Genomic DNA, 57,671 nt, shown 5'->3' with positions numbered 1-57,671 from the left:
GCGTTGAACACGAAGCTGATCGCCGTCGAACGGACGGAGCTCGTGAAGAGCTCGCAAGGATAGATCGCCATCCACACATAGGCGCAGCCCAGCGTGAAGAAGCCGTTGATCGGCGCGATCACCATCATCGCTTCGACGCTCGACGTCAGCTTATAGGTGATGAACGTCGTCACGAGCGAGCCGACAAACGTCAGCGACAGGAACGTGCGCCGCCCGATCGCATCGACGATGAAGCCCGCGAGCATATACGCGACGATCGCGCCGACGGTATAGACGATCGATACCTTCGAGCCCCACGACACGGCGTCCTGAATGCCCTGGGCCCTGGCGACGGCCACCGTATAGGTCGGCAGCCAGCTGGAGATCGCCCACCAGCCGACCGTCGTGATGATCGACAGCGCGAGCAGGATCAGCGTGCGCCGCAGCGCCACGCGCTCGGCGAACAGTTGCGCGAGCGTGAACGGACGCTTGCCGGTTTGCGGCGCGTCGCCGGCGGCGTCGCTGGCGGCCGATGCAGCCGTGCCAGCCGTACTCGTAGCCGCCCATCGCTTTTCGCGCACGGCGCGCTGCCACTTCTCCGATTCGCTCACGCCACGCCGGATATACAGCACGAAGAACGCAGGCACCGCGCCGAGCACGAACATCAGCCGCCACGATTCGGCGCCGAGCGGATGCGTCGACGCAAGCGCGTACCAGATCACGGCCGCGGCCAGCGTGCCCCAGCCGAAGCCCGACTGCAGGAAGCCCGCGCCTTTCGCGCGTGCCTGCTCCGGCCACGTCTCCGACAGCAACGCGATGCCCGTGCTCCACTCGCTGCCCATCGCGAGGCCCGTCAGGAAGCGCAATGCGCACAATGTCCAGACCGTCTGCGAAAACGCGGTGATGCCCGAGAAGAGCGCATAGAGAAACACGGACCACAGCATCATCCGCTTGCGGCCGACATAGTCGGCAAGAATGCCGCCGACCAGTCCGCCGATGCCCCAGCCGAGCAGCGTGATGCCGATCACAAGGCCCGCATACACCGTCTGCGACGCCGCCTGCTCCGCCGTCAACACCGAATGCAGCATCGGCCCGAGCACGACGACGATGGCGAGCGCCTCGTAGCCGTCGAAGATCCAGCCGAGAAAGCTCGCCTTGAGCACCTTCCAGTGCATCGACGTCAGTCCGTCGTACCAGCGGGTGCGCACGCCGACGGCAAGTTGTCCGTGTTCCATCTGTGTCTCCTTCATGCATTCGTTCTGAAGTGTCCAATGCCGGTCGCGCGCCGGCTCATGGATCAACGTGATTCAACCTCGTTCAACGTCAGGCGGCGGTTAGCGCTGGCCGAACGACGCGCCCTCGAACACGCGTCCTGCGCCGCGCGGCTCGCATCGCCAGTATTGCGGCGGTGCCTTGATCGTCGAGCCGAGTTGCGCAGCCGCGTGCCATGGCCAGCGCGGGTCCCACAACACCGCGCGCGCGAGCGCGATCAGATCGGCCTCGCCTTCACGGATCACACGATCGGCTTCGACGGCATCCGTGATAAGGCCGACGCCGATGGTCGGCATGCCCGTCGCTTCGCGCACCGCGCGTGCAAACGGAACCTGGTAATGCGGCCCGACGGGAATCTTCTGCAACGGCGACAGGCCGCCCGTCGACACGTCGATCCAGTCGCAGCCCCGCTCGCGCAAGCGCTTCGCAAGCTCGATGGTCTGCTCGAGGTCCCAGCCGCCTTCGACCCAATCCGTCGCCGACACGCGCACGCCGAGCGGCTTGCCTTCGGGCCATACGGCGCGCACCGCTTCGTAGACTTCGAGCGGAAAGCGCATGCGGTTTTCGAGCGAGCCGCCGTACTCGTCGTCACGCTGATTCGCGAGCGGCGACAGGAACTGATGCAGCAGATAGCCATGCGCGAAGTGCAGTTCGATCGCAGCGAGGCCGAGTCGCGCCGCGCGCTTCGCGCTATCAGCGAACGCATTGCGAATGCGCGCAAGCCCCGCGTGATCGAGCGCGACGGGCGCGATCTCGCCGTCGCCCTGTGCGATCGCGGAAGGGCCGACCGCCTGCCAGCCGCCGTCCTGCTGCGCGATCTGCACGCCGCCGCGCCACGGCGGTTCGCTCGATGCCTTGCGTCCCGCGTGGGACAACTGGATGCCGATCGGCATGTCGCTGAACTGTCTCACTTCGTCGAGCACGCGGCCGAGCGCTTCCTCGTTCGCATCGGAATAGAGGCCGAGGCAATACGGTGTGATGCGGCCCGTGGCTTCGACAGCCGTCGCTTCCAGCAGCATCAGGCTCGCGCCCGACAACGACAGGTTGCCGATATGCGTGCGATGCCACGCGCTCGCCGATCCGTCGATGGCGCTGTACTGGCACATCGGGCTGATGACGATGCGGTTGTGCAGCTTAAGCGAGCCGAGTTCGAGAGGAGAAAAGAGTGAAGCTGAAGCGCTCATTGATCCGGTTCCTGAACGAGTGATGCGAATGACGTGCACGCACACGCAGACGCGTCGCGGACAGTCTCGACGACGGCATCGGCGGACCACCTTAGAATGACGAATCGCGATGCTTGCGTATGCCGATCGAGACGCGGCGGGCGGCGTGACATGCCTTGTATCGCCGATAGAATGGGCGTTTCCGGCCTGTTTGAAAACTTCTCAATCTTCAACGGAGCCATCGCGAAACGCGATGCCCGACGCGTCGCGGATCAGGGAAAACCCGAGAAAGGAGTGCCAATGCGTGCTGCACCAGACCGGCCGATGCGCTTCGATATGGAGTCGCTGCGCATCTTCGTGGCCGTCGTGGAGGAAGGCAGCATTGCGGCGGCATCGGGGCGCACGCACCTCGTCGCATCGGCTGTCAGCAAGCGCGTGTCCGACCTCGAAACCGACGCGGGCACGCCGCTGCTCTATCGCCATAGCCGGGGCGTGCAAGCGACGCCTGCGGGCGAAGCGCTCTATCACCATGCGAAGCGGCTGATCGAGCACGTGCAGCAGATATCGGATGAATTGTCGGAGTATTCACAAGGTCTGCGCGGACACGCGCGCATCTACGTGAACTTCACGGCGATGGTCCAGTATCTGCCGGGCGCGTTGCATACGTTTCTGCGCGCGAACCCCGAGGTGCGCGTCGACATGGTCGAGAAGAGCAGCGATGAAGTCGTGCAGGGCATCGCGAGCGGCATGGCGGATCTCGGCATCTGCTCCGCGCCTCGCGATACGCTGCAAGACCTGCAATGGCGCACCTATAGCGTCGACAAGCTGGTGCTGATCGTGCCGGACAGTCATCGGCTGGCGCGGCGCGCGGCCGTCAAATTCGCCGATGCGCTCGATGAAGACTTCATCATCATGCCCTACGCCACGTCCATTTCGAAGCTGTGCCGCGCGGCAGCGGAGCGCGAAGGACGGCGCTTGCGCGTGCGCATCGAAGTGACGAGCTTCGAGGGCGTGCGCAATATGGTCGGCGCGGGGCTCGGCATCGGCGTGCTGCCCGAGGGCAGCGTGATGCCCTACGCGCAGACGGCGAGCTATCGAATGATCGAACTCGACGAGCCGTGGTCGCTGCGCCCGATGCTGATCGTCGCGCGCAACTTCGACACGCTGCCGCTGCCCGCGCGCATGCTGGTCGATCATCTGGCCAAGCACGGGGCAGCTTCTGCGGGAGCAATGGGCGTCAGCTCTCCGCCTTCGACATGACGGCCGTGGCCGGGTCGTACCGGTAGCCTTTCTGGGCCAGCTGCTGCGCCATCGTCGTGCCGATCAGCTTTTTTTGCGCCTCGCGGAAGATCAGTTCGTGATCGGGCTTGAGCCGCTCCAGCTCGAACGAGAGTCGGCGCAACAGCGCCACTTCGCCCGTGCTGCGCGCATCGATGAACAGGATCTTCTCGTTCGCCTGCTCGAGCCGCTGTTTGATTTCCTTCGCGTACGTGACCCACTGCTCGGCATTGGCGCGCAACTCGTTATAGGCCTTTGTGTGGGCTTTCGACTGAGCCGCGATCTCGCGTTGCAATGCGGCGATTTCGTCCGCAGTCGTGGCTGCTCCTGCCTCGATGCCGGCTTGATGCTCGCGTTGCGCGTCCCTTGCGGCTGCCGCTTCGCGCTCTTGTTCGGCGAGACGCTGCTCCAGTTGCGCGGCATGCTGTTCGGCTGCGTCGGCTCGTTCTTTTGCAGCGAGTGCTTCCTGCGAGAGGCGCTCTCGTTCGGTGTCTGCGGCGGTCCTGGCCTCGGTCACCGAGTCGATCTGCGTTTTGGCTTCCGCGAGTTCGCGCGTGATGCGCTGAAGTTCTTCACGTTGTGCCGCTGTTTCTTCGGCTCGCGCAGCGTTTGCCTGCTGCGCTGCTGTGAGGTTTTGCTCCAACTGCGCGGCGCGCTGTTCGGCTGCATCGGCGCGTTCTTTCGCGGCGGATGCTTCCTGCGAAATGCGCTCGCGCTCGGCGTCTGCTGCAGTCCTGGCCTCGGTCATCGCATCGATCTGCGTTTTCGCTTCTGCCAGTTCGCGCGTGATGCGCTGAAGTTCTTCACGCTGTGCCGCTGTTTCTTCGGCTCGCGCAGCACTTGTCTGGCGCTCTGCTGCGAGGTTGTGCTCCAACTGCGCGGCACGCTGTTCGGCTGCGTCGGCGCGCTCCTTCGCTGCGGATGCTTCCTGTGAAATGTGGTGCAGTTCGGCGTCTGCGGCGGTCTTGGCCTCGGTGATAGCGACGATCTCCGCTTTGGCCTCTTCGAGTTCGCGTGTGATGCGCTGGAGTTCTTCACGTTGTGCCGCAGTTTCTTCTGCCCGCGCAGTGCTTGCCTGCTGTTCTGCTGCGAGGCTTTGCTCCAACTGCGTTGCGCGTTGTTCGGCGGCATCGGCGCGTTCCTTTGCAACGGATGCTTCCTGCGAGATGCGATGCAGTTCGGCGTTTGCGACGGTCTTCGCCTCGCCCATCGCGTCGATCCGCGCTTTAGCTTCTGTCAGTTCCCGTGTGACGCGCTGAAGTTCTTCGAGCCGCGCCGCCGCTTCATCCGCCCGTGCGGCGCTCGTCTGCCGCTCGGTTGCGAGTGCGGCGCGGGTTTCGTCAAGCTCGGCCTCCAGCGCCGCGAGCCGCGCCTGGCGTTCGCGCGCCTGCGCCTCGGCGGCTTCGGCACGCGATGTCGCCGCGCCCGCCTCCTGCGACCATCGCGCCACTTCTTCCGTCTTCGCCTGGCACGTGTCGTTCAACGTCGACACTTCGTGCCGCGCCTCGTCGCGCTCCTGCGTGAGCCGCGCGATCTCGTCTTTCTGACTCGACACCGTTGCGGCCAGCCCTTCATTCGCGTTGCGCTGCTCGTCGAACGATGCCTGCATGGCTTCGAGCTTCGTCTCCGCTGTCGATGCCCGTTGCGCGAGCTCTTCGACCTTCGCCTCCGCCGTAACCGCGCGTGCGGTCGCAGAGGCCAGTTCGGCCTGAACGCGCGTTGCGGTCTCCTCCGAAGCCTGCAATTGCCTGCGATGCGCCTCCAGATCAGCCTCCAGCGCGGCGATCCGCGCGAGGCTCTCGCTTGCCTGCGCAGTGGCGGCATCGGCGCGCGACGCGGCGGCGCCCGCCTCCTGCATCCATCGCTCCACTTCGGCGGCCTTCGCCTGGCACGCGTCGTTCAACGTCGCGATTTCGTGCTGCGCGTCGTCGCGCTCCTGCGTGAGGCGCGCTATTTCGTTGTTCTTGCCCGAAACCGTCGCGGCGAGCCATTCGTTCGCCTTGTGCTGCTCGACCAGCGACGCCTCCGCCGCCTCCCGCCTGGCCTGCTCCGCCGTTGCGTGCTGCGCGAGTTCCCCCGCCTTCGCTTCGGCCGTCCCGGCGCGAGCGGTCGCCTCGACAAGCTCCGTGCGCGCGCGCGTCGCCGCATCGTCCAGCGCCTGCAGTTCGCTGGTCAGTCCGTCGAGCCGGTCGCGGCCCGTTTCGACTTCTTTTTCCGTCTTCTGATATTCGGCCAGCGCCTCGTCGCGCTCCTTCAGCGCGACGGCGAGCTGATGGTCCACCGCGCCCAGACGGTCGCCGAGCACTCTCGACGTCGCGTCGTGCGATGCCGTCCAGAGCCGGTGTGCGATGTTCATCAGGGCCTCGGCGAGGTCGTCCGGCACGTCGGGCTGGACCTGAGCCGGCGGCGTCTGGGGCTGTCGCGCGTCGCGCCAGCGTTGCAAGGCGACGGCAACGGCGACGATCGATCCGCTGTGGACCTCCGACCAGATCGTCACGGGGGAAACATCACGGCCTTCCTGGGTCATGCGGTCTGCGATTGCAGCAACCTGTTCGTCGATAGTGGTGTCTGCGTCTATGGACATAAGCGCCTCGAGAATCAAAGGGGCCGGGCGAAAACTGGCTCCCGCGATACATTACTACGTTCTGCGCGATACGCTATGAAAGAACCATGCCCATAGGCATTCAGAGGGCATTTCCTGAAGGGAGTCGCCGGCGAAGGGCATGAAGGTTATGCCGTGCAGGCCTCGCAGAACCGGCCGATTGACGACGACGCCGAATAGGCCGTCAGCGTACGTTGCGCAGCGAAAACTGCCACGCAAAAAGGCCTGGAATGAAGATCAGCAGATCCCGAATGCGCCGCGCGCCAGCCAGCGCAAGACTGGTCGCCGGCTCGATGCCGAGCCATCCGCCGATCAGCACGAAGGCGCCTTCCTGAATCCCCAATGCGCCCGGCACGACGAAGGCCGCGCTGCTTACGGCCTGGATCAGCACTTCGATGGTCAGCGCCGCGAGAAAGCTCACGTTTGCGCCGAGAAAATACAGCGCGAGCCAGATTTCGAGCGCCGTCGCAAGACATTGCAGCGGTTGCCAGAAGAACAGATAGCGAAGAACGACGGCGCGACGGCGCCAGATCACCTTGATCGACTGGTCGGTTTTCACCGAATGGCCGACCAGCGCGGTAAGCTTGCCGCTCGTCATCCGGTCGAGTCCTCGCGACACCAGCGCGAACGGATTCGCATGCTGCACGAGCGCGAACAGGATCGGTACGGGCACGAGCAGCGCCGTGCTCCATGCGAGGCCGCCGACCACGTGTCCCGTTGCCGAATCGCCGCGAGCCGCGAGAAATCCAATCCCTGCCATCGTGAAGACGAACTGGCTGATGATCGTCAATTGCATGTCGACGACGAGACTCGCCGCCGCCGTCGACGCGCGCACGCGCCAGCGCCGCAATAGCTGGAACGAGACCAGCTCGCCGCCGACGCGGGCAACGGGCAACATGCAGTTCACCGACTCGCGAATCCACACGAGCTTCAGCATCGAAAGCAGAGTGGGCCGATTGGCGCCGCGTATCAGCGTTTGCCAGTCGCGAGCGTTCGCCAGCATCGGCAGGACGTGCGCAAGCCCGGCGACCAGCAGCCCTGCGCCCGCATCGCGCAGGAGACCCAGTACCTCTGTAGGATGACTGCGCCACACGACGAAAAGCGCAATCACGAGACCTGCCAAAGCCGCGAACCTGCTGACGTGCCTGATCATCGAATTGGAATTGAGTGGGAAGCTACCGTTGCTCAGTCGGTGGACGAACTGGCGGGCGCGACTTTGAGCAGGCCATCGTCGTCTACGTCGAAACTCACGCCTCTCCAGACAACACGTGAAGAAAGCAGACTTGCGAAAAGAATGGCAAATGCCATCACGTCCCACAACGGCAGAAGCCAGGGTTCACGAACGGAGCGCTTCAGCGCAAGATCCATGCGGCACTGAAGCAGGAGCCTCGCGCACAAGGCGGCTGCGAGCAGATACATCGTCCACGGCGGCGCACTTGCGAACAGCAGCGCGAGTAGCGCCAATGGTACCGGGTAACTCACGGCCGAGCCAAGATGGCCATACGGATCGATTCGCCGGATAGTTCTGCTCCACCGCAACTCATGCTCGAGAAGCCGCGCGGGCGTGGACTCAGGACATGCGTGGCCGATCACGAAACCGGGAACCACCACGCGCTGCCCTGCCGCTCTCACCGCCATACCGATCGCATGATCTTCGGCGAGCAGATTCGCGAACTGGCGCAGCCCGCCGATTTTATCGAGCGTTTCGCGACGCATCGCAATCGTCTGACCAAAGCACGGTTGCGCAAGGCCCAATGCAAGCGCGAACAGCACGCCGGGAAGGAATTGATAATCGACGGCCCTCGCCGAGAGCTTCGGCCAGAAGCCGGGGTCGGGCGCGCCCACGTACGCGCATGTGACGAGGCCGACGCCCTCTGCCTGAAGTTCGCCCATCACTCTGCTGAGGTAATCGCGGTCGACCGCGACGTCGCTATCCGCAAACACGTAGTACTCGTGGACGGCCGAAGGAAGCATGTTGAGAAGGTTGCTGACCTTCCGGTTGCACCCGTGCAATTCGCTATTCGCGACCACGGTGATATGCGCGTCCGGATAGAGGCGTTGAAGCTCTTTCACGACATCGAGCGCGGGATCGTTCGAATCGTGGACACCGAACAGGTACTGCACTTCCCCCTCGTAATCCTGTTCGCAGAAGGTTCGCAGACTAGAAAGGAGCGCGGTCTCCATTCCGCGCAACGGCTTGATTACCGTGACGGGCGGAAAGCTTTCGGGCTGAGGCGAGCTTCGCGCGAAGAACCGGCCGACCAGCGCGGCGGCCGCGACGGTGTACAGAATGCCGAATGCCGCGCATGCGCCGCACAGGCAAGCCAGAAATTCGCGTACGAGCCCGACATTCGAAACCAGCGTACTAATCGCCATCGAAGTGCCCAATGTGAAGGTTCTATGAATCAGGCGCTCTACCGACGCCGTAATCGATGGGCCGCAACCGCATGTGAAGAACCGCAGAAGCGCGGGACTGACACGAAGCGGACACGCTGGGGACGACCGCCGCTCCAATGACCGCTTCGCGAAGAGGAAAGAGGCTGATCAACACAACGACGATCGCGATTGAACAGTCAAAGCGATCGTAGTAGGACAACCTGAAGAAAACATTAAAGCTCGACGGCCTTTATATTTCGATTGATTACAGCGGGACTTACCCAATGCGATGCCTTGCATTTATCGAATTGAAATATTCTTGCAATACAAATCGCGCTATTCTGAAAGGTTCAAAGCGCCTGCAATCGACGCGACCGCCTGTGCCCCAACCCACACACGATGGCGGAAAAGAGAGCGACCTCGGCGGTTCCGTGCGGTCGCGCCCATGCACAATCAAAGCGATATCCGGCCGGTCCAGCGCATCGACGCGACGCGCGCGTAGCCGGCCGCACACGCGCACTCATAATGCGCGCCGACGGCGACAACCACGTGCCAGCATGGAGAAGCGATGGGTTGGAAAAGTCTGCTGATCGAGACGCCGGTCTGGCTGATCGGCCGGTTCTGCCCGCCACGTTTTGACCCGCAGCGCGACACGCCGCGTGAAATTCTCGTGCTGCGCCCGAACGATTTCGGCGAACTGCTCACCACCACGCCGCTCTTCGAAGCGCTGCGCGAGCGCTTTCCGACGACGCGCCTGATCGCCGGCATCGGCAGCTGGGGGCGGCCGATACTCGAGAACAATCCGTTCATCGACGAGATCGTCGAGCTCGATGCCCCCTGGAACAACAAGCTGGTCGATGACCGCTCGCATCGCAACGTGTTGCGCTTTCTGTGGAAGTCACCGCAGGTCGCCGCGCTGCGCGCGCGAGGCGGCTTCGATGTGGCGATCGACGTGTTGGGCAGCTATATGGGCGCGTTGCTCATGATGCGCGTGGGCGCGCGCTATCGCATCGGCGTGCGCGGTTATCGCGGCGGATGGAGCGCGTGCCAGGCCTATGTCGAATATGCGAGACGCCAGTGCGGACGCGCCGCGCTCGCGCAAGGCGAACTGCTCGGTGCAACGGTGCTGCCTGAAGTGCGCCCGCAACTCTTCCTGACGGGCGACGAGCGCGCGCAGGCCGCGCAGTATTGGAACGCTGGCGACATACCCGGCCGCAGGACCGTACGCATGGTCGTCGGCGTCGGAGCAGGCGTGCCGACCAAGGCATGGCCCGCGCAACAGGTCGGTGCCGCGCTCGCGCAAATCGCTCACGCACTCGAACGGGCCGGCAGCGCTTGCGACTTCGTGATCGTGGGAAGCGAGGCGGATCGGGCGCGCGCCGCCGAGGCGATTGCCGCAGCGGGACCGGGCGTGCCCGTTCGCTCGCCGGCCGGCGAAGTGTCCATGCGCATCGTGTTCGCGCTGACCGAAAAGGCGGACGTCGTACTGACGAACTCTTCGATGTTGATGCACGTCGCGGCCGCGTTCCGCCGTCCGACTGTCGCCGTGATCGGCGGAAGCGTGACAAGGCCCGAAGTGCACGACGCGATATGGGGTTATCCGCCGCCTTATATGAGCGTGTCTGCGCAGCAGTATGTGCCGGGAGAACACGCGAAGAACTGGCCAGGCGTGGAGCGCGTCGTGCAAGCCGTGCTGCAGTCGGTCCCGACAGACGACGAGGCACGCGCGCGCGTCGGAGCGGCGGCCTGACGGCGCCGCCCCTTCTCTCTGCTACTTATTGCGGCTCATCCGTCCACGTATAGGTCGGCAGCGTGCTTATGGGCTGTCCGATCTGCAACGTGATGTCGCGATGCGAGATCAGCTCGATATTGCGCGGATCACCCATGTAGCGCCGAACGTCACCGTTGTCGTTGATGTACACGATCACGTTGCCCATCACACCCGCCACGTTGGTGGTCGTCAGCGGTTCGCCCCAGATGTCGAAGAACTGGCCGAGCGTAAAGGCCTTCACACTGGGCGTCTCGATGTGGATGATTCCCGTCAAATCGTGCGTATGCATCTCATAGTTGCACGCCGACGGAATGCCAATTTGCGCAGGCAGCGCAAGCCCTTGACCATCTCTGACGATCGCCACATGCGCGTGCACGTGATAGGCCTCGCTCATGCCCACGCCGCAGACGATTCCATCGACAGGCGCACCCGTGCCGCCCGTCGGCGTGCTGCCGCTCGGCCAGTTAGGGGCACCGATCGTTCCGCCGAAGGCCAGGGCAATCGGCTGCTGTTGATTGAACGGCGGTGGATCGTTCCACGTGTAAGTGGGAATCTGCGCGAGCGGCGTGCCGACCATGATCGTCACTTCGCCATGCACCGGCAACGGAAGGCTCGCGAGATCGCCCGTGTATTTCGTGAGCGTGCCGCCATCGTTCACATAGACCGTGACGGGCAGCCCCGTCAATCCGGCGACATTCGACGTCGACAGCGGCTGTCCCCAGATCGCGAAGAACTGGCCCAGCGTATAGGACGCGCCGGAGCTCGAGTCCATGCGGATCTTGCCTGTCTGGTCGTCGGTGTGCAGCGGATATGCGCAACCCGTCTGCACGGCCATCGTCGGCTCGACAGTACCGATGTTTTCAGGCAATGCCAGCAGCCTGCCGTTCAGATAGATCGACAGGTGCGAGTAGGTGTACGCATTGCCGCGCACGCCGCAGTTCAGGCCGCTCACCGGTTGTCCCGTTCCACCCGTTGCTGTCGAGCCCGCAGGCCAGTTCGTATCACCCATCGTTGTGCCGTCGTCGACTTTCGTCGCGGCAGCGAGTTGCGGCGAACTCGTGCTGCCGGAAGACGCGGAATTCGATCCGCCTCCACCACCTCCGCCGCAACCCGCTAGCGCAAGAAAAGCGCCAACGACCATCACCCTTGCACCGATGCCATACCACATGTCAGACTCCGCTTTAGTCAATGAACAATTCTGTCGGCTCGTGCGCTGAGTCATGCAAGCTCAGCGGAAGAAACCGTATTCGTGCGTCATCGTGTCTCCACGTGTCCGCATGCCCTTTTGCTTCACGCTCCGCGCACCAACGCCTTGAGCCGCCGCCATATCGAAGGCAGCGGCGCCTCCTCGGAACTGCCGGCGTCCGCGAGCCTGTGCGGCATGTGCTGCAAATCGTCCCAGTCGACTTCAAGCGACCGTGCATGGCCGGCCGCGGTAAAAGGCCATTCGATCGCGGTGGCTCGCACGATCGACGCGGACGCCTTGTCGCCCGCGTGCTCGATATATGCGTTGATCGCCGATGCCTCCCGCTCGGCTGCCTCACGCGACATGGCCGCAACGTAATCGTTGATCCCTTCGATGTGCACACACCAAAGCTGTTCGCTCAAGTCGCGCTCCTTCTCAAGGCCGACTCGCCGCCCGCCGCTTTTCTGTCCGCTCACCTGCTCGTTGCATTGCGCGCCGAGCGCGGACTTCTCCAATCTGATTGCTTGAGGCATTGACTCACCTATGCAAACGATGCCTTGAGGCGCTCCCATTTCAGATCCGAGAAACATGGACCTTGGGTCGCTTCGCTGAACTTGACGTCGTTATGCTCGGCGTTCCACTCCATCACCTTGACGTTTTCATCGACATCGACGGTCAGGTCCCAGCCGACGCATCGCGCGAAAGGAATCTTGCCGTGCAGCTCCAGAACTGTCGCGACACATTTCCAGAAAGCCGGAATCTTGACGCCCTCGAAAGAGCACCCGGAATCGGGATGCGCGTCGACGGCCAGCCAGTTGTCGAGATAGCCTTCGCGACGCAATTCGCCCTTGAGCAGATCGACGGGAACGCACACCTCGTCTTCCGCCGTGACGTGCGTATGCTCCGCTCTGCCGAGGCGCAGGAAGCACGAACGAACGGAAATGTCGCCGGCATCATCGACCACTGTCGTAAAGCGCAATGTCGCAACCGAATTCGACGTGAACTCGCTGAACACCCGATGCTGTTCGATGTACGTCTGGATCACGCCATTGCCATACGACCTGATCGCTTCAGGATCGAATGTCTTCCGGTCGAAGATGTAGATGCCCGAGCCGCGCGCGGACCCGTCCAGCTTGTAGACGATCCGGTCCGCGTTCTGAAATACGAATCCCTCGACATGCGCCTGCGGAATCGCCACCTTGTGAGCGGAAAAGAACAGGCCATTCGCAAAGTACGCGATGTCGGGAAAGGTCTCGCTCCCAAAGATCAGCTGTGAGACCGTCTTCAGGTTCGAGATCTTCCCGTGCCATCCTTTCATGCTCGGGACGACGACGGTTCCGTAGAAGTTGTCGGGAATCCAGCCTTCCTTGAACTTGCGGTTGAATGCCGTATAGGCGCGAAGCCACGGGGAGTAGACGGCATCGCCGAACACGTCGCGTGCATACGTATCGGCGAGCCTGAGGTTCATCGGGTCCGCCTTGCCGTATGTATTTTCGAGCACTCGCAGAATTTTCTTCGCCTGCAGCGCGTGCTCCCAATGGAACTTGCGGCGCCCAATAGTCTTCAGCGACTTTCTCACGGCGCTCTCGAGATCGCTCGCGATCGTACTGGTCTCGCGCTTCAACCACGTAAGCCCGCTATCCGCTCCCTGTCGAACGTTCATTATTTTTGGCCTTATGCTCAGTACGCGTTGGGATGAACAATGCCTTTGAAAATCGTCGCGAGGATGATGCGCACGTCCAGTCCGAAAGACCAGTTACGCAGATAGTAGAGATCGTGCTCGACACGTCCTTCCATCTTTTCGAGGCGATCCGTTTCACCGCGATATCCGTTCACCTGCGCCCAGCCCGTGATGCCGGGTTTGATCCGGTAGCGATGGATATAGCCGGACACGACGTTCTGATACAGGTCGTCATGTTCGAGTGCGTGCGGACGCGGGCCCACGACCGACATCTCGCCGCGCAGCACATTGAAGAATTGCGGCAATTCATCGAGGCTCGTGCGACGCAGGAAACCACCGACGGCAGTGATGCGCGGATCGCCACGTTTGGCCTGTTCGAGCACACCCGCCTTCTGCTTGTGCAGACGCATCGTGCGGAACTTGTAGATCGTGAAGACCCTGCCATCCGCGCCCTTGCGGCGCTGCTTGAAGAACACGGGTCCCGGCGAACTCAGCTTCACCGCAATTGCACAGCCAAGCAGAATCGGGGAGATCGCGACGAGTGCGCAGAACGCAAACAGCCGATCGAATATGTCCTTCTTCACCATTGCGTTCGGGGGCAACGGCGACGCCGCGAGATTGATCGTCGGCAGACCGAGCAGGCTCATCACGCCACCTTCGAACAATGCGAGCGCGCGCACGTCCGGCATGAAGCGGATGTTGATCAGATCGTTGCGAAACTCGTTCACGAGCTTCAGGATCGTGCGCTCTTCGGCGAGCGGCAATGCGAGCCATACTTCGCTGATCTGCTGCTCGCGAACGTAGCTGGCGAATGCCTTGTGATCGTCGAATGCGGGCACGTGCGGCAACGTCTCCGCCTCGGGTCGCAGATTGTAGATCGCCCGCGGCCGGAAGCCCGATGTAGTCTCGCTCTCCATCCGGTGAATAATCTCGTTGCAGTGCTCTCCGCAAGCAGCCACCGCAACCGGCTGCAAATCCAGACCGGCATTGCGGGCCCGGCCGAGCAACCTGTGCATCACGAGACGGCTGACGATCATCGAGCCGCCGGAAATACCCGTCCAGTACGCAAACCACAGACGCGACACGAAGTCGATGCGGTGGAGCGAGAACATCAGCGCCAACGCGCACGCCTGCACGATCAGCCAGCCCAACGCCACCTGACCCGCCAGCACGCGCTTCGAACGACCCCGCCACGACTCGTAGACACCGAGTGCCGGAAAAACGGCGAGAGAAAACGCCGCCGCAAACGCGACAAACGCGAGATAGAACCCACGCTGCGAGACATCGTCGAATCGGATTCGCGATGCCACGAGCGCACCTGTCACGATCAAGGCGACGTCGAACACCCTCGCCAGTAGACCTGTCATTGCACGCATCACTGCCCCCTTCTATCCATCACCCATGTGCGACACCCGTCAATCAGTTGCAACGGCCGTACTGGTCGTCGAATCTGACTATGTCGTCTTCGCCGAGATAGGCACCCGACTGGACCTCGATGATCTGAAGAGGTACGTGTCCGGGATTCTCCAGACGATGCCGCACGCCAAGGGGAATGAAGGTTGACTGATTTTCAGTGAGCAAGAACTGTTCTTCGCCGCGCGTGACCAGTGCGGTTCCGCTCACGACGATCCAGTGCTCTGCCCGGTGATGATGCATTTGCAGAGACAGACGCGCGCCTGGACTCACGACGATCCGCTTGACCTGAAAGCGGTCCCCGTTATCGATCGAATCGTAAAAGCCCCAAGGGCGGCGTACTTTTCTATGGTTTTCCGCTTCCGGTGATTTCGTCTGCCGGATACGCGATACAAGTCCTTTGATGTCCTGCACGTGGGAGCGATCCGCCACAAGGACGGCATCGTCCGTTTCGACGACGACAAGACCGTTGGTACCGACGCACGCCACCAGCCGGCCGCCTTCGGAACGCGCATACGTGGCCGTCGCGCCTTCCATCATCACGCGGCCGTTCGCGACGTTGCCGAACTCGTCCTTGTCCATGGCCTCCCACACGGCGTCCCACGAGCCGAGATCGGACCAGCCCGCTTCGAGCGGCACCACGACACCCTTGAACGGGGAGCCCTCTTTGCCGAGCTGCTCCATCACCGCATAGTCGATCGAATCAGACGGGCAACGCTCGAACTCGTCCGCGCCAGGCGTGATGTACACGTCGTCGCGCTTCGCGTTCGTATGGGCCTCGACACACGCCGCGTGCATCTCGGGCTGAAAGCGCTTGAGCGCATCGAGCCACACGGAAGCGCGCACGACGAACATGCCGCTGTTCCACCAGTAGCTGCCCGACGCAACATATTCAGCTGCGAGCTCGGCTGCGGGCTTTTCGACAAAGCGGTCGATCTGATGCGCGCCGTCTTTAAGTGGCGCACCAAGGCGGATATAGCCGAAGCCGGTATCGGCGCGCGTCGGCGGTACGCCGAGCGTCGCGATCACGCCCTCTGCCTGCGCGAGCTGTGCAGCCTGTTCGATTGCGGCCTGCAATGCCGCCACGTCCGCTATCGCATGGTCTGCGGGCATCGCCACCAGAATGGGATCATCGCCGTCGGTGCTTGCTGCCAACGCAGCGAGCGTCAACGCAGGCGCGGTGTCGCGACGCGCAGGCTCGACGACGATGCACGGCTTGACCTCGCATTGCTGAGCCTGCTCGCGAGTCGCAAACGAATGCTCCGCGCCGCACACGATGACGGGCTCGGCCGCCACGTCCCATACTTTCGCGAAGCCATCCATTCGCTTCATCGTCGCTTGCAGCAGTGACTGATCGCCGACGACACCGATCAACTGCTTCGGATACTGCTCGCGTGACACGGGCCACAGACGTGTACCCGATCCACCCGCGAGAATGACCTGCACCAGCCGCCGGCAATCCGCAGCGGGTTCGGCGACAGCTGTTGCAACGGCGTGTTGTTCTACATTCATCGTTTGTTTGTTCACTTCAATCTCCCTGGCATTGAAGTTCATTCTCATCGTTCGCACGAAAGAACGTCGCAGGACCAGACAAGCGTCGCTTTAACTACACATCGTGGGCGTGTGCCTGATTCAGGCATCGACGCCACAGCTTGATGGGCGAAGATCGCATCAAGCAGAGTTGTACGAACGATCGACGGACGATCGTTCGTCACCGTGCCCTGCTCTCACGATCTTGCAATGTGAACGGAAAATGTTCTCGACCAATAATGAAAACACCATCCCGCGGACGTTTTGATAGCGACCCGAGGCCACGACATTCAATTCGACCTATATCGATGATAGACAGGTTGCGCTACGCGACAGCACCTCTGGCGCGAACGGTTGAAGTTATGGCCCCGCCCGCTGAAGCTTTCGAATATCGGCCACGCGCTCGCCAAGTTATCTTTTTATTGATGGTCTCCGGCGTGGAAATCCATCTCTATTCGTGGTAATTTGCGACGAGCGCGGCGCTATTGTCTTCTCCGTGAAGCGAGCATGACCAGCCTGTGCCGCCTCACATATCTGCGCAAATCCTGCCACAGCAGACGTGCTCCGAACGCTGGCATCAATACTGCACGTCAAGGCTGTATGCAATTCTTCTGCGGCAAGCCGATCGTCGCGCGATCACTCGCCGCTCGCAGTTTCATCCTCTTACAAGTTCATTGACGACAGCCGAGCAGTCGTCAATGAAAGTGCATTTTTAATCGCGAGAGTCGAGATGGCTTACATATCGTTACTTGCGCTATTTCTGACGGTGACTAACCTGGTACCGATTAGCGCAGTGGGCTTTGTCCCGATCATTCTTTGCGCGTGGCGCTTCTTCGGACGCAGTTATCCCTCGTTCTTCGCACCGCTGACGGCACTTACCCTGTTCGCGCTGATCTCGACGCTGCTCTACAATCCGCACTCGCTGACCGAGTTCGAGTTCTATCGACGCGACGGTAACTTTTTCATATCCTATGCGCCATTTTTTGCCGGTTGCGTCTATGCGCACCGCTTCGACCTGAACAAGATTCTTCGTTCGTTCTTCATCTGCGCGGTGGTCGCCAATATTCCGCCGTACCTGGTTTACCTCGCGCAAAACGGACTGCTGAGCATTTTCAAGCATCCCGACGATAGCTTCGGCAGTTTCTTCATTGCGCGTAATGCGGCGGGCGGCTTTCTCGCGATGCTGTTCTGCCTCGGCATCGCCTGCTACCTTCAGGAGCGCAGCAAGCTGCTCCTCTCGCTGCTCTTCCTCAACTTCCTGATGCTGTTCTCGACTTACAGCCGAGGTTCGCTGCTCGGCGCGATGGCGGTCTTGCCGTATCTGTATTTCGGACGCAAGCGCTGGATGCTCGCGACGTTAATGAGCGGCCTCGTCATCGCGTCGATCGGCGTGGCGATGTATCACGTGAGACCGAATGTCGATTACATGGGCTACACATTCAGCATCCAGAATTCGGATGCGAAGGTCGCGAATCTCGACATCCGGTATGAATGGCTGTGGCCGCGCGCGCTCACGTACTTCCGCCAGAGCCCGATCGTGGGTATGGGATTCGGTTCATTCGACGACCAGGTCCGCAATGTCGTGTCGTACTTCGGCCTGCTCGGCGTGCCTTCGGATATCGTGGTCGAGCATAGCGACTCGCACGCGCACAACTCATATCTGAACTTCCTCGCGGAGCTTGGCGTGGTCGGGCTGTTCCTCCTTCTGGCGTTCTACTGGAAGCTCATCAAGTGGAGCCAGGATGGCGCCGCCTATAGCGCATTGAGAGATGCGGGACGGAACTTCGCGGGATTCCGCTTCGTCGAAATTTCTTCGGTATGCCTGCTCGTGATGGCGGCCACCGAACACCGGCTAGTCACGCCGTCGAATGTTCTGATCCTCTCCCTTGTCGTGTCACTTCTGCTTGCCGCGCGCTCCGAGCGCGCCCCGGTTCAGCAAAATCGCCCGGTGCTGAACCCGCGGCCCGTCGTGCCGACTCCACCCTCCCGGGCTATTCTAGGACATGTTGCTCGAACACGGAATCAACCTGAGCGGATTTGATCGTACTGATATGTGGATGATTTTTACCAATATCGGCGATGCAGCGCTAACCGTACCCGTAGCCATTCTGTGCGCAGCATGGCTTGCGCGGGTCGACGTGGGCCTCGCATGCCGATGGATACTCGCGCTGACCTGCGGAATGGCGCTAGTCGGCGCGACTAAAATTCTCTATTCGACGTGGGGTATAGCGCTGCCGCTTGGCCACTTCCGCGTGATCAGCGGGCACACGATGCTCTCCACTGCCGTGTGGATCGTGACCATCGCCTTGTTAGCGAAATGGTGGCGCCAGCCGCCTTCGGCGGGCATCATCGCGGGTCTGCTGATCGGAGCCCTGACAGGCTACTCGCGCGTATTCGATCACTCGCACTCGGTGATGGAAGTGATCGTCGGCTGGGCGGTCGGTGTGATTGCGGCTGCGTGGTTCCTGCGAACCGCGTTGCACGTGGAGTTCAAGAAGTTTCGGCCGATCTGGGCGACAGTGAGTTTGCTCGCCGTATCAACCGTGGCCTACGGGCACAAGGCACCGCTTCAGGACATCATCGATGCGAAGTCGGAGGTGATTCGCGGACACGCGCCCACGGTCAAATGCGCGCTGTCCAGTATGCATCCTCTGTCCGCACTGGGAGGACGCCTATCCTCCCGCCTACGTCCCGATTAAGCCAGCGTTCGAATCAATCCAGCTGGTCAAGCCAGCTGATGATGATGTTCGTCGTCGCGCGCGCGTTCCTTCATCGCATACGGCGCTGTGCGATCGACGAATTCATCGGGCAGGCGTGCGTCGACGAACGACATCAGCGCCCGCTTGAACTTCTCTGACGAAAAGCGTTCGGCGTTCTTTCGGCATACACGCGCGTCAAAGAGGCCCGCATTCTCTTCAAACCGGGTCACGGCCTCAAGCAGCGATTCCTCTGTCTGCTCGCCGAAAAAGACACCCGTGGGCCGCTCAAGCGGCAGTCCCATCACCGATTCGAGCGCGCCCCCTCTGCCATACGCAATGACAGGGGTGCCGCAAGCCTGCGCCTCCACGACGGAGATGCCGAAATCTTCTTCCGCCGCGAACACGAACGCACGTGCACGCTGCAGATGGTCGACCAGCACATCGAACGGCTGATGACCCATGATCGTCACGTTATCGCCCGCGACCGCCTTGATCTTCTTCATCTCCGGTCCGTCGCCGATAACGACCAGGCGGCGTTCGGGCGTCTGTGAAAACGCCTTGACGATCAGGTCGATACGCTTGTACGGCACCATCCGGGACGCGGTCACGTAGAAATCATCCTTGTGCTCGCGTAGCCGCATGTTGCTCAAATCGACGGGAGGATAGATCACCGTCGCGTCGCGTTGATAGGCCTTTCTGATGCGCCGCGCAATGAACTGCGAATTCGCGAGCAGATAGTCGACGCCGTTCGCCGAACGCGAATCCCAGCCGCGTATGTAGTGCAACAGCACGCGCGCCAGAACCGACTTCAAGCCTGCCGTCAGTTGCGACTCCCGCAAGTACTGATGCTGAAGATCCCACGCATAGCGTATCGGCGAGTGAACGTAGCTGACGTGCAGCTGGTTCGGACCCGTCAACACGCCTTTTGCAACGGCATGCGAGCTGGAGATGACGAGATCGTAGCCCGAGAGATCGAGCTGTTCGATCGCAATCGGCATCAACGGCAAATACGCGCGATAGCGCTTCCGTGCAAACGGCATTCGCTGAATGAACGACGTCGAGACGGATTTCCCTTTAATGCACTTGCGGTCTTCCAGAAAATCGACGATGGAAAACAGGTCCGCGTTCGGAAAGCACTCGATGATGTTCTCCAATACTTTTTCGGCGCCGCCCGATACCACCAACCAATCGTGAACAATCGCAACTTTCACTTCCACCTCCTGTGCTCGTCCGGTCCGTCTGTTCTTGCGCTCTTCATAAGTACCGACGCACGTTGTAACACCATTGATAATTCACCCCCGACGCAGCAAACATCTGATGCGTCAATATCATTCGTCTTTACCCGTTCCAGCATGTGGCTTGGCCCACGCCATCCGTGCCATGATTTCCATCGCGCGGCCCGCTCCCGGCAGCAGCGTGATGAGTTGCAGACGCACCATGATCGTCAGCAGCATCACCGAAAGCGACAGTTCACCAATTACACGGGCAAACGCCATGCCTTCTGCCCCGAATCGCGGCGCGAGCCACAGCGCCGTGCCAAGATTTGCAATCCCCGCCGCTGCGCCCGCAATTGCGAGTACACGGTCTTTCCTTCGCGGAACGAATACATAGAAGGCCGCGAATTCGTTGAATGCTGCAAACGGGAACATCCATGCAAAGCACGCCAATACCCGCGCGCTAGGCGTGAACGCTTGCCCGAGGATCAGTGGCAGCACGAACGGCGACAACGCCAGTGCACCGCAAAAAACCAGCAGTCCGTAACCGAGCAGCAACATCGCACCGCGTCGCGTGGTGGCGTGCGCGCCCGCCTTGTCGCCCTGCGCGAGCTGGCGGGAGATCGTGGGGATGAACACCTGTCCCGCAGGCCCCATCAGAGCTAGCGCGATCGTCGCGAAACGTTCAGCGGCACCGAAATAGCCGACCTGCGCGGGAGTCGACAACAGCGTCAGCAGATAGGTCGATGACGCCGTCAGCACGACAGAACCCGACGAATAGCAGAACAGCATCGTCGAGTTCTTTATCAGCGGAACGATGCCCGACAGCGACAGGTGCGGCCGGCCCAGTTGAAACGTCGCCAATCCGTAGGAGATCGCGGCCGACGCGATGCCCGCGACGAACAGGCTCGCGACAACCCATATCGAGTCCGCAGGCCCTTTGACCAGGCTCAGCACGAGCGCGAGACTCAGCGCGAAGCCGAACACCTCGATCATGATCGGCGTTCTGAAGTGCTGACGGCCCTGGTAGAGCCAGCCGAGATTCAATGCGGACACGATGCCGAGCAGCGTCGCCAGCACGCCGATCAAAGGCCGCTCCGCCAACGCTGGCGAGCACATCGTCGCGATGAGCCCCACGGCGCCGCCCAACACGCCCAACGCGAGGCGCGCGCTGACATGCAGCGAGTAGATGGCGTTGCATTCCTTCGTGTCTTGCGCCTTGGAAACTTCGCGCATGCCGACGAACGTGAATCCGTAGCTGACGAGCATCCAGATCACGTTCATCAGCGACATGGCAGCGAGCACGCGGCCATATTCCGCGACACCCAGCACGCGACCGTAGAACGGCACGACAATGATGAGATACACGTATCTCATCAAGTATCCGCCGTAGACAAAGGCTATGACGTTAGCGCTCTTCTTACCGTCCATACCGACCTCTTTGATATCGTCGATGCCGCATGGCGGTCTCCTAACGCTCGACCGCGGCGCTACGACGCGCAAGCGGATTGGTGATGTACCGGACCACGAAGTTGGAGAGCGGTGAATACGGCAACAGGCAGAGGCTAGACAGAAGAAGCGTTCCCGCCTTCTTTTTCAGGCTCCAGAAAGGATTGGCGACGATCGAGTACCGATAGTCGTAGGAGTCGTTGATCGCCCAGCGCCAGCGTGTCGCCAATGGAGCCTGATAGAGGTTCGAGCAGAAATAGGCCTTCTCATGCGCGAAATCGTGAAATGACATCGGCAGTTCCCGACCGAGTCGCGTACGGGCAAGCTCACGCAACGTCGCCCACCGCGCCTTGAATGCTTTCGGCGCCTTCGTCAATTGCTCCGAGTTGGCAAACGACACACTCGATTCGCTTGCACGTTGATGAACGCGATACGCGCCGAGCGACTGGGGCACCATTGCAACCGGTCCGACCAGGGCGACGCCATAGATCGCGTAGAAGTCAGCGCCGTAGCGGTTGATCGCCGTTTCCGGAACCGGGAACAGCTTCTTCAGCGCGCTCACGCAATAGGCATTGCCCGACGCGGGCGGCGACGGATAAAGCCAGCCGCCCATCAGCAAGGTGCCGCAATCGGTCGGCGGCGCAGAGTGCGGAACGTGGGCGCCTGTCTGCTTGCCCTCCACGTCGATGACATCGAGGCGAAATTGCACCTTCGCCACGTCGCCGCGCTCGAACATGCGCATCACTTCCGACACGGCGCCCGGATAGAGCACATCGTCCGAGTCGAGGAAGAGTACATATTCCGTGTCGGCGAGTTCGAGTCCCAGGTTATAGGCGGACACCTGGCCGCCGTTCTCCTTGAAGACTGCGGATATGCGCGAGCCGTAACTCTCGATGATCGTGCGCGAACCATCCGTCGAGCCATCGTCGATGACGATCACTCGCGTGCCCGGATAGTCCTGGTTCAACGACGAGTCGATCGCCTCGGCAATAAAGCGGTCGTAGTTATAGTTGCAAATAACGATGGCCATCTGTTTCATGGGATCTCGCGGCGATAGGTTGAATCCGTCGATGTTCAAATCTTCTCTCTCGGTAATCGGCACTATTGCCTCGCCGATAAAAAGCTGCGTGTCTCACGTCGTCTTCTGTCGCCGGACGACGAGATAGGCGAGATGCGCGGGCGACTTCCTATCGGCACCATTGACTGCGGCGGGCACGCGAAAACGGATGCTCAGCGCCCCGCTATTCGATGTCAGCGTGGCGTCTTCACGAGGTGCAACGGCGCCCGTCACGGCGTCGATGAAAAGCACCTCTGCGCCGTCCAGTGACGGCTGCTCGACGCCTGCCGCTTCGACCGTGCGCCAGCCCGGTGCGGCGCTCACCTGAATGACAATGCCGCTGTCGGAAAGCAGTGCAGAACCTTTGGCTTGCGGCCCGAAACGAAGCGGCTTCGAAAACGGCGCAAGCAAGCCGGGAACCGTCTTGTTCAGAACGACCAGGCTGCGCCCTGAAGGGTTGTACGTGCGGGGCGGCCCGCGATGTGTCAGCCGGTACGGCTCGTAGCCGTCCCAGTGGTAGACCATCGTCACGTACTTGTCAGGGTCGTCCCAGTTGCGATCCAGCGCCCACACCGCAAACTCGAAGAAATAACGCGGCAGGTAATGCGGGTCTTCCATGTACCTGTCGCCGATTTCGGTTTGCCACAGCCCGCGAGCCGGCCCCTGCTTCACATATCGCTGATACAGACCGTCGAGATCGCCGACGGACAAGTAATGAGTGTCGAGGTAGTCGACCCAATCGATCATCCGTTCATTCGAGCCCGCGCTTCTGTATTCGAGCCATTTGACGTACGTGTCCAGTCCACCCTGATCGGGCCATCCGCCGTAGACGATGTAGGCGCCGTACTTGCGGACAATGCGGGCCGCTGGCAAGTGAATCTTGTCGACGTAGTCTTGCATCGCGCGCTCGTACGGCCCTGAGCGCTTTTCTTCGTCGCGATCGAATTTGGGACCATGCCAGAACGTAGCCTGCGGCAGCCCGCCCGACAAGCGGCCGGCAGCCTCGTTCCAGATCTGGAAATGACGCACGTTATAAGGCGGCTTCGAGTACTTGCTGACGACGGCTTCCACATATCGTTGCCACGCGTCGACATCGACGGGCGCCGACTTCGAATCGCCAGGTACGCTCGCATTCCACTTCGGCGTATAGCCGAGAAACAGCAGCGACCTGATTCCATTCGCGTTGTTGCGCAAGATGACGGACGGCAGATCGCTGTCGTACGCATTGCCCGTTCCGTTGACGCGCATCGCCTGCTTCGCGGAATCGGGCTGTCCGGGGCCCACGGAACCGCGGCCCCAGCTGATGCCCATCGCGCGCCACATGCTGATGTCGGCGTCCGATCCAGGCCAACCGTTCGTTCCGATCATGTCGGTCATCCTGCGCGCTTCACGTTGCTTGCCCGCTGCGTCGGCCGCGAATGCAACCGGCGTCGTGCGCATGCCCGGCAGGCCCACACACGCGAGTGCAGCAAGCGTCTTGAGCGCGCGTCGTCTACCCTGTCGGCTTCTATTCCGATACATTGGCCCGTCCCGGCGAGTACCGCTGATCAACCCACCGTCGCCCGCGGAAACAGCTCCGGCAGAGGCTCGCTTTCTTTCCCATACAAGAGATCCAGCAGCCTCTTCGCCGACCGGTCCCAACGGTACTCGCGCGCGTGCGCCATCCCTTTGCGCCGATAGCGTTGGCGCAACTCGCCGTGACTCATCATCAGCGAGATCTTTTCAGCGATGTCCTCTGCGGACATCGCGTCGCAATACATGGCGGCGTCTCCGCATGCTTCCGGTATCGACGTGCGCGACGAAGCGATCACCGGGCATCCGCAGTACATTGCTTCGAGAGGCGGCAACCCGAATCCCTCGTATAGCGACGGAAACACGAGGCAGCCCGCGTGCTCGTAAAGTGCCTTGAGTTCGCCATCCGTCACGAAGCCAGCCCAGATCACCTGCTTCGACTCGGGCCTGTCGCCCACGCCTTCGCCGCTGAATACCCGTTGATTTCTGCCCCCGACGATGACGAATTTCACGTCACGCAAATGCTCCAGTTTCGCAATGGCATCGAGAACGCGTTGAAGGTTCTTGCGCGGATCGAGACTGCCGACGATCACGCAGTACGCGTCCTCGTCGAGTTGCAGACGGCCAATGACGCCCGGGTCCGAGACGACACGGTCGAGATGGTCTGCGCCGGGCGGAATCACGGCAATGCGCGACTCGTCGATATTCAGATGGTGGCTGATCCGGCGCTTCGAAAAAGACGACACCGTCAACACGAACGGGTCCAGCTTCGGCAGCATCGAAAAGCAGAGCCGGTACCAGAGCCGGAACTTCTTCGAGAAGCCGTCCGGCACGTCATAGACGGCCATGTCGTGAACCATCACCACCTGACGGCGCTTGAGAATCGGATTGGTATTGCACAGATTGACAAGCGTCATGCGACGCGCGGCAATCGGCAACGTAATCTGTTCCCACAGCGTGCCCCGCAACCACGGAAACCGGCGCTGCCGCTTAAGGGACGCACCCGGCTCCATCGCGTTTTGCGGCACGAAGACCTCGAGTTCACTACCCGGGTTTTCGCGCATCTGCATCGCCCTGGTGAGCTCATAAGCGACCCTTTGCACGCCCGTGATGGGTTGCGAGGTGAATTTTCCGTTGATCGCGAATGCCATAGGGTTTCTCCGCCTCACGAAGTTGTACTGTTTCCTGTTGTCGCGTAAGCGTGGGATAGCCCGACATCAACTGGCCGTCTCGACATCCCCGACATCGCTCGCGTAGTTCGTCGCGTAGCCGTAGCTGCGCGTGCTGCGGCGCACGGGTATGCCGTTGAAGACGCACCCGGCGATACGGCCGCCTGCGCGCTCGATCTTCTTGACCGTATCGGCGATCTCTTCCTCCGACTGCATTTCCGAGCGCAGGACGAGCAACGAGGCACCTGCTTCGTTCGCGATGATCGACGCGTCGGTAACGGCGAGGAACGGCGGCGTATCGATGATCACCAGGTCGAAGTGATTGCCGAGCCGTTCGAGCAATTGCCTGAAGCGTGGGCGCGTCAGCAGTGCCGCCGGATTCTCCGGACGCGCGCCGCACGACATGAACGTGACGCCGTCAATGCCGACTTCGCGCAGCGCATCACGCAGCGGAATGCGGTCGGACAGGACTTCCGACAGGCCGCCGCGATTGCTCTGGCTAAAGAACGCAGCGAGGTGGCCGCGGCGCATGTCGCCGTCGATCAGCACCACGCGCGAGCCCGCTTCGGCGTGCAGCGTTGCAAGGTTTGCGGCCACGAAGCTCTTGCCCGCCGACGTCGTCGGCCCCGTCACCATCACGATGTTGTTGCGGGCGTTCGCGAGATCGCGCGACATCGTCGTGCGAACCGCGCGCAGCGCCTCGACAGACGGGTCATGCGGGAAACGCGCCGCGAGTACCTTGGTGCCCGAATCGCTAAACGAAGGATCGATCTTCTCGTTCGCGCCGGCCCCCGATTCACCCCCATTTCGTTGCGGCGATCCATTCTTCCCGCTCACGCCAGGCAGCGGTTTTCGCGCAGCGGCGGGCAGACTCCGGTCGAGCATCGTTTGCTGATGACTGAACAGCACTTCGCCGACAACAGGCACGCTCAGGCGACGCTCGACGTATCGCGGATCGGTCACGCCCACGAGAACATGACGACGTATGAAGACGAGGAAGATGCCCGAAACGAGGCCAAGCACGACGCCGCCCGGCAACACGATCAGCGGATTCGGCTTCACCGGGCGATGCGGCCGGATCGCCGAATCGACGATGTGCGCGCCGCCCGTCGTGCTCGCGCGACGAACCGTCAGTTGCTCCGCTTTCTGCACCATGCCCATATAAATCGTCTCGGCGACCTTCTGCGCGCGAATCAGATCGACGCTCTCGCGCTCGGATGCAGGCATGCCCTGGAAGCGGTTGTCGAACTCAGACTTCGTCTTGTTCAACTGGGCGAGCTGCGAGTCGATGCTCTGAATCCAGCGGCTTCCCGGCGCGTACTTGTCCAGCAACTGGGTACGCTGCAATTGCAGGCTCGCGATCTGACGATCCAGGTCCAGACCTCCCTGCAAGTAAGTCTGCGATTCAGCCGTCGGCTGCATCGAATTGGATTTCGCCCGGAAGTCCTTGAGCGCTTGCTCCGTCTTGCGCAAATCCGCAAGCAGGCGCGGCAGTTCGCCCTTGATGAAGTTGAGCGTCTGCGTGTCATTCAATTGACGGCTCGCAGCAGCCGTAGTCAGATACTGCTGGCCAAGCGCATTGGCGACATCGGCAGCCATCGACGGGCTCTTGTTTGCATACTCGATCTGGATGAGACCGGAGTCCTTCACCTTGTCGGTGATCTTCACGACATCCATGAAGCGTTTGACGGCGTCGACGCCATTCCACCGGATCACTTCGAAGTGCGTTCCGGGCCGCGCGGCCATCTGATTGATCAGGACCGAGACGCCGTTGGCCGTCGCAGGCTTGCCCACTTCGCCCTTCAGCAGAAACTCGCCCGACGGACCCAGCAGTTCATATGTACCGCCATCGAGCGCAACGAGCCTGAGTTTCTCTTCCTCGAGATTCTGCGGGACGTTCAGATAGCCGACCTTCACGACCTCACCGCCCCACGCAAACGACTTCAAGCCGAGCCATGCACTGTTAGGCTCGCCAGGCGTTGCGAACTTATCGGCGATGTCGCCCAAAACCGGGATCGTGCGCGGCTTGACCGTCACGTCGAAACGATATCGTTCGATCACAGGATCGAGCACCGAACGGCTTTGCATCACACCCATTTCGGTGCTGGGCGACGGTGCGGGCGGCGGAAGCATCGAATCCTGATTCTGCAGCGCGATACCGAGTGCATTCGCCTCCGGTGGATCGACACGCACGAGCACATCGGCCGAATAGATTGGACTCGCGACCAATTGATAGATGAGCGCGAGCAGAAACACGGCCGCCGTGGTTGCCAGAATCTCCCAGATATGATCGCGCATGAGGTTGAGCATCTCGCGTCCACTGAGCTGCGTGCGCTCGTTGTTGACGGGAGCGGGAGGAGCAGGAAGCGAGTTGTAGGGGTAGTAATCCACCTGAATCATCCTTTCATGTACGTTTCCCTGGAGCACCCTGCGATACGCAGAAGTGCAGCACCGGATCGCGAACTGAAGCTGCTGTTGCCGCTAAAGTTGACGCGGATTCGGCGCGTCGGAATGTCACTCAGCCTGGCCGTAGCCGGCAGGACATGCGAACGCCATTTCGGCGTCGGCACTCAAACTCTCTGACTAGCTAGTGCCGTGCCGGAATCTCCGGACGAGAAGATCAACATGCGTGCGCATTCCATTCATGCGTTTCCTCCTCTGGAGTAAAGCGGTTTGCCAAATATCTAGACGCATCTCTATGGCATCAGTGCGCCAATAGAGATGTACTGTCCAATACGGTGATTGCGTACTTTTATCCCACGACCGAAGGAAACATCAGCACGCGAGGTCACTACATTTGCGCGCTTTCGGCGTAAGCGATTTCCTGGTGAAGACCCGCAAGCAACATTCCAGCGAATCGCGGAATTGGCAATGGCCTCTCCAGGCTGTTGCAGCGAAGCATAGACGGGCAGAATTCGGATTTGAACGACTTCGGCTCAAATTCGGGTACAAATGGCCGATAACGTGGAGCGTGTAACGGGGTTTACCAGGGAAAGAAAGAGTTGTGCCGATCTGAAATTGGTGTAACAGATTGATACGATCCGGCCGAAATCGCGTAACAGAAGTTTAGTGCCAGTACCGTAAGTCGATATTTGGGGAACGAAGCGAGATATGCCTTTCTGACGCTTGTGCAGCAAGGCTCACGGGCGATTGACCCCGCTTTTCTTTCATAAATGTCAGATAATTTTTACGCGGAATAATTTCCTCAGCCGGAAAAATGGACGATAAACATAAAGCCGATAAGCGGTAACAATTTCCATTTTCGAACAATTACGCCACATCGTTCGCACAAATCCGACAGCTATTCAATCGATCTATTCACTACGGTATTCTGGGCCGCATCGAAGTATTTCGCATTAATTTGGAGAGCTAAGCGTGAATGGGTTTGCTCGATCGCATCCGTGGCACACAGACGAACGACAGGTTGATTCGAGGCTTGAGAGGCACATTGGCGTGCTCATCTCGCACCACTGCTCAATGGCAGCCGTAGGCGCCATTGGAGACGCTTTTCGCCTCGCCAACGAGTTCGACCACGATAACGGCGAACATCTTCCTTATCGGTTCACCGTGCTGTCGGAGTCCGGTGGCTTTGTTACGGGCGGGTCCTGCTTCTCGATCTGGACGCAGAAGCTCGATCAATACTGGCTTGCCGACTTTCACGCGCTCTTTGTCGCTCGCGGTTCTGATGTCGCGGCACAAAATAACGAGACACTCGTTTCGTGGTTGTCGCGTCAAGGCTCAAATGTGCCGACCGGCATGCAGCCGAAGCTCGAAGCGTTTACGCCCCCTGCTCAGTCATCCGTGCCAGTATTCGTCCTTGACGACGGCATGTCCGAAACGCGTCCCGCCGGCCCGACGCCGTCGGAGATGGCGCTCTTGCAGATCGAACGCGACCTGAATGGGGAGATCGCGCGCAGGGTCGCTCGTGCGTTGCAGACGAACGTGCCTGAGCGCGTACGGCCCGACGCCGACGACTTGAACATTGCGACGACAACGGAAAAGATCCGGGAGTCGGCACGCTGGATTCGCGAAAACTACAGCAAGCCGATTTCCGTGGGCCTTGCAGCAGAGTCGGCCGCGATGAGCAAGCGGAACTATCAGCGCCGGTTCAAGAGCGAGTTCGGTATGACTCCGCTCGAATATCTGCTGCGCACGCGCTTTGAAGTCGTTTGTTCGATGTTGATCGAAACTGACCTTCCTATTGACAAGATTGCCCGGCGTTGTGGAATGGGCGACGGCAATCGGCTCGGAAGAATATTCAAGCTGCGGTACGCAGTATCGCCAACCCATTTCCGGGCGCTGCGCCATCTGCCGGCCGAGGAACGTGCGCAACCGTCAGCAGCAGCATCGACGGCCGGCGCGGTCGTGCATGCCGTAGCAGTTGCGCCGTCGGCAAAGTTGATCTACTGACCTGACGCACGGGGAGCGCAAAGAATGCCAACAATTGAAGGTGTGCGGTCGAGCAACGCAATGAGCGCGTCGCAAGGCACGAAGCACGACGGGGCTCACGGTGGATCGAATGAGCTTCCGTCCACGTTCAGGAGAATGAAAGAAGCCGCCAAACAGGTATTGCCTGACGCGCTCTTTTTGAGTCTGCTACACAAGAAGTGTATCGGCCGGTATCCGAAGCTCATTCACCCCACCACATTCAATGAGCAGATCCTGCAACGTAACCTTCGGCCAGACCCGCGCTATGTGCCTCTGACCGACAAGATTGCGGTTCGCGAGTACGTCGGGAAGAAGCTCGGACGGGAACATCTCGTTCCGCTTATCGCGGCACCCGAGATTTTCACGCGCGACGTCTTCGACAGACTGCCGTCTTCTTTCGTCATGAAAGCAAATCACGGCAGTACTTTTGTTGAAATAGTCAGAGACAAATCGACGACATCGTTCGAGAAGCTAAAAGAATTGGCCGATCGCTGGTTGTCGACTTCGTTCTATCGCGTTGCCCGTGAGCGACACTATCTGAGCATCGAGCCACGGATCTTTTTTGAAAAGCTGCTGCTCGACAAGCAGGGGCAGATTCCCGCCGATTTCAAGCTGCATTGCTTCGGTGGACGAACGGGGCATCCGACCATGTACACGTTGCTGATCTCGGACCGCTTCGGGAACAACACGCATGGCGATGTGTTCGACGAAAACTGGAACGTCATGGATGTGATGATCGGACCGTATACTCGCAGCCCTGTGCCTCCTCCGCGGCCGAAAAACCTGGACGCGGTATTGCAAGCGGCGACGCGACTGTGCGAAGACTTCGACTATGTACGTGTCGATCTCTATGCACCGGATGACGAAGTCTATTTCGGCGAATTGACATTCACGCCGGGCGCGGGCGTATTGCCTTTCACGCCGGACCACATCGACTATGAATGGGGAAAGCTTTTGAACAGCCGACCCGGTGCGTGAAATCGCCCCTCCTCCACTCGACGAGCGAGCGAGCGAGAGGCGATCAACAACGGCCCGCGCAGAATCAGTTCGCGGGGTTGCTTGCCATGAAGCTCGTTAGCGCGCTGTACGGCGGATTGAGCGTCGTACCGTTGGTCATAACACCATAGGTGTTGTTTCCGCTATCGAGCACGTAGTACATCACAGCCTGAATATTGTGAGACTTCCGCGCCTGATAGTACTTGCTCAACGTGTTGGTGATGTAACTGGCTCGATAATCCTGCGCCTTCTCAGGACCCGTGTTCCATTCCGTGATGATGAACGGCACACCGTATCGAGCCTTGCAGTACGTCGGCAGGTCGAAGCCCGGACCGGAACCGTCAATGCCGATGTTGAAGATGTCGCCATACACTTCGTAGTTGTGCCACGTCGTGATGTCCCAGCGCACCTTCGGGTAGCCGCCCGTGCCATCGGGTTGCATGCCATCCCACAAAGCGTCGGCCGCACCAATGTCCGCGACACAGAAGTTGATGCCGCATTTTGCATTGGATTGAACCGACTTCACGCCGTCGATCATCCCGCGCATCACGCCACGCATGGCCGGCCAATTCCCGTTGTTGAAATCGACCGCTTTCGTACCGGCGTTGGTGAAGTCCAGAATCGTCGCGTTCTGGCGCGTCAGCTCGTTACCGCATTCGTAGATCGTCACGCCATACTGCTTGAGCGCATTGGCGACGGCCATTGAAGCCTGTTGGCCACGCGAATATGCAGCCGACTCGCTGCTGAACACATTGCCATTGGAATCGTAGACGCCCTGATTGATCAGGACGAGCAGTTGGAGTCCGGCCGCCTGGAAGGCAGCAGCCAGTTTGCTGACGGCATTCAGCTGATTCGGATCGTCGGTACAGCCCACACGGTAGCTCGTGCAGCCCATGTTCCTCAGAATCGCTACAAGCTGAGACGGCGTGTACGTATAGTCAAAGTGCCCGTTGACACCGTAGAACATGCCCGTCGAAGCTGCGATCGCAGCAGTGTTCCGAGGGTCGTTACACGGCAACCAGCGATCGAGGTCCGTGAGCACATAGAACTGTCCACCCGTACCGATGTGCCAGATCTTCCCGCCGTACCACAGCAGCAGCGATACGTTATATGTGTTGCCGACGGTCCCACCGTTCCGATAGATGACACCGTTGACGACGGTCCACATTGCGCCCGCCTTGTCGATGATGTACGAAGCAGACGGAATAGTCGTGCCGTCAGGCGACGTTCCGCCGAGGCGCGGATCGTTGCATGCCGTCCACGTGGACCCGTTCCACGCATAGAACTGCCCGCCTGTGCCCTGGTGATAAATAACGGCGCCATAGATCATCAGCAGCGTCACGTTGTACGTATTGCCGGCTTTCACGCCATTCCGGTAGACGGATCCTTGCGACAAAGTCCATACGGCACCAGACGTGTCCGTGATCGAGCTTGCCGATGGAATGGTCGTGCCGTTTGCCGATGCCGTGCTTGCGCGAGCCGCAACGTTCGCGACAGCTGCGCCGGAAGCGCTGCCGGCGCCATCGCCTGAACCACCGCCACAAGCGGCGAGAAGATAGCTGCCACCGAGAGCCGTCAGCTGACCAAGAAATTGACGTCGTTTATTCATGACAAATACTTCCCCTGTCGAGAAATTTCTCGAATAAAAAGTCCCAAGTGGGTGAATGCTCGAACTTCGAACGCGATGTCGGCGTCGACGAAGCGCCAATTAATCAGTAATCCTTATGTACAAGGACAACTACCCGCGCTTTCGGTAAGTGACATGAGAAATGATTGAACTGCCCACTCAGAATGCTTCTCGAGCGGGTGACGCTAGGATTCAAAGTCCACGACTGAGGGCAGATCCGTCCACCCCTAGGAGGCTTTGACTAGCGAGCTCCGACGATTCCCAATGCGTTGCCACGGACTACCGCCCATCTTTGTGCAAAGCGCAAACGTTTGCCGCGCAGATACGGAAAAATCGCCCGGCAATTTGTGCGCGCCTTTCTTTTGAATCGGTGCAAATAATACCCGGATACGACTGATATTCACATACAAATCGGAAATGAATGGGTAAATAGCACGATTCTTCTGATTGTTTGCGGTCGAAAAGGAATTCCGCCTTTTTTGGTCACGCGCGAGATAGTCTTGCGCGTATGGGCGGGAGAAATTGTTCGTTGGGTGTATTCGACTTGTCTGGCGCAGCAGAGCTACTGACTAGATTGGCGCAGCGCAGGCCAATGCGCGCCTGTTTCTCTGCTTAGCGAAGAGGGGGAGAACTTACTTGATAGCACTAAGCGGTGATGCAATTTTCACCGCGTCGAGAATATTTTTTCGGTATCGACCCTGGAAGCGTCTTAACGAGTAGCGGCAATCTCTACCATATACGCCCAATATCGGGTTCTTTTTTACCGAATTAAGGAATACGGCGCTGCAATAGCGCAGCAATTCATGATTTCGGAGATGAGTAAAAGGTACTGTCGAAATAACGACAATAGGCCATATAGCGTGAAAATAGTACTGCCTACCGTCGTGTAAGTGCATCTCTTACTGCTCGCACAACTTCGCCAGGATCCGCCGATCGGGGGAACCAACGATCCCATTCCGGCCCCCAGTCGAGGCACACGTCATCGATCGAGAAGGCGATCATGACGGGACGATGCGAACGGTCCGGCAGTCGCGAAAGATCTCCAAGCAAATCACCGGCATTGGCTGCGCCAATCGGACTCGATGCGACGATGACACGCGGATTGAGCCGTCGAGCCTCATTTCGCGCTTCCTCTGTCGTGATGGCGGGCATGACCTGCATGCCCTGCGAAGTGAGTCTGGATACGAGTCCGGACAGCCGCCCCGCATCCGGATCGAAAACGAGAACATCGACTGCTGCAGTCGACCTGATCGCATCACGCTGCAGGCGCCCGTCGTAACGCGATCGTGCGCGCGAGCGGACCCATCGCCTGAGTGGCCAGACGGTTCGATTGAGCTCGTGCCGCAGTACCAGATTTCGCCACACCCGCTCTGCACTGAAGGTGTCCCGGTGCGCCTCGCGCTCGAGCAGCCGCTTGCACCCGGGCAGATGGAGCAGCGAACATCCTTTGAACCAGCGAAGATCCCGGTGTGTATTGCCGGACCAGTGGCGTCCAACAAGCCGGTGTGCGCCAAGATCGATGATCTGATGGCCCTCGTCTGCCAACAGATTGAGTGCTGCAGAAATAAATGCCTCATCTCCGTTGTGATTCAAGTCATCTATGGCAAGTCTGTAACGCTCGAAGCACGCGTGAGCATAAGGCACGAGTTCATTGACGAAGCCGGTCGACGCAAGCAGTACCTCGCCGCCAAACCATCGCGGATTTCGAAGCGACTTTCCCGCTACTGTTTCGAGGTCCCTAATGACGCGTGCGTCACCGTAGGCCGAAAACTCCTGATCAGAGATGTCAAATGCGCCTACACCTATCATTTGACACCGTCGTAGAAGTTCTTCGTCGAGCGCCCGAAGCGCGAGCATGTCGGTATCGAGCAGCATGAGCAACTCGCCTTCGTGCAGCGTCGCGGCGACTTGCTCCATCATGTCCAGCTTGAAGTGTGCGCTGTAGAACCGCGTCATTTTCGGCAACGTCAATCTGGACGGGCTCAATTGCAGCACGCGGGGACGCGAATCGGAATCGACCTTCGTCAGATATTGCTCGATCTGCTCGGCGACGTTTGTCGCGACGGTCAATCTCGGCAGCCCGACCGCGATCAGGCTGCGGTTGAGCGTAATGGCCTGTTCGAGGTAGCACAAGGGATCAGTGCGCGTGCAATTAGGGCTTCCCGTACTGCCCGTTTCGATGAATACGAGCGCGCACGGGACAACCGCGACACGCTTCCGCGTCGAGCCGGAAGAAGGGGCGGCCTGCCTGCAAGATGGTTCGTCGAAGTTACGGCGCAAGAGCGCTGACATACATCGTTGCCTCCGGCTGACATTGATGGCGGACACCGCGACCCTCCCCGATTGCAGCTCGTGTCATGTGCGCCGATGGGCAGGCAATGCACGAAGCGAGGAAATGCAGTATCTGTGCCATCCGAACGCAGATCAGCCGTCGTGGCTTGAATTAGTTATTTCACGGCGCATTGAAAAAATGCCCTGTAGAGAGTGCAAATTCTTTCTTTACCTTGCACGACGACTGCAATGGGCTCGCTATCAATGAGACTCGTTCGCGTGGAGCGCTGGCCGCATTCAAAGCGCCTTTGAAGCCACACTCGCAATTCTGCGGAGTTCATCGAATTGCGTGACGAGCTCGAAGCACAGAATGAACGCCAGCATCGAGGAAGGCCCCGGATAGCGCTCCATCCATTGCAACGATGGCGTTGCATAACGCGTCCGGACGGGGGTCCGCGTCATCAGATAAGTAATAGCAATTCCAATTGCCGTACCCGCGAGCAGGTCAGTCGGATAGTGAAAGCCGAAGTAAGCGCGCGGAAAGCAGATGAAAATGGCCGTATACAGAAATACGAGTGCTCCCGCGAAGCGCGAGACGATAAAAACGCCCGTCGCGACCGACATCCATAGCATCGCGTGGTCGCTCGGAAACGAGCTCCAGTTCGAAAGCATAGCGTCATGCAAAGAACCTGTCGCGAATTGCAAATGCAATTCAGTATTGTAGACAGGACGTACCCGAAACGGCAGGCAGTCGGCGAGCAGTCGTCCAACGGCAAGCGCCAGTAAGCTGCTCGCAACGGTTGCGATGACCACTTCGCGCTGCCATTCCTGCCGCTCACCGGGCTTGAACCAGATCCACCATAGGATCGGGATGAGCACGAGCCCTCTGAACGTGTACATATCGGTGAGGGCTCTCATCGCAAGGCTCGGCAGCGGACCGAGATTCAGGTGCGCGAGATATGTCTCGATGGTTGTATCGAAGGTAATCATTGTTGTAGTACCACCGGATTCGTAGCAATAGCAAGAAGACAGGCAGAAAGTGGAGATCCCGGTGCTCATGCGCGTCGCCGACGCGCACTGCGACTGGACCTCGACCTTAGCCTGCTACGCGCAAACCCGTCCGCTGCCGTGCTTTCTCGTGGTAGCCATTTTTGTTCCTGAACGGCCAGTCGGGCGAGCTTCTTGTGTACAACGCCTCCATTTGGTTGTCGATGCCTGTCCGGGATCGCGCACACGCCTGACTGGCTCGCTTCCCGGCTCACGCGGTGGTGAGACCGACCATCGTAATGGCGATTGCCTCATGCAATGAAGAGCAAAAGCAGACCAAACATTCAACAAATATAGCCAAAATGTAAGCCCATATTTCTGTCATTCACTGTGCCGTCGGAGAATTGAAAGCCCAACGTTTTTGCGCGATCCATTTGTACGACGCGTCAAACCGACTATGCGTTGAGCAAGCGCACCGACTTCTATCTCGAAGGCGTCTACCAGAACGTGCACGGCGCACCCGCAGATTCGGTGCTCTCGCACGCGATGATCAACACATTGTCGCCATCGGCGACCAACACGCCAGTCGCCGTTACCGTGGACATGCGTCACACGTTCTGATCGTATCGACATACCCTCGCGAGCAAGGACCTATGCCCAACGGCATCGGAGAACATACGCCTTGCTCGACCCGCTGGATCGCGTGCCGCTCCACATAAGCGGCACAATAAGCGCGATCACCGCTGAAACCACCGCCCCTTTCCCCCAACGCAATCACACACGTTGCACCTGCAACGATGCACGCAGCATTAGTTGCGATATCGCACTCATATCGACACATTGGCAAACTAAAATACCTGTCATTGCGAGCGACCAGTAACGAATGGTGAGGGATCACTCTTTCCAAAGAACTGCTGTAGGGAGAACAACGCAGATGAGCACGAAGCGAATCCAGCATGCATTCTTTGGCGCCGTGATCGCATTGATCGCCACAGTTTGTCATGCGCAGTACACCACCGACTGGCTCGCGAACACGTTCGGAACGCTGGCGTCGCACGTAGGCAATGCCGCGCGCTCGATGTGGGTCGCGCCCGAAGGCGTCATTTATACGGCTTCCTTCTGGGACGAAAACGAAGGCGGAATCGCGGTCTATCAGAATGGGCAAAGCCTCGGCTCCATCGGCATCCACAACGAGCTTCAGGGCGGTGCGATTACGGGCAACGCCACCGCGATCTTCGCGGCGATGCAGTCCGGCAGCTCGTATGGAAGCGGGGCCGTCGGACGATATAACCGGGCAACGCGTCAACGCGATCTCGTCATCAACGTCAGCACGTGGAACAAGGTCAGCCGGGCCGACGCGATCACCGGGCTTGCAACGGCCGGCTCGCTGCTGTATGCGAGCGACTTTTTCGCCAATCGCGTCCGCGTCTTCACGACGGACGGCGTCTGGCAACAGGACATCGGCGTGACGAGTCCCGGCGCACTCGCGCTGGATAGCGCGGGTAACGTCTGGGTCGCCCGTGAGAGCGCAGGCGTCATCGCCGAATTCAGTCCGGCAGGCGCGCCGCTCAATACCATCCAGATGCCCGTGACGTCGCGTCCGTCCGCGTTGTATTTCGATGCGTCGTCCAATCGGCTGATGGTCGGCGACGAAGGCCCCGATATGAACATCAAGCTCTATGACGTTTCGGGCCCGCCGACGCTTGTCGGCACATTCGGCGTTCAGGGTGGCTATCTCGACACCACGTCGGGCATCAAAGGCCAGGTGGGCGACAAGCGCTTCACGCGCATTACCGGCATCGGCAAGGACTCAGCCGGCAATCTGTATGTACTCAATAACCCGTGGGGCGGCGGATGGGATCTCGGTCGCAACGGCGGCACCGATATTCACGCATATGACAGCGCCGGCAACCTGCAATGGAAACTCCAGTCCCTCAACTTCGAGGCAGTCGCTGCACCCGACCCTGCGACGGATGGCGCCTATTTCTACAGCGGCACCAACATCTATACGGGCACTACGGGCGGCACTTTCGTCGCGAATACCGTCGATCCGTTCAGCTATCCGGATGACCCCCGGCTCAACGTGAACGACACGCAACGCAACGAGCACTTCGGCCAGCTCGTCAGTGTCGGCGGCAATCGGATTCTCGTTGCGTCCGGGCAGAACCCCGCGATCTTCTACTTCTTTCATTTCGATCCGGCCAAAGGCTACATCGCCACACCCGATGGATCGATTCCGGGGCCCACGTTCAATACGACGCGGCCGATCACGGGGGGCTTTTGCATCGACAGCAAAGGCGACGTGTGGGCCGGTCTCGATAGAACGAATCACCTCTATCACTATCCGCTGACGGGCTTCGACGGCAATGGCAAGCCCATGTGGGGCCCAGGCATCGCGCTGCCGATTCCGCAGAGCATCCGTCCGTTGACGCGCATCGTCTATCTCGCGGATACCGACACCATGATCCTTGCGCAGGGCATCGCGGGAAGCCCGGACTGGACCGCGATACAAGCGCGAATCGAGGTGTATCACGGCTGGAGCGCGGGCAACACAACCAAGCCCGACCCGGTGATCAATCTGACGAGCGCCAACCCGAAGTCGATTACGGCAGCGGGCAACTATCTCTTCGTCGGATACGTGCATACCGTGCCCAATATCGACGCATTCAATCTCACTACGGGCCATCTCGATGCCACGCTGACCAACTCGAGCCCCGGCACGGTGGACGTGGGCAACGATGTGGACTCGATGTATGGGCTGAGAGCCTACCTCCGGTCAACAGGCGAATACGTGGTCACGAAGGACAACTACAACGGCTCTAGCATCATCGTCTATCGCTGGACGCCGTGACGCACGTGCTTTACGCGGCGGGTGCGGCCGGCGCGTCGGGCGTGTATTTGCGCAGCCGCTGTGAAACCAGATGCGAAGGCCGTTCGATCATCCGATAGAACGCATAGCTGATGACGAACGCCAACGGCACTTCGACGAACCATGCAAACCGTGACGTACCGTCGAGTCCCGCTACTTCAAGCAACGCAAGCGCAGTCTTGTGACAAAGATAGAGGCTATAGGACCACGCACCCAACGCGGCCATTCGGGACCAGACGCCGGATTGCGAAGGCGTGGCCGTCTCCGCCGCAATCCAGACCGCCGCAAGAAACTGGAACAGCGAAAGCGTGATGTCGGGTGTGATCAGCGGCAACATCGCCGGTTTGAGGCTCGATCCGGATAGCAGGATCATGATGGCCGCGCCCGACGTGACGACTGCCACTCTCAGCGCGACGAGATGGTTCGCAAAACAGCGGGTGCTTCGCGCAAGGCCTCGCTCGATCGTCATCGTAAGCGGCGAATAGGCGCCGCGAACCTGGAACCGCGCGGCGTTACGCTGCGTCTCCGCAATCATGCAGCCGGAAATCCAGCCCGCCGCGTACAGCAGCGCGGTACCCGAAACGCCATACGTCTCGTAGACGCAGCCGTGACAAGCGGGATGTCCGAAGAGGCGCACCGATGCCACCATCACGGCCGCCGCCATCGCAGTGCCGACGATCATTTCGCCGATATAGCGAAACCGCGGCCGCAAGATCGGGTACACCGCGTAATAGACCATCTCGCAGTAGAGCGACCACAGCACGGATTCCAGATAGTTTTGCCCTGTCGGCAGCGGCTGAACCACGCACAACAGGATCACCAGCGGCAAGCCGATGCGAATGAAGCGCGACGCGTAATAGTTGACGGGCTTGAGCGCCACATCCCGGTGATACGCACTATGAATGCAATAACCGGAAATCACGAAGAACACGATGACGGCGGCAGGCCCTGCAAACAGCGCTGTCGATCCTGACCACAATGCGCCGCCCAAAGAGCCAAGCTGATGCGGCAGCAGTTCCTTGAACGCCGGCGGCCGAAAGTGGTACATCAGCACCCAGAAGGCTGCGAGAAATCGAATGGCGTCTATCTTCGACGACTTGCTCGCGCCCGCAGACGCAGACAGCTTCAACGTGCTCGCCATTTCTCTCCGCCTCTTTTCTATTTTCGGCTGCGATGATCTTAGCTCCGCAGCCGACGACAAAAATCGAAAATAAATGGCGAAAATATGCGAGCGTCATGCGAGCGGAAACCACACAAGCATCAATTGCGACGCGCAACGAAGGGCAGCGACGCTGCCCTCCTGCCACGAGAGGCCCCTACCGCGCCAACCACGGATACCGCTCCGTATCCGCACCCTCATAATCCGGATCGAGGTAAATAAAGCACCGCTGAATCTTGAAGCCGCGGATCTCGAACACATCGCACCAGCGCCCCGCATGCGACACGCCCGCGCGCCAGTCGACGCCGCCCTTGCTCGTTCCGTAGCTCGTGCCCTCGACGACCACCATGTCGCCCTGCTGAATCACGTTCAAATAGGCAAGATCGTGTTTGAACTTCGACACGATCGAACCGAGGTCCGTGAAAAGCTTCTCGAACGACGCGCGGCCCGACGCAATGCCCCATTTCGGAAAATACACTTCCGCGTGGTCGTCGAAGAGATCGAATACGGACACGCCGCGGTCCAGCCTGCGCAAATATTCGATTGCAATGGTCTTGCGTTGTTCATCCGTCATCGTGGTGGTTTCCATGTTCAGTCTCCTGTTGATGTCAGTGAAGCGTGCTCAGATACGCGATGATCTTTCGCCGACGCGCATCGTCGCCTTCGAAGTACGTCATTGCGTTGCCCGGCGCGACGGTCTGCGTATCGGAGAGCCACGCGTCGAGCAATTTTTCGTCCCACACCTTGCCCGACGCAGCCGCCTGCATGCCCGCCGAGTACTTGAAGCCGGGCTGCGCAGCCATCGGCCTGCCGACGATGCCAAAGAGGTTCGGCCCCTGTCCGTTCGGCTCGCCCTTGCCGAACGTGTGACATACCGCGCAGTTGTTGGTCGCGAGCTTCTTTCCTGATGCGGCGAGAGCCGCAAGGTCGGCCGAGTCCTGAGCGTAACCCGCTGCGCTCATGAGCGCGAACGAGGTGCCGATCGCAATCGATAATGTGCTGATGCGTTTCATCTTGCCTCCCGTCATGCGCGTGAAGTGTTCTCGGCGTGCGCCGCGTTCGCCGCGCGATACGCGAACGCGATGATCGGTCCGAGCGTGCCGCCGCCCGCCCAATACGCGCGTGCCGACGCCGACGCGACGCAATTGCCGACGCCATACAGACCTTTGATGGGCACCTCGCGCACGTCGAGCACCTGGCCATGCGAATTCGTCTTCGGGCCGCCCTTCGTATCCAGATTGCCCGCGACGATCAGCGCCGCGTAGTACGGTCCTTTCGTGTTGAGCGGGTACATCGTTTCGTTTTTCTGATCGGCCTTCTTCTGGACGGGTCCATTGAACAGCTTTTCGACGATGCGTTCGCCGCGATGAAAATCTGCATCCTTGCCTGCCTTCGCAAAGCCGTTGAAACGCTTGATGGTCGCATCGAGGTTCTGCACGAAGTCGTCGCTCAGCTGCATGCCGCCGAGAGCATTCGCATGCTTCGAAAGCCGCTCGCGAATGGCGTTTGCCAGCTCCTGCAATGTGTTGCCGCGCATCACGTGCCTGTCGTTCGAGCCGGACGGCACAATCAGGCTGCCGTAGTCGTCGCTTGCGCAGTGGTCCTGCGCCTGTTGATCCCAGATCGAGATCAGCGCGAGATTCGGGTACTCGCCTTTCGAGCCGTCCCATTGCGAGAAAGTCGCGCACACTTCGTTATAAGCGAGCTTCTCGTTGACGACGCGCTTGCCATACCGGTTCACGTACAGCATCGAATCGCCCGTCGGCGTGAAGATGCCGGAGAGCGAGCCGTCCTTTGCAATGGCCTTGTCGAGCGAGATCGGCGCCATCCACGAGTAGTTCATGTTGCGCAGCTGCACGTCGAATGCGCTTGAGATGCGAACGAAGTCGCCTTCGTTGGTGACGGCCGCGCATCCGCCATACACGGCGCCGTGGAGGAAATTCCTGCGCAACTCCGGATCGTGCGTAAAGCCGCCCGTTGCAAACACGACGGCCTTCGTTGCACGCGCGCGAAAGACCGTGCCTTCTTCCGTCAGCGCCTCGACGCCCGTCACAGCGCCGTTCGCATCGACCAGTACTTTTTGCACGCGATAACCCGTGCGGATATCGATGCCGTCGCGCCGAGCGGCAGCGCTCATCGTGCGAATCGCGACGCGGCCGCCATCCGACATGCTAGGCAAGCCTTCCTTCGGAAACAGTACGCGGCCACGCGGCGCCTTGTTTTCGGGCAGCTCGGCCCAGTAGTCAGGGACGGCCGCTTCGTGCCGGTACGGCAGCGCGCCTTTCGATGCGAGCAATTCCGCCGCCGGCGATGCGCTGTCGTAGATCGCTTCGCACATCTCGTACTCCCACTCGGAGAGGCCGAACCTCGGCAGCGCGGGATCGTATTGCTCGGGCCGCGAAAGACGCGCGACGTAGCGCAGATAATCGTCCTTCGGATCGGCGATGCCCGCGCGACGCATCGGCTCGTTGTTGGGCACCCAGTACCAGAAGGCCGCTTTCGCCGCCGTGCCGCCGACGCTGCCCGCCTTCTCGAGAATTGCAACGCGGTTGCCGAGCCAGCGCGAAAAGAGCGCGCAGGGCAAGCCGCCGCCTCCGCCGCCGCACACGACGATGTCGTATTCCGCGTCGAATTTCAGTTGATCGGCGGCTTTGGCGGAAAGCGTCACCGCGCCGAATGCGGCGGCCGCCGTGCCCGCGCCTGCCGCCTTGATGAAATTGCGCCGCGACGTGGCGGGCATCTGGATTTCGTCACTCATGGTTGTCTCCTGGGTTATTGCTTTCGATCGGTGAATGGGGGGCATCGCTTACCAGTAGTGCCACGCCTGCACGAGAACCGCATTGGTCATCGTCGTGTTGCGCCCCGACACCGAGTGCTGGTACTGGATGGAAAGCTGGTCGTACATCTTCTGATGCACGAATGGCAGGCTGTTCGGCTTGAACTGGAACAGCACGCCCGCGCCGACCGTCGTTTCACGGCTCGCGCTGTTTCCAACGGGGATACCCAACGTCTGGTTGAAGGTGCCGCCGCTCGTCTGATGATCGAGCGCGAAAAAAGGAATGGCGAACGGATTGTCCGGTGGCGAAATGCTGTAGCCAATGCGCAGATTCAGATGAAACGTGTCGCCGGGACTGAGATCGTCGTGACCCGATTGCAGCGTGCGTCCGCGCAGAATGCCGCCGACGAGAAGATCCACGTTCACATGGCCGTACCAGTCGTCGTAAAACACGGAAGGCCAGAACGACCAGGTGTTAGTCGATACGCTGTTCTGTCCGATGGGCACCTGCACGTAGGCCTGAAAACCGAGCGTCGTCGCAGGTGCCGGGTTGTACCAGACGAGTCCGCCGATCAGCGGATCGCCGATTCCGCTTGCGGCGAAATGCGAGCCCTGTGTGCGGATCGCGGGCAAAGTAATGCTCGCATTGAAGCCGACATGCGGAAGCGACGGCAGCTTCCAGTAGTGGATGAACGTCGACAGTCCGACGAAGGTATTCGTGTCGGGGCCGTCGATCTGATTGCCGTGCGAATCGAACGCGCGGCTGTCGTGATTCCACCAGATGTTTTCGCCGAACGAATCGTAAGTGCCCTCGAAGTCAGAGCTGAATTGCCACGTCTGCGGCCGGTCGGTTGCGAACGGTATGCCTGAAGCGTAGGCGGCATCGGCGAGCGGCAGCGTGCCCGTCATGCCGAGCAACGCGACCAGCGTCCTGCCGAGCCGCCGCGCGCCGTGCCGCCAATGCCGAATGCGCTTGCGCGCCAATGGTGCTCTCATCGTCGTCTCCGTTTTGGTGTCGTGTGCCGCGAGGCATGGAGTGCACCGTACGTCGACGTAATCAACGAGTCTTTCAGGTTTCGCGCTTTACAGATTCCGGTTTAAATCGCGCTATCAGGGTCGCTACCAGGATGAAAATCGCGGACGCGGCGTTCGCGAATGGCGAACCATCGGAACACGTCCGCGTCGATGCGCTCTTCTATACTCGAGTGAATGCAGAAATACGAACGTCGAGCCGCAAGCCTGCGTCAGTGCGTCATCGACGGAAACGGAGACAAACATGACCGCATTGACCCAGCGACCGGCTGGCCGAACTATCGATGCATTCGCCGTCGTGCCCGGCGCGCGTGGGCTCGAATACTGCATTTCGGGCGCGCAGCCGTACACATTCGACATTCACAACACGTCGGATACGGTCTGTCTGCTGCTCGGCACGATCGTTTCGAATACGCGTTACGACGACGGCCCCGCCCTTCCGCTCACGTTTCGCGCGGAGACAGCGGCATTTCATCCGCGTGGCGGAAAGATGCATATCGACGCGCAGCAGGTCCGCCTCGGCTTCGTTGCGTTTCGCTATTCGGATGAATTCAAGCGCGGCATGAACGACGTGCATGCGGATGCATCGAGAAGCGCCGTCAATCGCGACAATCTCGCTGCTGACGCGATCCGTCATCTGGTGCGCTATGCGCGGATGAAGACGACATCGAATGCCGCGTTGCCCGTCGATCCGTGGGAAATCCAGTGTCTCGCAACGCTCGCATGGATCGAAACGACGCGGCAACTTCAAGCGGCTAAGGACGTTCATCCGTCGACACTGTCGAACGTCGAATTCGATCGCCTCGAACAGTATGTCGATGAGAACCTCGACGACGCATTGAACTGCACGCAAATCGCGGCAACGCTCGATCTTCCCGTGCGGGTCGTCTCCGATGGCGTGAAAGCGCGAACGGGTCATTCGCTGTATCGCTTCGTGGTCGAGAAGCGCCTGAATGCGGCTGCCCGCATGCTGCGCGCGACGGCCACGCCGCTTTGCGATGTGGCCGCAGCTTGTGGATTTTCTTCGCAGCAGCACATGACAGCGCTTTTCTCCGAACGCATGGGCACAACGCCGTCGCGCTACAGAAAGCACGGCGCATGAGGCCACGCAGTGGCTTTTGCTTATGGTTTCCCACTGCTCAACGATGCGCGCGATCATGTCCCGCGAGGCGCGTTCATCATTGCGTGAATGTGCTAGCCTGAGCGTCCACCATCCGACGTGATCCGGCGAGGCGCAAAATGGAACTGCGGCATCTGAGAATATTTTGTGCGGTCGCGGAGCACGGCAGCTTCACGGCAGCGGCTGAAAAAATTCACAACGTGCAGTCGAACGTGACGATGCGCATCAAAGAGCTGGAAGCGGAATTGAACCAGCAGCTATTCATTCGACAGAAGAATGGCGTAGTGCTTACGTCGGCAGGGCAAATCTTCCTGGGCTACGCGCAGCGTATTCTTCAACTGACGGATGAGAGCCGCAATGCGTTGCTCGACAACGCATCGCCACGAGGGCTGTTGCGGCTCGGGTCGATGGAAACGACAGCCGCGATCCGTTTGCCGAAAATCCTCGCCAGATATCACGAGCAATATCCGCAAGTTCAGCTGTCGCTGATGACGGGCACGACGACCGAGTTGATCAAGGCCGTCCAATCTCATCGGCTGGATGGCGCTTTTGTCGGCGGCTTTCATCAGACTTCGTCGCTGTATCAGGAAGAAGTCTTTCATGAAGAACTGGTTCTCGTGAGCGGCATCGAATTCGACTCGCTGTCGGCTCTTACGAACGAGATGTCCCGTCAAACCGTCCTCGTCTTCAGGACGGGTTGTTTCTATCGTTCAACGCTCGAACACTGGTTCTATCAGGCGGGCATCATTCCTGGTCAGATCATGGAACTGGGCACGCTGGATGGAATCATGTCGTGCGTCGCTGCCGGCATGGGCATCACGTTGCTGCCGCGATCGGTCGTCGAGGGCCACGGCACGCGGCACTCCGTTCACTGTCATGAACTGCCGCAGGAATTTTCGAACGTCAAGACCGTGTTCATCCGCAACAAGGACGCGCTCGTCACGCCGGCGCTCACGGCGATGATCGAACTTGCGCATCAGCAGATTGCAGTGGATGGCAGCGCTCAGGAACCGGCCAATGAGAACATCTTGACGACTGTGCTGGCACGTATCGACGCTGCGGAATCCGGCGCGAGCGTTCACTGACTCGCTCGCCTTTCTGCCTTGCCCGATATGGCAGGCAGGTGTCGTCGTGCAAAAGAGTGCTGCGAAAAACGACACGCCTTGAACCATGATGTCGGTTCACAACACGTCGTCTTTCGTTCAAGCACCGTCAGGCGTAACGCAAATGTACTTCGTTGAATGGCTCGACTGAGCCGGCCCGAATCCGTTCGCGGCCGCTGCTCAAACCTTGAGCCAGTTCAGCCACACGCTCGGCGGCCGAGATAACGCGGTCGATCTTTCCCACGCCCTGGCCCGCATAGAGCGACAGCTTTTGCGCCATCTTCGGCTTGTCGATCGCGCGCGCGCCGCCGCCGATAAAACGCAACAGGTTCCACTTGTCGCGATTCGGAATCACGCGATGCGGCGTGCCGTATTTCCATCCGAACGAGTAACCCGTTCGATACTCGGTGTCGTCGACGGTAGCCTCGACGATCTTCTGCTTATAGAGCGGATGAGCATTCGACTCCTCACACGCGACAAATGCAGTACCAACCAGCACGCCGCCCGCGCCCATTTCCATCACAATGCGAACGTCATCGCGATTCGTAATTCCGCCTGCGGCCAGCACGGGCCGTCCTTCCGAAACATCGATAAGCGCAGGCAACAGCGAAAGCAGCCCAATGGTGCCGCGATTCAAATGGCCGCCGCTCTCGCTGCCCTGGGCCGTGATGATATCGGCGCCGTGCGCAATCGCCTGTCGCGCAAGCTCGACTGAGCCCACCTGAACCATGACTATCATTCCCGCGTCTTTTGCGCGCGCGATCATATGCGGGTAGTTCTCGGCATAGAACAGCGACAGCATGCGCGGCTTTTCCTGAAGCACGATCTGAAACTGCGCTTCGAATACTTCCGGGCCGCCAAACGACGGCACGAGATTCACGCCGAACGGCTTGTCCGTCAGACTTTTCGTTTCCCTTAGCCACTTGCGCAATGCGAGCGGCGGCAAGCGCAATCCGCCTATCGTGCCCATTCCGCCTGCGTTCGCAACGGCGGCGACGAGCGTCGGACCGGAAATAGCGGCCATACCGGCGAGGAAGATCGGGTATTCGACTCCGCAAAGTGCCGTGACGGCATTGCCGCCGAATTCATAACTGATTGTGCTCATGGTGTTAAAGCTCCACACGTTTTCCAAGCATCCGTTTCAAGGCGTCGTTTTTCAGCACGAAATGGTTCTTGCAGGCACCGAAGATATGCAGCGCCAACCCGATTACAAACGGCGTTGCGCCGATCTTGAAGAGAACGTCGAAGATTCGCGCCGCCTGACGATCCGGCGATATCGGCGCAGGAATGAACAACCCTCCGGGCAATTCGATTGGCAGACCAGCCGCCGACTTCGATAGCCACGCCGCAATCGGCAGCAGCACCATCGCGAGCGCGAGGGCCGTCGCCACCGACCGGCTGACCATCACTTCAACGGGATTCGGCGTGCCGAGGGGCAACGGATGATAAGACGTGGTACGTGCCCAGAACCGGTAGACCGATACCGGGAACAGAATTGTGCCAAGCAGGTTCAGCACTTTCGCGAGCTCGCTGTTCGGCGAAACAGAAAGCGCGATTTCGATCGCGATGATCGACAACACGAGCGCGGCCACCACCCAATGAAGCACGATCGTAATCGGCGAAAAGCCCAGGCCGTTATCGCGCACCTGAAACCTGGACTTCACGCGCTCGCCGTCCGAACGGGAATCAGACACGTATGAGGTTTGCAGCTTCGACATTTCCCACTCCAATCAATAGCTAGTGACTGACCGCACCCGAAGAGCCAATGCCTGTTTGAGCGCGAACGAACTGATCGTCGAACTTCTCACGCTCAATCGATGCTCGCGCGCCCTGATCGGTAAGCGAGCCGATCCACGTGAAGAAGAACGCGATCGTCATCGAGACGATGGCGGGGTAGTCGTACGGAAAGATCGCCGTCGCGTGCCCGAGTACTTTCACCCACACAGCGGGCGAAAGCACGACGAGACTCACTGCGCTCACGAGGCCAGCGATGCCGCCCATCAGCGCGCCGCGCGTCGTCAAGCCTTTCCAGTAGATCGCAAGCGTCAGAATCGGAAAGTTGACGGATGCCGCGACGCTGAATGTCAGCGCCACCAGAAACGCGACGTTCTGATCCTTGAAAAGAATGCCGAGCAGAATAGCGACACCCGCGATGGCGATCGACGCGATTCTCGACACGCGCTTTTCCTTCGCGGCATTGGCCCTGTTTCGCTTGATCACCATCGCGTACAGGTCGTGCGAAATCGCAGAGGTTCCTGCCATCGTGAGCCCCGCTACGACGGCCAGAATGGTTGCAAATGCGACCGCGGACAGAAAGCCGAGTACGAAATCGCCGCCCACGGCCTTGGCCAGATGCATCACAGGCATGTTGCCGCCGCCGATCAGTTTTCCGCCGAGTACGCCATGCTCGTAGAAGGCGGGATTGCGTCCGACGATCACGATCGCGGCAGTACCCAGCACGGTGACAACGAGGAAGAAGTATCCGATGAACCCCGTCGCGACGAACACGGACTTGCGCGCTGCCTTCGCATCGCGCACGGTAAAGAAGCGCATGAGGATGTGAGGCAGTCCCGATGTGCCAAACACCAGCCCCACCGACAGCGAAATCATCTCGAACGGATCGGCCACGAGTTTGCTCGGCAGCATGATGCCGCTTCCGCTCTTGTGCACGGCGATCGCCTGCTCGAACATGTTGTCGATCGAAAAGCCGAAATGGCTCAACGACAATATCGCGAGCAGGCTTGCGCCGAACAGCATCAGCACGGCCTTGATGATTTGCACCCAGGTCGTCGCCACCATTCCGCCGAACGTAACGTACACGGCCATCAGAATGCCGACCACCACGACGGCGTAGTTGTACTGAAGCCCGAACAGAAGCTGAATGAGCTGCCCTGCGCCCACCATCTGTACGACCAGATAGAAGCAGACGACTGTCAACGAACCGAACGCCATCAATGTACGAATTCTCTGCTGGTCCAGCCGGAACGACGCAATATCGGCGATGGTGACTTGCCCCAGGTTTCTGATGCGTTCGGCAAAGAGAAACATCAACAGCGGCCACGCGACAAAGAAGCTCACCGCGTAAAGCATGCCGTCGTAGCCGTTGAAGAAAATCATGCTCGTCAGCCCGAGCAAAGCCGCCGCCGACATATAGTCGCCCGCGAGCGCGAGACCGTTCTGAAATCCGGTAATGCCGCCGCCGGCGTTGTAGAAGTCCTTCATCGACTTCGTCTTCGATGCGGACCAGTACGTGATGCCTAGCGTCGCGATCACGAACACGACGAACATCGCGATTGCAGTGGTGTTCAGCGGCTGCTTCTGTACTTTCTCCAACGATTCCGGCGTGGCCATCGCCGCTCGTGCAACGAAAGCAGCGATCACAGCGACTGCGATTCTGATCGGCTGCTTCATTTGGCGCCTCCCGCGACAATGCGAGCGGTCAGTTGGTCGAACTCGCAGTTTGCGCGCCGGATGTAGATGCCCGTCAAAACCCACGTTCCGAGGATCAACATCACACCGACAGGCCAGCCGATCGTAATCACACTTCCTGGATAAAGCCGCGTGGCAAGCACTTGCGGCGCGAAACCCGCGATGAACACGAAAGCGTAGTACGGCAGCAAGGTGCCCAACGTAAGCCATGCTACGAGCCTGCGTCGTCGGGCGACCAGTCGTTCGAATGCCGGCGACTGCCGGACGTCGTCATGCGCAGTGGAATCGACCACGATGTCTCCTGTATTTCGTTACGGGTTAGGCGCAGTGCGCCGCGCTCTTCCTCTTTTGCTCAACGATAGGAGCGCGAGTCGATCAAGTAAAATGATGTTTGATGATGCGTGCCATCACAGCGAGTGAAATGGCGCTTCGCCCGCTTCATTCAATGAGTAGCGGAATTCCGCACCAGTGAATTCCAGAACACGCACAGATCGCACATCGCACCGCCCCGGCCTCGCGCTTGAACAACGCCTGGCGTCCGCACCGTTATGACGCGACGTCAATAGTCGCCCCACTCACACACCGTTTCGCGCGGCCATATCCGCGCCGTCCGCACGCACGCGCCGCCCGTCGGCTATTGACGGGCGTGGGCAAGGCATCGCATTTGTTCCCACGCGTCAAAACTGTTTGTCCACCGCGGGTGTACGCAAGCGGATCGAGGAAGCCTAGATTGACGACCTAACGGCGCTGTCGATTCCCGACGGCAAATGCCACCAACGTCTTGAGGTCAATCATGAGCAACTCGCAAAAGGTCGTTATCGTCACTGGCGCATCGCAAGGTATCGGTGCAGAACTCGTCAAAGCTTTCCGTGAGCGCGACTATCGCGTCGTCGCAATCGCGCGTTCGATCAAACCGTCTGACGATCCGAACATCGTGACAGTCGCCGGCGACATCGGCGATCGCGAAGTGGCGAAGCGTGCCGTCTCCGAAGCCGTCGAACGCTTCGGCCGTGTCGATACGCTGATCAACAACGCGGGCATCTTCATCGCGAAGCCGTTCACGCAATACACGGCTGAAGACTATGCCGCCGTGCTGAACGTCAACGTCAATGGCTTCTTCCATATCACGCAGCTCGCAATCGCCGAGATGGAGAAGAACGAAAGCGGCCATGTGTTGCAGATCACAACGAGTCTCGTCGATCATGCAGTTTCCGGCGTGCCGTCGGTGCTTGCATCGCTGACGAAGGGCGGGCTGAATGCGGCCACCAAATCGCTCGCAATCGAATACGCGAAGACGGGTATTCGCGCAAACGCCGTCTCGCCGGGCATCATCAAGTCGCCGATGCACGCGCCGGAAACGCACGAAGCGCTCGGCGCGCTGCATCCCGTCGGCCATATGGGTGAAATGCGCGACATCGTCGACGCCGTCGTGTACCTCGATTCCGCGCCGTTCGTCACGGGCGAGATCCTGCACGTCGACGGCGGCCAGAGCGCAGGCCACTGAGCGCAACGGCAAGGCATCGGCAACGGTGCCTTATCTGCCCAACATCACGGAGATTGCCATGCCTATCGTGACCATTCAGGTTACTCGTGAAGGAAACAAGCCCGGCACCAACGCGGTGACGCCGGAAGAGAAGGCGCAACTGGTCAAGGGAGCCAGCGAGCTGCTGCTCAACGTGCTCAACAAGCCGCTCGAAGCGACATTCGTCGTCATTCAGGAAGTCGAGACGGAGAACTGGGGATGGGGCGGGCTGCCCGTCGAGGAATATCGTCGGGAGAAAGCGAAGAAGCCGGGCTGAGTGCCGGCAAATTGAAGCAGCCGTTTGCGGGCTATTGGGTAAAGGGATTTAACGGTTCTCCGCGCAATAGGCCCGCACTATTTCGTTCAGGGTTCTCTATGCGCGCGGCTGCGGCGCAAGTCGAGCATGCTGCTGATCGATTGCTCGCGACGCCCCGGCACAAGTCCGATACGCGAACCCGCCCGCACCAGCCCCGTTTGCACGACGCTCAAATAGACGCCCGCAAATCCGCTCTGATACATGTGCTTTACCGCGCGCCTGTAGCCCATCACCGCGTTCAGCTTGAAGCACGGACTACGTGGCGCTTCGACACGTAACCTGATTTCGTCGATGACAAGCACGTCTCCGACCCACAGGTCCGTTTCGAGCACGCCCTGAGTCGTCAGGTTCTCGCCCAACGCGCCGAATTCGAGCAGTCTGTCCGCCTGCGCGACACCCGCCTCGATGCGCCGCTCGCGCCACCATGCGTAGTGCTCGATCGGGTACAGATAGACGGCCTTGTCGAGCCCGCCGTGAACGCTGAGGTCCGCCTGCTCGTCGCCGACGAAGCCCAGCTTCTTCACTTCGACGATCGCGCCTTCGCTCGCGCTGCTAATCGAGCGCTTGCGTATCGCCGACTCGACTTGCAGCCCCTCGGAAGACAGCCCGACGTCGAGAGGCTGGATCAAGCCGACATTGATCGACAACACCGTAGCGCCGATGTCGCGCAAGTTCTCGCCGGCTTCTGCACAGCTAGTCTGGTCTGTCATCTCGCGCCGATCCATTCCTTCACGACGCGAACTGCTGCAAACGCCGGATTGCCTCGACGAGTTCCGTTTCCAGCTGCGCGACCAGCTCAGCGGCGGGCAGCGAGCGGGCGAGCGCAGCCGCCTGGCCGCCCCACTGCGCGCCATAACCGAACTCACCTTTTGCTTTCGCGGCGGCATGCAGCGCCTTGCCCGCGTCGTAGGTGATCGGATAAGACGGCGTCTCAGGACGATCCGCCGAGCGGCCGAGTTCCGTGAACCTGTTCACCATGCTGCGCGCCGGCCGCCCCGAAATCGCCGACGTCAAAACGGTGTGGTACGCCGGATCGCCGAGAATGGCGCGGCGGTAGCCTTCGTCGATCGACGTCTCCGGGCACGGGACGAATGCCGTTCCGAGTTGCGCGGCCTGCGCGCCGAGCGCAAGCACCGCCGCGATGCCGGCGCCGTCCATGATCCCGCCCGCCGCAATCACGGGCAGATCAATTTTCTGCACGAAGAGGCGCGTGAGCGCGAACGTGCCCAGGCCTTCGTCGAAGGCTTGCGTATCGAACACGCCGCGATGTCCGCCCGCTTCGATACCTTGCGCGACCAGGCCATCGACACCCGCATCGGCGACGGCGGCCGCCTCGTCCAGATTCGTCGCCGACGCCAGCAGCTTGATGCCCGCGTCCTTTAGCGCCTCGATGATCTCTTTCGAAGGCAAGCCGAAATGGAAGCTGACGATAGCTGGCTTTTCCTCGAGAAACACGTCAAGCATCGCCTGATCTTCGACGAAGCTCGTATAGATCTCGCTGAGATTTTCAGGTGCGCTTGCGCCGTACTTCTCGAAGTGCGGCGCAAGCCAGTTCAGCCATTCCTTTTCGACTTTCGCATCGGCGGTCGCGGGTTCATGGCAAAACACGTTGATGTTGAAAGGCGCGTTGGTCAAAGCGCGCGTATCGCGGATTGCCTTTCGCGCGGCTTCGGCATTCATCGCGCCCACGCCGAGCGATCCGAGGCCGCCCGCATTCGAGACGGCCGCGGCGAGCGCAGGCGTGCTGGTGCCAGCCATGGGCGCCTGAATGATCGGCTTGCTGATGCCAAGCAGCTTGAGAAGCGGCTTGTCTTCGAAACGATTGCTCATCTGATGACCTCATCGCGTAAGTTGGAGACCGTGCCGCCTGCAATCCACACGCCCGCGCGGCTAGTCGAAGGTCCCTGCTTTCGGCTGGAAATGCTCCTGCAAGCATAGCCTCTTTACATGGGATGATCGGTTATCGGGCAAAGACCGGTCAACCGGTTGCCAGTCAAGACACTGTTGAGCGGCGGGAACAGATCGGGCAACTCGCGTATCGTTGCGGCAGCAGTGGCTCGTTGTATCGCGAGCCGTAACCGACACGCGCGGCGCTGCGAGCCGGCCCCTACCTCAAGACCTGCTATCCTCTGCGGACCCGCCGTCAACCGTCCCGCTGCACCGCGCCGTGCCTTTGCGTCAGGCAAAACGAGCGGCACATCCGGCAGATCATGGAAAGGCCATGCAGCGTCAATTCGAAGACCTTCTTCTGGGCAGCATCGAACTGTTCTGCCTCGCGGCCGAACTGGAGAGCTTCACGGTCGCCGCGACGGCCGCGAGCGTGACGCCTGCTGCCGTGAGCCGTTCCGTCGCGCGCCTGGAGTCGCGCCTCGGCGTGCGGCTCTTCGTGCGCACGACGAGACAGATCCGGCTCACCGATGCGGGGCGCCGTTACTTCGAGCAATGTCGTCAGGCGCTCAACCAGCTTGCCGACGCCGAGCGCGAAGTGACGGGACAGCAGAGCACGCCCACGGGCGTCTTGCGCATCAGCATGCCGACGCCGTACAGCCACTATCGCGTGCTGCCGTTGCTGGCCGAATTCCGCGCGCGCTATCCCGGCGTGACCGTCGAGGCACATCTGAGCAACCGCAATATCGACTTCGCCGACGAAGGCTTCGATCTCGCCATACGAGGCCGCGCGCCCGACGACTCCGCACTGATCGCGCGCAAGCTCGAAGATGCCGAGCTCGTCGTCGTCGCTTCGCCGGCGTATCTGAAATCGGCCGGCAAGCTGGAGACACCCGACGATCTGATCAACCACGAGTGCATTCAGTACGCGTTGCCGAGCACGGGACGCAATCTACCGTGGCTCTTCACGCGAGAAGGCGAAGAACTGGAGATGATGACGCGCGGCGGATACAGCACATCCGGCGACGTGCTGGCCGGCGTCACCCTTGCACGCCACGGAGCGGGCCTTTTCCAGACCTATCGGTTCGTCGCGGATCGCGATCTCGAGGATGGAACGCTGCGCGAAGTGCTCACGCCCTATGGCGGCCGCACACGTCCGTTCGTTTTGCTGTATCCGCATGCGCGGCATCTGTCGACGCGCGTGCGCTGCTTCGTGGACTTCCTGATGGAAAAGCTTAGAGCACAATAAGCCCATGCTGCCGAATGTCGATTCGATTGCCGCGCGTCTGCGGCTCAAGCAACTGCGTCTTCTGATCGTGCTCGACGAGCACGGCTCGCTGCATCGCGCCGCCGACGAGATGGCGTTGACCCAGCCCGGCGCAACCAAAGCGCTGCGCGAAATCGAAGCGACGTTCGGCGCGACGCTTTTCACGCGCTCGCCGCACGGCATCCAGCCGAATGAACTCGGGCGCTGCGTGATCCGTTACGCGCGCCTGATCCACATGGACGTCGCGCATCTTCGCGAAGAGATGGAAGGCATTCTGCAAGGCTCGGGCGGAAGGCTCGCCGTCGGCGCGATCACGGGCGCGGTGTCGGGCGTGCTGGTCGATGCGTTGATGCGTCTGCGGCAGAGACAGCCCACGTTGTCGGTCGAAGTCGTCGAAGACACGAGCGCGCGGCTCCTCGCGCTGCTCGACCAGGGGCGGCTCGATCTGGCCATCTGCCGCAAGACCGTCGCGCGGCAGCCCGATCATTACGACTATCGGGAACTGAGCGACGAACCGGCTGCGATCGTCGCGAGCCTCGCGCATCCATTGGCGGACGCGCAAGACTTGAAGCTCGCCGATCTCGCGTCTTCCCGATGGATCGTCTATCCGAGCATGATGCCGCTGCGCGGGCTGTTCGAACGCGAGTTCAAGGAGGCGGGACTCCCCGTGCCGCCTCACACGATCGAAACCGCGTCGACGATGACGACGGTGCTGATGCTGCAGCGCGACCCGGCACTCGTTTCGCTGATGCCGCGCGACATGGCCGCGATGCTGTCCGATCATGGCCTTGCACGGACACTTGCAATCGAAGTGCAATCCCGCACCGAACCGTATGGGATTGTGACGCGGCGCGGTTCCGTGTTATCGCCCGCCGCGCGGTTGATGATCGACGAACTTGGGTAACGGGTAAAACGGGCTAACGGGCGGCGAATGCATCATGCTGTGCCATTCATCGCGGCGGCGCGGCGCAAAACGGCGCCGGCGCGAGTTCACGCGCCTTCGAGCCCGCCATTGAATGCCCAGCCAAAGGCTTTCATCTCGGACTTGTGCAAGGTAGCGAGCCGAAGCAGAAGGCGTTCACCCTTGGACGTCAAATGCACCTCCACCTGGCGGCGGTCGCTGCGGCTTGTCTTGCGCGCGACGAGCCCCGCCGATTCACAGCGCGACACGAGCGCCACCGTGCCGTGAGGCGCCGCCTGCAGACGCTCCGCAAGCTCGCCGACCGTCGCCCAGTCGCGTCCTTCGATGCCCTGCACATGCAGCATCAGCTGATACTGCAACGGCGTGATGCCGGCCGTGTGCGTCACCTCCTCGGAAAAACGCAGGAAGCGCCGCAACTGGTATCGGAACGCGGACATCGCCTCCAGATCCTGCTTGGTCGGGGCTTCGACCGCAGCGGCGGGACGTGCTGCCATGGGAGACTCCATCGATGTCGGGTGCTGGTTGAAATTATGTCACTGCGTGACTAATATCGATTCATAGCCGCGGATTGGCGCATCGTGCGCAAAGACGCGCCGACGGATCAGTGTGCGCATTTCCGGTAGCAGATGAAATCTTACGTCGTTCTGCTCGCAGCGTGGATGGCAGCGTTTGCCGCAGCCGGAGTTCATTCGGCTGGCGCGGGCTCGCAGGCTATCGTGCTCGCCAACCTGCCATCCGGTTCCGATTTCGATTCGGCGCTCCTGCAGCCACCGCCCGCGCCCGAAAGGCATCGAGCATCGACGCCGTCGCCAGCCATCATTCACGGTCCGTCCTACTTGTCCGCGTTGCGCGACTATGATCTGCTCGCTCCGAGGCACAGGCTTTCGTATAGCCCGTCGGCGGGATTCAAGCTGAACGATCGCGGAGACTAGCCCTCACGCGCTTCAATGCACGACGGGCGTATGGCCCTCGTATTTCTGCAGCGACACGCCGACGACGTGCTCGTGCCATATCCCGCACTTCGCGACGACAGGAATCCACGACTGCTTACTGCGCACGCGGGCAAACGCGCGCATCGTCACCGTCGACTCGACGGGTTGAGCGCCATTGTTGCCGGAGAAAACGCCGCTGCCGCCGTCGACCTTGGCTTTCAGCACACGGCGATCGGGCGCGAGAAACATGTCATAGCGTGACGTAGTTCGAATCCAGCGGTCGAGTTCGGCGATACAGTTGATGACGGCGGGATGCACGTGAAGACGCGTGAGGTACGCATAGTCGTCAGGCACGTCGGTCTGGGACGGAGACTGCGAAAAGGCGGTCGAGCAGAACCAGATGAGGCACAAGATGCCAGATATAGCGGTGATGCTTTTCATTGCAGTGTGGCGCCTCGAAATTCAATGCGATGCACATGCATCGCGAAACATTCAAGGCGCGAAAGTATACTCGCTCTCGCTGGCTCTTATCGCCGCGCGCGTTTCACAAGCTCTCCACGCGCTTCAACTGCCCTGACGGACCGAAAATTGAACCTCTCTCATCTCGCTGTCGCCGCGATCATGTGCGTCGCGCTCGCCGCGTGCTCGCGCAAGGACAGTCTCTTTTCACTGGCGCCGAACTACTCGGCGCAAACTGTGCAGACGGTATCGGATGTGGAGGGATGCATCGCCGGCCGCTGGCAATCGAGCGTGCGGCATTTCAGCGAGGTGCGCGCGAACGGCGCGGTCAGGATCGAGGCGCAGTCGCTGTTTCGCGGTATCGCGATCGGCGTTCGGCTCAGACCGCACGCGAACGATACGCTCGTCGAGTATTTTCAGCGCCGTGTCGCTGATCCGATCTATCGGTCGATGGTCAGAGAGTGCACGCGAACGATGGCGTCAGCGGAGGCCTGATCGTCGCTCAGAATTCCACGAGCGCAAAGTCTTGCTTGCCGACATCGCAGAGCGGGCAGCGCCAGCTTTCCGGCACGTCGGCCCAGCGCGTGCCGGGCGCAATGCCTTCCTCAGGCAAGCCGGCTGCCTCGTCGTAGATCCAGCCGCAAATCACGCATACCCACTGCTTGAATTCGTCTTTTGATGACGGCGTTTGCGTTGCGGCCGCGTCATTCGATCCGCGCGATTCCACCGCTGCCGCGCTGTTGTCGCGATCGAGCGACACGACGAGCGGCGTCGGCTGCTCACCGGCTGACGCATTGAGATAGCGTTGCAGCGCCTGATGCAGGGCCACCGCTTCCGCCAGGTTCAGGTCGATCCAGAAGGGATCGCCGGCGCCATCGTTGAGCCGGTCGGGCGAGAACTGGATTTCTACAGCAGTGGCTTTCTTGTACATGCGAAATGGACGACAGGCGAACGGCGGGTCTTGCCGGCCGCCGTCTAGTAGAAGTGACGCAGCAGCGCGCTGCACATCACGGCGGCGATGCCTACGAGAGAGAGCAATTGGAGCAGAGTCAGCGAACGGCGGCTATTGGCGCGATTGGGTGTCGACATGAGATTGAACGAAATGATTGAGGGGCAGATCCGATGCTGCGTTTTCGTGAAAAACGCGAGCCCGGATTGTAAACGCTCACTCGTTCGATTGAATCCTGACTGGATTCTTTTCCCCGTCGAGTTGCGTTG

The 57,671-nt window shown here is 60.4% G+C and carries 49 protein-coding genes and 1 pseudogene (1 of these 50 running past the window's edge); 16 read left to right on the top strand and 34 right to left on the bottom strand.

The features are described 5' to 3' along the window. Positions 1 to 1,214, bottom strand: the 5' portion of a protein-coding gene (locus tag GCT13_RS21265) for an MFS transporter (protein WP_152761295.1). Its footprint begins 163 nt before the window's first position; only the first 1,214 of its 1,377 coding nucleotides appear in the window; the start codon lies at positions 1,212 to 1,214; its stop codon lies beyond the left edge, outside the window. A 99-nt stretch (positions 1,215 to 1,313) separates the two neighbouring features. Continuing rightward, positions 1,314 to 2,435 (bottom strand): NADH:flavin oxidoreductase/NADH oxidase, encoded by a 1,122-nt coding sequence (locus GCT13_RS21260; protein WP_152761293.1) that lies wholly within the window; start codon positions 2,433 to 2,435, stop codon positions 1,314 to 1,316. A gap of 279 nt (positions 2,436 to 2,714) precedes the next feature. On the opposite strand from GCT13_RS21260, the gene GCT13_RS21255 reads away from it, so the two are divergent. Then, positions 2,715 to 3,674, top strand: coding sequence for a LysR family transcriptional regulator (locus GCT13_RS21255; RefSeq protein ID WP_227746933.1), 960 nt, complete (start codon positions 2,715 to 2,717; stop codon positions 3,672 to 3,674). On the opposite strand, the gene GCT13_RS21250 is transcribed toward GCT13_RS21255, so the two are convergent. From GCT13_RS21250 to hpnI, 3 genes are all read right to left on the bottom strand, one after another. Further along, positions 3,652 to 6,276: a DNA-binding protein gene (locus GCT13_RS21250; protein ID WP_152761291.1), complete on the bottom strand. Its 2,625-nt coding sequence runs from the start codon at positions 6,274 to 6,276 to the stop codon at positions 3,652 to 3,654. The two genes, GCT13_RS21255 and GCT13_RS21250, sit on opposite strands and share 23 nt — an antisense overlap. Positions 6,277 to 6,478: 202 nt before the next feature. Further along, the gene (locus GCT13_RS21245) at positions 6,479 to 7,447 is read right to left on the bottom strand and encodes a lysylphosphatidylglycerol synthase domain-containing protein (RefSeq protein ID WP_152761289.1); all 969 of its coding nucleotides are present in this window, start codon (positions 7,445 to 7,447) and stop codon (positions 6,479 to 6,481) included. A gap of 32 nt (positions 7,448 to 7,479) precedes the next feature. After that, the gene (gene hpnI, locus GCT13_RS21240) at positions 7,480 to 8,670 is read right to left on the bottom strand and encodes a bacteriohopanetetrol glucosamine biosynthesis glycosyltransferase HpnI (RefSeq protein WP_152761287.1); all 1,191 of its coding nucleotides are present in this window, start codon (positions 8,668 to 8,670) and stop codon (positions 7,480 to 7,482) included. A gap of 568 nt (positions 8,671 to 9,238) precedes the next feature. Here hpnI and GCT13_RS21235 point away from each other — a divergent pair. After that, complete coding sequence (locus GCT13_RS21235; RefSeq protein WP_152761285.1) at positions 9,239 to 10,420, top strand: glycosyltransferase family 9 protein; 1,182 nt, start codon at positions 9,239 to 9,241, stop codon at positions 10,418 to 10,420. 25 nt (positions 10,421 to 10,445) lie between these two features. On the opposite strand, the gene GCT13_RS21230 is transcribed toward GCT13_RS21235, so the two are convergent. The 5 genes from GCT13_RS21230 to GCT13_RS21210 form a co-directional block, all read right to left on the bottom strand. Next, on the bottom strand, positions 10,446 to 11,609 hold the full coding sequence (locus GCT13_RS21230) for a hypothetical protein (protein WP_193727718.1): 1,164 nt from the start codon (positions 11,607 to 11,609) through the stop codon (positions 10,446 to 10,448). Positions 11,610 to 11,731: 122 nt separating this feature from the next. Next, positions 11,732 to 12,160, bottom strand: a complete 429-nt coding sequence (locus GCT13_RS21225; protein WP_321574513.1) for a hypothetical protein — start codon at positions 12,158 to 12,160, stop codon at positions 11,732 to 11,734. 8 nt (positions 12,161 to 12,168) lie between these two features. Next, positions 12,169 to 13,194, bottom strand: a complete 1,026-nt coding sequence (locus tag GCT13_RS21220; protein ID WP_152761383.1) for a sugar-transfer associated ATP-grasp domain-containing protein — start codon at positions 13,192 to 13,194, stop codon at positions 12,169 to 12,171. A gap of 113 nt (positions 13,195 to 13,307) precedes the next feature. Next, entirely contained in the window at positions 13,308 to 14,684 is a 1,377-nt protein-coding gene (locus tag GCT13_RS21215; RefSeq protein WP_152761283.1) for an undecaprenyl-phosphate glucose phosphotransferase, read from the bottom strand. A 43-nt stretch (positions 14,685 to 14,727) separates the two neighbouring features. Beyond that, positions 14,728 to 16,233 carry a mannose-1-phosphate guanylyltransferase/mannose-6-phosphate isomerase gene (locus GCT13_RS21210; protein WP_152761381.1) on the bottom strand — a complete coding sequence of 502 codons (1,506 nt, stop codon included), beginning with the start codon at positions 16,231 to 16,233 and terminating at the stop codon, positions 14,728 to 14,730. 748 nt (positions 16,234 to 16,981) lie between these two features. Here GCT13_RS21210 and GCT13_RS21205 point away from each other — a divergent pair. Both GCT13_RS21205 and GCT13_RS21200 read left to right on the top strand, forming a co-directional pair. Next, positions 16,982 to 18,292, top strand: a complete 1,311-nt coding sequence (locus GCT13_RS21205) for an O-antigen ligase family protein (protein ID WP_152761281.1) — start codon at positions 16,982 to 16,984, stop codon at positions 18,290 to 18,292. Between the two features lie 10 nt (positions 18,293 to 18,302). Beyond that, positions 18,303 to 18,950 (top strand): phosphatase PAP2 family protein, encoded by a 648-nt coding sequence (locus GCT13_RS21200; RefSeq protein ID WP_152761279.1) that lies wholly within the window; start codon positions 18,303 to 18,305, stop codon positions 18,948 to 18,950. A gap of 26 nt (positions 18,951 to 18,976) precedes the next feature. Here GCT13_RS21200 and GCT13_RS21195 read toward each other — a convergent pair whose 3' ends face one another. From GCT13_RS21195 to GCT13_RS49405, 7 genes are all read right to left on the bottom strand, one after another. Beyond that, on the bottom strand, positions 18,977 to 20,161 hold the full coding sequence (locus GCT13_RS21195; RefSeq protein ID WP_321574512.1) for a glycosyltransferase family 4 protein: 1,185 nt from the start codon (positions 20,159 to 20,161) through the stop codon (positions 18,977 to 18,979). Between the two features lie 117 nt (positions 20,162 to 20,278). Beyond that, positions 20,279 to 21,595: a lipopolysaccharide biosynthesis protein gene (locus GCT13_RS21190; RefSeq protein ID WP_152761277.1), complete on the bottom strand. Its 1,317-nt coding sequence runs from the start codon at positions 21,593 to 21,595 to the stop codon at positions 20,279 to 20,281. A 40-nt stretch (positions 21,596 to 21,635) separates the two neighbouring features. Further along, complete coding sequence (locus tag GCT13_RS21185; RefSeq protein ID WP_152761275.1) at positions 21,636 to 22,652, bottom strand: glycosyltransferase family 2 protein; 1,017 nt, start codon at positions 22,650 to 22,652, stop codon at positions 21,636 to 21,638. 93 nt (positions 22,653 to 22,745) lie between these two features. After that, positions 22,746 to 24,191, bottom strand: coding sequence for a hypothetical protein (locus GCT13_RS21180; RefSeq protein WP_152761273.1), 1,446 nt, complete (start codon positions 24,189 to 24,191; stop codon positions 22,746 to 22,748). A gap of 26 nt (positions 24,192 to 24,217) precedes the next feature. Beyond that, complete coding sequence (locus tag GCT13_RS21175; RefSeq protein ID WP_152761271.1) at positions 24,218 to 25,333, bottom strand: glycosyltransferase family 4 protein; 1,116 nt, start codon at positions 25,331 to 25,333, stop codon at positions 24,218 to 24,220. A 66-nt stretch (positions 25,334 to 25,399) separates the two neighbouring features. Then, positions 25,400 to 27,742, bottom strand: coding sequence for a polysaccharide biosynthesis tyrosine autokinase (locus GCT13_RS21170; RefSeq protein WP_321574511.1), 2,343 nt, complete (start codon positions 27,740 to 27,742; stop codon positions 25,400 to 25,402). 1,083 nt (positions 27,743 to 28,825) lie between these two features. Beyond that, a complete protein-coding gene (locus GCT13_RS49405; RefSeq protein ID WP_227746932.1) occupies positions 28,826 to 29,011 on the bottom strand; it encodes a hypothetical protein in 186 nt (61 codons plus the stop codon). A gap of 216 nt (positions 29,012 to 29,227) precedes the next feature. Here GCT13_RS49405 and GCT13_RS49400 point away from each other — a divergent pair, with 216 nt between their 5' ends. Further along, positions 29,228 to 29,761 carry a helix-turn-helix domain-containing protein gene (locus tag GCT13_RS49400; RefSeq protein ID WP_227746931.1) on the top strand — a complete coding sequence of 178 codons (534 nt, stop codon included), beginning with the start codon at positions 29,228 to 29,230 and terminating at the stop codon, positions 29,759 to 29,761. 60 nt (positions 29,762 to 29,821) lie between these two features. Continuing rightward, positions 29,822 to 30,757 carry an ATP-grasp fold amidoligase family protein gene (locus GCT13_RS21160; RefSeq protein ID WP_227746936.1) on the top strand — a complete coding sequence of 312 codons (936 nt, stop codon included), beginning with the start codon at positions 29,822 to 29,824 and terminating at the stop codon, positions 30,755 to 30,757. A gap of 64 nt (positions 30,758 to 30,821) precedes the next feature. Here the strand turns inward: GCT13_RS21160 and GCT13_RS21155 are convergent, their stop codons facing one another. The 3 genes from GCT13_RS21155 to GCT13_RS21145 all read right to left on the bottom strand — a co-directional run bounded on the left by GCT13_RS21155 (position 30,822) and on the right by GCT13_RS21145 (position 35,663). After that, positions 30,822 to 32,384 (bottom strand): hypothetical protein, encoded by a 1,563-nt coding sequence (locus GCT13_RS21155; RefSeq protein WP_152761265.1) that lies wholly within the window; start codon positions 32,382 to 32,384, stop codon positions 30,822 to 30,824. A gap of 894 nt (positions 32,385 to 33,278) precedes the next feature. Further along, positions 33,279 to 34,694 carry a response regulator receiver protein gene (locus GCT13_RS21150; protein ID WP_152761263.1) on the bottom strand — a complete coding sequence of 472 codons (1,416 nt, stop codon included), beginning with the start codon at positions 34,692 to 34,694 and terminating at the stop codon, positions 33,279 to 33,281. 276 nt (positions 34,695 to 34,970) lie between these two features. Further along, a complete protein-coding gene (locus tag GCT13_RS21145) occupies positions 34,971 to 35,663 on the bottom strand; it encodes a phosphatase PAP2 family protein (protein ID WP_152761375.1) in 693 nt (230 codons plus the stop codon). 444 nt (positions 35,664 to 36,107) lie between these two features. Between GCT13_RS21145 and GCT13_RS21140 the strand changes: the two are divergent. Continuing rightward, a pseudogene (locus GCT13_RS21140) lies at positions 36,108 to 36,281 on the top strand (porin); the annotation flags it as partial. A 313-nt stretch (positions 36,282 to 36,594) separates the two neighbouring features. Beyond that, complete coding sequence (locus GCT13_RS21135; protein ID WP_152761261.1) at positions 36,595 to 38,511, top strand: SMP-30/gluconolactonase/LRE family protein; 1,917 nt, start codon at positions 36,595 to 36,597, stop codon at positions 38,509 to 38,511. A 10-nt stretch (positions 38,512 to 38,521) separates the two neighbouring features. Here GCT13_RS21135 and GCT13_RS21130 read toward each other — a convergent pair whose 3' ends face one another. From GCT13_RS21130 to GCT13_RS21110, 5 genes are all read right to left on the bottom strand, one after another. After that, positions 38,522 to 39,670, bottom strand: a complete 1,149-nt coding sequence (locus tag GCT13_RS21130; RefSeq protein ID WP_152761259.1) for an acyltransferase family protein — start codon at positions 39,668 to 39,670, stop codon at positions 38,522 to 38,524. A 175-nt stretch (positions 39,671 to 39,845) separates the two neighbouring features. Further along, positions 39,846 to 40,277, bottom strand: coding sequence for a nuclear transport factor 2 family protein (locus tag GCT13_RS21125; protein WP_152761257.1), 432 nt, complete (start codon positions 40,275 to 40,277; stop codon positions 39,846 to 39,848). A 19-nt stretch (positions 40,278 to 40,296) separates the two neighbouring features. Next, a complete protein-coding gene (locus tag GCT13_RS21120; RefSeq protein WP_152761255.1) occupies positions 40,297 to 40,701 on the bottom strand; it encodes a c-type cytochrome in 405 nt (134 codons plus the stop codon). Between the two features lie 11 nt (positions 40,702 to 40,712). Then, entirely contained in the window at positions 40,713 to 42,446 is a 1,734-nt protein-coding gene (locus GCT13_RS21115; protein ID WP_152761253.1) for an FAD-dependent oxidoreductase, read from the bottom strand. A 48-nt stretch (positions 42,447 to 42,494) separates the two neighbouring features. Continuing rightward, a complete protein-coding gene (locus GCT13_RS21110; RefSeq protein WP_227746930.1) occupies positions 42,495 to 43,460 on the bottom strand; it encodes a transporter in 966 nt (321 codons plus the stop codon). A 280-nt stretch (positions 43,461 to 43,740) separates the two neighbouring features. On the opposite strand from GCT13_RS21110, the gene GCT13_RS21105 reads away from it, so the two are divergent. Further along, the gene (locus GCT13_RS21105; RefSeq protein WP_152761251.1) at positions 43,741 to 44,598 is read left to right on the top strand and encodes a helix-turn-helix domain-containing protein; all 858 of its coding nucleotides are present in this window, start codon (positions 43,741 to 43,743) and stop codon (positions 44,596 to 44,598) included. A 137-nt stretch (positions 44,599 to 44,735) separates the two neighbouring features. Next, a complete protein-coding gene (locus GCT13_RS21100; RefSeq protein WP_152761249.1) occupies positions 44,736 to 45,701 on the top strand; it encodes a LysR family transcriptional regulator in 966 nt (321 codons plus the stop codon). A 127-nt stretch (positions 45,702 to 45,828) separates the two neighbouring features. Here the strand turns inward: GCT13_RS21100 and GCT13_RS21095 are convergent, their stop codons facing one another. From GCT13_RS21095 to GCT13_RS21080, 4 genes are read right to left on the bottom strand one after another with little or no spacing between them, the layout of a single operon-like run. Continuing rightward, positions 45,829 to 46,824: an NAD(P)H-dependent flavin oxidoreductase gene (locus GCT13_RS21095; protein WP_152761247.1), complete on the bottom strand. Its 996-nt coding sequence runs from the start codon at positions 46,822 to 46,824 to the stop codon at positions 45,829 to 45,831. A 4-nt stretch (positions 46,825 to 46,828) separates the two neighbouring features. After that, on the bottom strand, positions 46,829 to 47,437 hold the full coding sequence (locus GCT13_RS21090; protein ID WP_152761245.1) for a cytochrome b: 609 nt from the start codon (positions 47,435 to 47,437) through the stop codon (positions 46,829 to 46,831). Between the two features lie 19 nt (positions 47,438 to 47,456). Further along, complete coding sequence (locus GCT13_RS21085; protein WP_152761243.1) at positions 47,457 to 49,130, bottom strand: cation acetate symporter; 1,674 nt, start codon at positions 49,128 to 49,130, stop codon at positions 47,457 to 47,459. Further along, positions 49,127 to 49,441 (bottom strand): DUF485 domain-containing protein, encoded by a 315-nt coding sequence (locus GCT13_RS21080; RefSeq protein WP_321574510.1) that lies wholly within the window; start codon positions 49,439 to 49,441, stop codon positions 49,127 to 49,129. The genes GCT13_RS21085 and GCT13_RS21080 overlap by 4 nt, the downstream gene beginning before the upstream one ends. Before the next feature lie 500 nt (positions 49,442 to 49,941). On the opposite strand from GCT13_RS21080, the gene GCT13_RS21075 reads away from it, so the two are divergent. Then, positions 49,942 to 50,652, top strand: a complete 711-nt coding sequence (locus GCT13_RS21075; protein WP_152761241.1) for an SDR family NAD(P)-dependent oxidoreductase — start codon at positions 49,942 to 49,944, stop codon at positions 50,650 to 50,652. Positions 50,653 to 50,710: 58 nt separating this feature from the next. Continuing rightward, a complete protein-coding gene (locus GCT13_RS21070; RefSeq protein ID WP_152761239.1) occupies positions 50,711 to 50,947 on the top strand; it encodes a tautomerase family protein in 237 nt (78 codons plus the stop codon). A gap of 86 nt (positions 50,948 to 51,033) precedes the next feature. On the opposite strand, the gene GCT13_RS21065 is transcribed toward GCT13_RS21070, so the two are convergent. Both GCT13_RS21065 and GCT13_RS21060 read right to left on the bottom strand, forming a co-directional pair. After that, entirely contained in the window at positions 51,034 to 51,696 is a 663-nt protein-coding gene (locus GCT13_RS21065; RefSeq protein WP_152761237.1) for an MOSC domain-containing protein, read from the bottom strand. A gap of 19 nt (positions 51,697 to 51,715) precedes the next feature. Then, positions 51,716 to 52,816: an NAD(P)H-dependent flavin oxidoreductase gene (locus GCT13_RS21060; RefSeq protein WP_152761235.1), complete on the bottom strand. Its 1,101-nt coding sequence runs from the start codon at positions 52,814 to 52,816 to the stop codon at positions 51,716 to 51,718. Between the two features lie 391 nt (positions 52,817 to 53,207). Here GCT13_RS21060 and GCT13_RS21055 point away from each other — a divergent pair, with 391 nt between their 5' ends. Then, positions 53,208 to 54,122, top strand: a complete 915-nt coding sequence (locus GCT13_RS21055; protein ID WP_152761233.1) for a LysR family transcriptional regulator — start codon at positions 53,208 to 53,210, stop codon at positions 54,120 to 54,122. Between the two features lie 4 nt (positions 54,123 to 54,126). Continuing rightward, entirely contained in the window at positions 54,127 to 55,044 is a 918-nt protein-coding gene (locus GCT13_RS21050; protein ID WP_152761231.1) for a LysR family transcriptional regulator, read from the top strand. Positions 55,045 to 55,130: 86 nt separating this feature from the next. Here the strand turns inward: GCT13_RS21050 and GCT13_RS21045 are convergent, their stop codons facing one another. Continuing rightward, positions 55,131 to 55,556 carry a MarR family winged helix-turn-helix transcriptional regulator gene (locus GCT13_RS21045; RefSeq protein ID WP_152761229.1) on the bottom strand — a complete coding sequence of 142 codons (426 nt, stop codon included), beginning with the start codon at positions 55,554 to 55,556 and terminating at the stop codon, positions 55,131 to 55,133. Between the two features lie 132 nt (positions 55,557 to 55,688). Here GCT13_RS21045 and GCT13_RS21040 point away from each other — a divergent pair, with 132 nt between their 5' ends. Then, positions 55,689 to 55,994 carry a hypothetical protein gene (locus GCT13_RS21040; protein WP_152761224.1) on the top strand — a complete coding sequence of 102 codons (306 nt, stop codon included), beginning with the start codon at positions 55,689 to 55,691 and terminating at the stop codon, positions 55,992 to 55,994. Positions 55,995 to 56,006: 12 nt separating this feature from the next. On the opposite strand, the gene GCT13_RS21035 is transcribed toward GCT13_RS21040, so the two are convergent. After that, positions 56,007 to 56,435 carry a BspC domain-containing protein gene (locus GCT13_RS21035; protein ID WP_152761222.1) on the bottom strand — a complete coding sequence of 143 codons (429 nt, stop codon included), beginning with the start codon at positions 56,433 to 56,435 and terminating at the stop codon, positions 56,007 to 56,009. Between the two features lie 147 nt (positions 56,436 to 56,582). On the opposite strand from GCT13_RS21035, the gene GCT13_RS21030 reads away from it, so the two are divergent. Beyond that, positions 56,583 to 56,948 carry a hypothetical protein gene (locus GCT13_RS21030; RefSeq protein ID WP_152761220.1) on the top strand — a complete coding sequence of 122 codons (366 nt, stop codon included), beginning with the start codon at positions 56,583 to 56,585 and terminating at the stop codon, positions 56,946 to 56,948. Positions 56,949 to 56,955: 7 nt separating this feature from the next. Here the strand turns inward: GCT13_RS21030 and GCT13_RS21025 are convergent, their stop codons facing one another. Beyond that, positions 56,956 to 57,384 (bottom strand): rubredoxin, encoded by a 429-nt coding sequence (locus GCT13_RS21025; protein ID WP_152761218.1) that lies wholly within the window; start codon positions 57,382 to 57,384, stop codon positions 56,956 to 56,958. Positions 57,385 to 57,671: the final 287 nt, after the last annotated feature.

Origin of the sequence: Paraburkholderia franconis (assembly GCF_009362735.1) — a bacterium.
In the GTDB taxonomy this organism is placed as follows: Bacteria; Pseudomonadota; Gammaproteobacteria; order Burkholderiales; family Burkholderiaceae; genus Paraburkholderia; species Paraburkholderia franconis.
The sequence above is the reverse complement of the archived record's forward strand: the minus strand, read 5'-3'. Positions and strand labels throughout refer to the sequence as shown.

Excerpts from the sequence above, each read along its gene's own strand:
- GCT13_RS21145 (WP_152761375.1), bottom strand. The coding sequence starts at position 35,663 with ATGATTACCTTCGATACAACCATCGAGACATATCTCGCGCACCTGAAT.
- GCT13_RS21085 (WP_152761243.1), bottom strand. The coding sequence starts at position 49,130 with ATGAAGCAGCCGATCAGAATCGCAGTCGCTGTGATCGCTGCTTTCGTT.
- GCT13_RS21055 (WP_152761233.1), top strand. The coding sequence starts at position 53,208 with ATGCAGCGTCAATTCGAAGACCTTCTTCTGGGCAGCATCGAACTGTTC.
- GCT13_RS21230 (WP_193727718.1), bottom strand. The coding sequence starts at position 11,609 with ATGTGGTATGGCATCGGTGCAAGGGTGATGGTCGTTGGCGCTTTTCTT.
- GCT13_RS21025 (WP_152761218.1), bottom strand. The coding sequence starts at position 57,384 with ATGTACAAGAAAGCCACTGCTGTAGAAATCCAGTTCTCGCCCGACCGG.
- GCT13_RS21105 (WP_152761251.1), top strand. The coding sequence starts at position 43,741 with ATGACCGCATTGACCCAGCGACCGGCTGGCCGAACTATCGATGCATTC.
- GCT13_RS21060 (WP_152761235.1), bottom strand. The coding sequence starts at position 52,816 with ATGAGCAATCGTTTCGAAGACAAGCCGCTTCTCAAGCTGCTTGGCATC.
- GCT13_RS21095 (WP_152761247.1), bottom strand. The coding sequence starts at position 46,824 with ATGAGCACAATCAGTTATGAATTCGGCGGCAATGCCGTCACGGCACTT.
- GCT13_RS21035 (WP_152761222.1), bottom strand. The coding sequence starts at position 56,435 with ATGAAAAGCATCACCGCTATATCTGGCATCTTGTGCCTCATCTGGTTC.
- GCT13_RS21260 (WP_152761293.1), bottom strand. The coding sequence starts at position 2,435 with ATGAGCGCTTCAGCTTCACTCTTTTCTCCTCTCGAACTCGGCTCGCTT.
- GCT13_RS21135 (WP_152761261.1), top strand. The coding sequence starts at position 36,595 with ATGAGCACGAAGCGAATCCAGCATGCATTCTTTGGCGCCGTGATCGCA.
- GCT13_RS21215 (WP_152761283.1), bottom strand. The coding sequence starts at position 14,684 with ATGCGTGCAATGACAGGTCTACTGGCGAGGGTGTTCGACGTCGCCTTG.
- GCT13_RS21190 (WP_152761277.1), bottom strand. The coding sequence starts at position 21,595 with ATGGACGGTAAGAAGAGCGCTAACGTCATAGCCTTTGTCTACGGCGGA.
- GCT13_RS21040 (WP_152761224.1), top strand. The coding sequence starts at position 55,689 with ATGAAATCTTACGTCGTTCTGCTCGCAGCGTGGATGGCAGCGTTTGCC.
- GCT13_RS21180 (WP_152761273.1), bottom strand. The coding sequence starts at position 24,191 with ATGTATCGGAATAGAAGCCGACAGGGTAGACGACGCGCGCTCAAGACG.
- GCT13_RS21075 (WP_152761241.1), top strand. The coding sequence starts at position 49,942 with ATGAGCAACTCGCAAAAGGTCGTTATCGTCACTGGCGCATCGCAAGGT.
- GCT13_RS21155 (WP_152761265.1), bottom strand. The coding sequence starts at position 32,384 with ATGAATAAACGACGTCAATTTCTTGGTCAGCTGACGGCTCTCGGTGGC.
- GCT13_RS21250 (WP_152761291.1), bottom strand. The coding sequence starts at position 6,276 with ATGTCCATAGACGCAGACACCACTATCGACGAACAGGTTGCTGCAATC.
- GCT13_RS21210 (WP_152761381.1), bottom strand. The coding sequence starts at position 16,233 with ATGAATGTAGAACAACACGCCGTTGCAACAGCTGTCGCCGAACCCGCT.
- hpnI (WP_152761287.1), bottom strand. The coding sequence starts at position 8,670 with ATGGCGATTAGTACGCTGGTTTCGAATGTCGGGCTCGTACGCGAATTT.
- GCT13_RS21090 (WP_152761245.1), bottom strand. The coding sequence starts at position 47,437 with ATGTCGAAGCTGCAAACCTCATACGTGTCTGATTCCCGTTCGGACGGC.
- GCT13_RS21050 (WP_152761231.1), top strand. The coding sequence starts at position 54,127 with ATGCTGCCGAATGTCGATTCGATTGCCGCGCGTCTGCGGCTCAAGCAA.
- GCT13_RS21185 (WP_152761275.1), bottom strand. The coding sequence starts at position 22,652 with ATGAAACAGATGGCCATCGTTATTTGCAACTATAACTACGACCGCTTT.
- GCT13_RS21255 (WP_227746933.1), top strand. The coding sequence starts at position 2,715 with ATGCGTGCTGCACCAGACCGGCCGATGCGCTTCGATATGGAGTCGCTG.
- GCT13_RS21045 (WP_152761229.1), bottom strand. The coding sequence starts at position 55,556 with ATGGCAGCACGTCCCGCCGCTGCGGTCGAAGCCCCGACCAAGCAGGAT.
- GCT13_RS21160 (WP_227746936.1), top strand. The coding sequence starts at position 29,822 with ATGAGCGCGTCGCAAGGCACGAAGCACGACGGGGCTCACGGTGGATCG.
- GCT13_RS21200 (WP_152761279.1), top strand. The coding sequence starts at position 18,303 with ATGTGGATGATTTTTACCAATATCGGCGATGCAGCGCTAACCGTACCC.
- GCT13_RS21175 (WP_152761271.1), bottom strand. The coding sequence starts at position 25,333 with ATGGCATTCGCGATCAACGGAAAATTCACCTCGCAACCCATCACGGGC.
- GCT13_RS21120 (WP_152761255.1), bottom strand. The coding sequence starts at position 40,701 with ATGAAACGCATCAGCACATTATCGATTGCGATCGGCACCTCGTTCGCG.
- GCT13_RS21245 (WP_152761289.1), bottom strand. The coding sequence starts at position 7,447 with ATGATCAGGCACGTCAGCAGGTTCGCGGCTTTGGCAGGTCTCGTGATT.
- GCT13_RS21115 (WP_152761253.1), bottom strand. The coding sequence starts at position 42,446 with ATGAGTGACGAAATCCAGATGCCCGCCACGTCGCGGCGCAATTTCATC.
- GCT13_RS21070 (WP_152761239.1), top strand. The coding sequence starts at position 50,711 with ATGCCTATCGTGACCATTCAGGTTACTCGTGAAGGAAACAAGCCCGGC.
- GCT13_RS21130 (WP_152761259.1), bottom strand. The coding sequence starts at position 39,670 with ATGGCGAGCACGTTGAAGCTGTCTGCGTCTGCGGGCGCGAGCAAGTCG.
- GCT13_RS21100 (WP_152761249.1), top strand. The coding sequence starts at position 44,736 with ATGGAACTGCGGCATCTGAGAATATTTTGTGCGGTCGCGGAGCACGGC.
- GCT13_RS21065 (WP_152761237.1), bottom strand. The coding sequence starts at position 51,696 with ATGACAGACCAGACTAGCTGTGCAGAAGCCGGCGAGAACTTGCGCGAC.
- GCT13_RS21205 (WP_152761281.1), top strand. The coding sequence starts at position 16,982 with ATGGCTTACATATCGTTACTTGCGCTATTTCTGACGGTGACTAACCTG.
- GCT13_RS21235 (WP_152761285.1), top strand. The coding sequence starts at position 9,239 with ATGGGTTGGAAAAGTCTGCTGATCGAGACGCCGGTCTGGCTGATCGGC.
- GCT13_RS21110 (WP_227746930.1), bottom strand. The coding sequence starts at position 43,460 with ATGAGAGCACCATTGGCGCGCAAGCGCATTCGGCATTGGCGGCACGGC.
- GCT13_RS21225 (WP_321574513.1), bottom strand. The coding sequence starts at position 12,160 with ATGCCTCAAGCAATCAGATTGGAGAAGTCCGCGCTCGGCGCGCAATGC.
- GCT13_RS21125 (WP_152761257.1), bottom strand. The coding sequence starts at position 40,277 with ATGGAAACCACCACGATGACGGATGAACAACGCAAGACCATTGCAATC.
- GCT13_RS21150 (WP_152761263.1), bottom strand. The coding sequence starts at position 34,694 with ATGTCAGCGCTCTTGCGCCGTAACTTCGACGAACCATCTTGCAGGCAG.